This window comes from Pseudomonas sp. B13(2017) (assembly GCF_002113245.1).
Taxonomy (GTDB): domain Bacteria; phylum Pseudomonadota; class Gammaproteobacteria; order Pseudomonadales; family Pseudomonadaceae; genus Aquipseudomonas; species Aquipseudomonas putida_Z.
This window is the reverse complement of record NZ_NEJX01000002.1, coordinates 398,491-452,454: the sequence shown is the minus strand read 5'-3', so window position 1 is coordinate 452,454 and position 53,964 is coordinate 398,491. Positions and strand designations below refer to the sequence as shown.

28 protein-coding genes (1 of these 28 only partly in view) are annotated in these 53,964 nt (G+C 65.0%); 16 read left to right on the top strand and 12 right to left on the bottom strand.

The annotated features are described in order from the left end of the window. Positions 1-232: 232 nt before the first annotated feature. On the bottom strand, positions 233-703 hold the full coding sequence (locus CAG44_RS05205) for an RNA methyltransferase (protein ID WP_025340213.1): 471 nt from the start codon (positions 701-703) through the stop codon (positions 233-235). Positions 704-775: 72 nt separating this feature from the next. Continuing rightward, positions 776-1,147, bottom strand: a complete 372-nt coding sequence (locus CAG44_RS05200; RefSeq protein WP_003259546.1) for a YajD family HNH nuclease — start codon at positions 1,145-1,147, stop codon at positions 776-778. Positions 1,148-1,278: 131 nt separating this feature from the next. Between CAG44_RS05200 and CAG44_RS05195 the strand changes: the two genes are divergently transcribed. Then, entirely contained in the window at positions 1,279-1,557 is a 279-nt protein-coding gene (locus CAG44_RS05195) for a hypothetical protein (protein WP_085618071.1), read from the top strand. 141 nt (positions 1,558-1,698) lie between these two features. On the opposite strand, the gene CAG44_RS05190 is transcribed toward CAG44_RS05195, so the two are convergent. Then, positions 1,699-3,741 carry a S9 family peptidase gene (locus CAG44_RS05190; RefSeq protein ID WP_085691706.1) on the bottom strand — a complete coding sequence of 681 codons (2,043 nt, stop codon included), beginning with the start codon at positions 3,739-3,741 and terminating at the stop codon, positions 1,699-1,701. Positions 3,742-3,940: 199 nt separating this feature from the next. On the opposite strand from CAG44_RS05190, the gene CAG44_RS05180 reads away from it, so the two are divergent. The 3 genes from CAG44_RS05180 to CAG44_RS05170 are packed head-to-tail and all read left to right on the top strand — an operon-like array spanning position 3,941 to position 5,766. After that, entirely contained in the window at positions 3,941-4,447 is a 507-nt protein-coding gene (locus tag CAG44_RS05180; RefSeq protein ID WP_085691704.1) for an MFS transporter, read from the top strand. Between the two features lie 14 nt (positions 4,448-4,461). Beyond that, positions 4,462-5,235, top strand: coding sequence for a class II glutamine amidotransferase (locus CAG44_RS05175; RefSeq protein ID WP_013973756.1), 774 nt, complete (start codon positions 4,462-4,464; stop codon positions 5,233-5,235). 9 nt (positions 5,236-5,244) lie between these two features. Then, the gene (locus CAG44_RS05170) at positions 5,245-5,766 is read left to right on the top strand and encodes a DUF2937 family protein (RefSeq protein WP_015271344.1); all 522 of its coding nucleotides are present in this window, start codon (positions 5,245-5,247) and stop codon (positions 5,764-5,766) included. A 148-nt stretch (positions 5,767-5,914) separates the two neighbouring features. On the opposite strand, the gene CAG44_RS05165 is transcribed toward CAG44_RS05170, so the two are convergent. Continuing rightward, complete coding sequence (locus tag CAG44_RS05165; protein WP_085691703.1) at positions 5,915-6,835, bottom strand: LysR family transcriptional regulator; 921 nt, start codon at positions 6,833-6,835, stop codon at positions 5,915-5,917. Positions 6,836-6,963: 128 nt separating this feature from the next. Between CAG44_RS05165 and CAG44_RS05160 the strand changes: the two genes are divergently transcribed. From CAG44_RS05160 to CAG44_RS05145, 4 genes are read left to right on the top strand one after another with little or no spacing between them, the layout of a single operon-like run. Further along, on the top strand, positions 6,964-8,250 hold the full coding sequence (locus CAG44_RS05160) for an MFS transporter (RefSeq protein ID WP_013973753.1): 1,287 nt from the start codon (positions 6,964-6,966) through the stop codon (positions 8,248-8,250). A gap of 9 nt (positions 8,251-8,259) precedes the next feature. Next, positions 8,260-9,039, top strand: a complete 780-nt coding sequence (locus CAG44_RS05155; protein ID WP_085691702.1) for a 5-oxoprolinase subunit PxpA — start codon at positions 8,260-8,262, stop codon at positions 9,037-9,039. After that, on the top strand, positions 9,036-9,722 hold the full coding sequence (gene pxpB, locus CAG44_RS05150) for a 5-oxoprolinase subunit PxpB (RefSeq protein ID WP_085691701.1): 687 nt from the start codon (positions 9,036-9,038) through the stop codon (positions 9,720-9,722). The genes CAG44_RS05155 and pxpB overlap by 4 nt, the downstream gene beginning before the upstream one ends. Beyond that, positions 9,719-10,636, top strand: a complete 918-nt coding sequence (locus tag CAG44_RS05145) for a biotin-dependent carboxyltransferase family protein (RefSeq protein ID WP_085691700.1) — start codon at positions 9,719-9,721, stop codon at positions 10,634-10,636. The genes pxpB and CAG44_RS05145 overlap by 4 nt, the downstream gene beginning before the upstream one ends. Before the next feature lie 104 nt (positions 10,637-10,740). Here the strand turns inward: CAG44_RS05145 and CAG44_RS05140 are convergent, their stop codons facing one another. The 3 genes from CAG44_RS05140 to CAG44_RS05130 form a co-directional block, all read right to left on the bottom strand. Beyond that, entirely contained in the window at positions 10,741-11,919 is a 1,179-nt protein-coding gene (locus CAG44_RS05140; protein ID WP_013973749.1) for a VWA domain-containing protein, read from the bottom strand. Positions 11,920-11,932: 13 nt separating this feature from the next. After that, positions 11,933-12,778, bottom strand: a complete 846-nt coding sequence (locus CAG44_RS05135) for a MoxR family ATPase (RefSeq protein WP_015271339.1) — start codon at positions 12,776-12,778, stop codon at positions 11,933-11,935. A 229-nt stretch (positions 12,779-13,007) separates the two neighbouring features. Beyond that, positions 13,008-14,081, bottom strand: a complete 1,074-nt coding sequence (locus CAG44_RS05130; RefSeq protein WP_085691699.1) for a DUF748 domain-containing protein — start codon at positions 14,079-14,081, stop codon at positions 13,008-13,010. 134 nt (positions 14,082-14,215) lie between these two features. Here CAG44_RS05130 and cysK point away from each other — a divergent pair, with 134 nt between their 5' ends. Continuing rightward, positions 14,216-15,190 (top strand): cysteine synthase A, encoded by a 975-nt coding sequence (gene cysK / locus CAG44_RS05125; RefSeq protein WP_013973746.1) that lies wholly within the window; start codon positions 14,216-14,218, stop codon positions 15,188-15,190. A 172-nt stretch (positions 15,191-15,362) separates the two neighbouring features. Next, positions 15,363-16,298, top strand: coding sequence for an aspartyl/asparaginyl beta-hydroxylase domain-containing protein (locus tag CAG44_RS05120; protein WP_015271337.1), 936 nt, complete (start codon positions 15,363-15,365; stop codon positions 16,296-16,298). Positions 16,299-16,434: 136 nt separating this feature from the next. Here CAG44_RS05120 and CAG44_RS05115 read toward each other — a convergent pair whose 3' ends face one another. From CAG44_RS05115 to azu, 3 genes are all read right to left on the bottom strand, one after another. Next, complete coding sequence (locus CAG44_RS05115) at positions 16,435-17,592, bottom strand: ATPase (RefSeq protein WP_085593329.1); 1,158 nt, start codon at positions 17,590-17,592, stop codon at positions 16,435-16,437. Between the two features lie 156 nt (positions 17,593-17,748). After that, positions 17,749-19,401 (bottom strand): cyclic peptide export ABC transporter, encoded by a 1,653-nt coding sequence (locus tag CAG44_RS05110; RefSeq protein ID WP_085691698.1) that lies wholly within the window; start codon positions 19,399-19,401, stop codon positions 17,749-17,751. 33 nt (positions 19,402-19,434) lie between these two features. Beyond that, on the bottom strand, positions 19,435-19,884 hold the full coding sequence (azu, locus tag CAG44_RS05105) for an azurin (RefSeq protein ID WP_025340201.1): 450 nt from the start codon (positions 19,882-19,884) through the stop codon (positions 19,435-19,437). A gap of 181 nt (positions 19,885-20,065) precedes the next feature. On the opposite strand from azu, the gene CAG44_RS05100 reads away from it, so the two are divergent. The 5 genes from CAG44_RS05100 to CAG44_RS05080 all read left to right on the top strand — a co-directional run bounded on the left by CAG44_RS05100 (position 20,066) and on the right by CAG44_RS05080 (position 49,405). After that, a complete protein-coding gene (locus CAG44_RS05100) occupies positions 20,066-21,049 on the top strand; it encodes a TauD/TfdA family dioxygenase (protein ID WP_085691697.1) in 984 nt (327 codons plus the stop codon). A gap of 356 nt (positions 21,050-21,405) precedes the next feature. Continuing rightward, positions 21,406-21,666 (top strand): DUF3077 domain-containing protein, encoded by a 261-nt coding sequence (locus CAG44_RS05095; protein WP_085691696.1) that lies wholly within the window; start codon positions 21,406-21,408, stop codon positions 21,664-21,666. A gap of 362 nt (positions 21,667-22,028) precedes the next feature. After that, on the top strand, positions 22,029-28,496 hold the full coding sequence (locus CAG44_RS05090; protein ID WP_085691695.1) for a non-ribosomal peptide synthetase: 6,468 nt from the start codon (positions 22,029-22,031) through the stop codon (positions 28,494-28,496). Position 28,497: 1 nt separating this feature from the next. Further along, complete coding sequence (locus CAG44_RS05085) at positions 28,498-40,824, top strand: non-ribosomal peptide synthetase (RefSeq protein ID WP_085691694.1); 12,327 nt, start codon at positions 28,498-28,500, stop codon at positions 40,822-40,824. A gap of 28 nt (positions 40,825-40,852) precedes the next feature. Beyond that, entirely contained in the window at positions 40,853-49,405 is an 8,553-nt protein-coding gene (locus CAG44_RS05080) for an amino acid adenylation domain-containing protein (RefSeq protein ID WP_371916768.1), read from the top strand. Between the two features lie 209 nt (positions 49,406-49,614). Here the strand turns inward: CAG44_RS05080 and CAG44_RS05070 are convergent, their stop codons facing one another. Further along, positions 49,615-52,074, bottom strand: a complete 2,460-nt coding sequence (locus CAG44_RS05070; protein ID WP_085691691.1) for a TonB-dependent receptor — start codon at positions 52,072-52,074, stop codon at positions 49,615-49,617. 126 nt (positions 52,075-52,200) lie between these two features. Further along, positions 52,201-53,061, bottom strand: coding sequence for a formylglycine-generating enzyme family protein (locus CAG44_RS05065; RefSeq protein ID WP_025340192.1), 861 nt, complete (start codon positions 53,059-53,061; stop codon positions 52,201-52,203). 639 nt (positions 53,062-53,700) lie between these two features. Here CAG44_RS05065 and CAG44_RS05050 point away from each other — a divergent pair. Continuing rightward, positions 53,701-53,964, top strand: partial view of a DMT family transporter gene (locus CAG44_RS05050; RefSeq protein WP_041505660.1) — the 5' end (the start) only. It continues 618 nt past the right edge of the window; 264 of the gene's 882 nt are visible here — the first part of the coding sequence; its start codon is at positions 53,701-53,703; its stop codon lies beyond the right edge, outside the window.

The following is a 53,964-nucleotide window of genomic DNA, read 5'->3' as shown; positions in this document are numbered from 1 at the left end:
CAAGTCCATCTGGGCCCATGACCAGTACACGGAGCTGAAGACCATCTGGATCAACGCTTCGTGACCTGAGCAAGACCGGTGCTGTTCTGACGGAGTTCGACACCTGGCCGCCCTGTGTTGTCAGTGCCGGCCTCTTCGCGGGTAAACCCGCTCCCACAGGGAATGCACAGTCTGTGGGAGCGGGTTTACCCGCGAAAGGGCCGGTCCTGCTGCCGCAGTGGCGGCTTTTTTATTACTTGAACTTGGGCCCCGAACGGGTATTCAGCCCCTTGGCCATGCGGTCATACAGCACCACATTCACCGTCGCTGCCAGGTTCATGCAGCCCTCGGTCGGAATGTAGATGGTCTCTTCGCACCACGCCCGCACATCGGCACTGAGGCTGCCGTCTTCCGGCCCGAAGATGTAGATGGCCCGGTCCGGGTGGGTGTATTCCGGCAATGGCCGCGCGCCTTCCACCAATTCCACGGCCACCGGCGTGCAGCCCAGCGGGATGATGCGCTGCAGGTCGTCGATGCCGATCAGCGGGATGTCGTAGTGCACGCGCTTGGTGTCGGTGACGAAGTCACGGGCACGCTCGTAGCGTTTGCCGGTGTAGAACACCGAATTGACGCCGTAGCAACCCGCGGCGCGCATCACCGAGCCGACGTTTTCTGCCGACTTGGGGTTGAACAGGCCGATGCAGCTGTATCGTTTGTTTGCCACGTACCGGGGCCCTTCGCGAAAAAAAGCGCGATTATACGGGCTGCCCGGTAGCAGCGGGGGGCGAATCGATGGTCAGTCTTTCTTCAGCATGCCCGCCAGCCCGGCGAACGGGTTGTGGGTGGCCTTGGCGATGCTAGGGGTGCTGGTGGAGCCTTCGCTGAAGTACTGCTGGTCGGTGTAGCGCGAGTGCTCGTTGTCGTGGCAGTACAGGCACAGCAGCTCCCAGTTGGAGCCGTCCTGCGGGTTGTTGTCGTGGTTGTGGTCGCGGTGGTGCACGGTCAGCTCGCTCAGGCGCTTGCCGGAGAACTCGCGGGCGCAGCGGCCGCAGACGTGCGGGTACATTTTCAGGGCCTTGTCGCGGTAACCCATTTCCTTGTCGCGCTTGGCATCGGCCAGGATGCGGTCCAGGCGCGCGGTGGCGGCGGCGGAAGAGGTGGAGCTCATGGTGTTTCCTTTGTTCTGATCAGGCAAATGACGGTTATGCATTGAGTCTAGCGCGCTTGCGGGGCAGGCGGACAGGCGAAAGCCGTGATTTAGGCGTAGCCTGTAGGAAGGTTCCCGACAGGAGGTTGCTGATGTTTCGCGCGATCCTCGTTGTGCTGTTGTTCGCCGGCCTGCCCATGGCCGAAGCTGCCAGCACGCCACCCCGGTTGAGCACGCCGGTGCCCGGTGCACCGGGTACGCCTACGCCTACGCCATATCCGCAGATTACCCCGAGTACGCCGCCCAAGGCCTATGACAGCCAGCCGGGGGCGCCCCTGTTGCCGCCGATGCCGGTGCCCGGGCCGCCGAAGGACCAGCCATTGCCGGGGTTGCGCCAGGACCCGCCGAAGCCGGCGGTGCAGGATGATTGACTGAGTGGGCCGTGTTGGCTGTGGGATTTTGGGGCTGCTTTGCAGCCCATCGCGACACAAGGCCGCTCCCACAGGAGATTGCGTTACCCCTGTAGGAGCGGCCTTGTGTCGCGAAAGGGGCGCAAAGCGCCCCCAGCTTTCTCAAACGATACCTAGCTCACCAAACACGAACGCATATTCCAAGGCCACATCCTTGAGCCCCTGATACCGCCCGCTCATCCCGCCATGCCCAGCCCCCATCTCGGTCTTGAGCAGCAGCAGGTTGTCGTCGGTCTTGCGCGTGCGCAGCCGCGCCACCCACTTGGCCGCTTCCCAGTACTGCACGCGGCTGTCGTTGTAGCCCGCCACCACCAGCATCGCCGGGTAGGCCTGTGCCTTCACGTTCTCGTATGGTGCGTAGGCCTTGATCCGCTCATACACCTCCGGCTCCTCAGGGTTGCCCCATTCGTCGTACTCGGTCACGGTCAGCGGCAGCTCGGGGTCGAGCATGGTGTTGAGCACGTCGACGAACGGCACTTCGGCAATCGCACAGCGGAACAGCTCGGGGCGCAGGTTGAGCACCGCGCCCATCAGCAGGCCACCGGCGCTGCCGCCACTGATGGCCAGGCGGTCGGCAGCCGTGACACCCTCGGCAATCAGGTGCTCGGCACAGGCGATGAAGTCGCTGAAGGTGTTGTGCTTGTGCTCCTGCTTGCCGGCGCGGTACCAGGCTTCGCCCAGTTCGCCGCCGCCACGCACATGGGCGATGGCAAAGGCCACGCCGCGCTCCAGCAGGCTCAGGCGCGCGTGCGAGAACCACGGGTCGAGGCTTTCGCCATAGGCGCCGTAGCCATACAGGTACAGCGGCACGGTCTGGCCCAGGTCCTGGCGGCGGCGCACCAGGCTGATCGGCACCCGGGTGCCGTCCGCTGCGGTAGCCCACAGGCGCTCGCTGATATAGTCGTCGGCATCGAACGGCCCCAGCACCGGGGTTTGCTTGAGCACCGCCTGGGCACCGCTGGCCAGCTCCAGCTGGCGTACCTGGGCCGGGCGGTTGAGTGCTTCGTAGCGCAGGCGCAGGCGTGGGCTGGCGAACTCCAGGCTGTCCTGCACGTACAGGCTGTAGGCCGCGTCGGGCAGTTCGACGCGGTAGGCCGCCAGGCCCTGCGGGCGTACCTCGATGATCGGTAGGCCGCCTTCGCGCAGGCTCAGGGTCAGCGCGCCGGCATTCAGGCTGAGGCCTTCGAGCATGATCGCGTCGCGGTGCGCTACCAGCACCTGCCATTGCTCACGGCTGGGCACCGGTGCGACCGGGGCGTGGTACAGGGCGAAGTTGATGCCGTCCTGGTTGGTGCGGATGAACCAGCGCCACTGGCCGTCGAGCTGGCCGTGGTCGGGGAAGTACTCGTGGCCTTCGACCCGTGGCGCCAGGCAGGTGAACGGTGCCTGCGGGGTTTCCGCGTCCAGCACCCAGGCTTCGCTGGTGGTCTTGCTGTTGAGCAGCAGCACCAGCTGGCGTTCGGAGCTGGTGCGGTAGCAGTGCAGGAAGAAGCGCCCGTCGGGCTCCTCGAACACGGTCTGCGCGCCTTCGTTGCCCAGGGTGTGGCGACGCAGGCGCCACGGGCGGTGGGTGTCGTCCAGTTCGGCGAAGAACAGCGTCTGGCTGTCGTTGGCCCAGGTCAGGCTGCCGTCGCAGTCGTCGAAGGGCAGGGTAGTGACGCTGCCACTGGCCAGGTCCTTCACGTACAGGGTGAAGATTTCGTCGCCGCTGGTGTCCAGGCTGTAGGCCAGCAGGCGGTGGTCGGGGCTGACGTTGAACGCGCCGAGGGACAGGAAACCGCCATTGGCCAGGGCGTTGGGGTCGAGCAGCAGTTGTTCCTGGCTTTCATCGACCGTGTTGGAGTCGTCGGCCGGGCGCGGGCAGCGGTAGTGGCGCGGGTACTCGTCGCCCGCGGTGGTACGGGTGTAGTACAGGTAGGGGCCCCAGGGCGCCGGCAGCGACAGGTCGGTTTCCAGGATGCGGCCCTTGATCTCTTCGAACAGTTGTTCACGCAGCGGCGCCTGGTCGGCCAGGCAGGCTTCCTGGTAGGCGTTCTCGGCCTGCAGGTAGGCAAGCACCTCGGGGGTGTCACGCTGTTGCAGCCAGGCGTACGGGTCACTGGCCTGGGCCTGGTGGGCAATCGGGGGTTGGGGCTTGGTTGGCATTGAGGATCTCTTGATTGGGGTTGCCTGTACCGGCCTCTTCGCGGGCTTGCCCGCTCCCACAGGTACTGCACAGTTTCAAGATCTGTGGTGAACCTGTGGGAGCGGGCAAGCCCGCGAAGAGGCCGGTACAGGCAAACACTGTCTGCGCCCGGAAAAGTGTTTATCATAGGCATCTCTTTGCCTGGCTTGCACGAACACCATGACCGAGAACGACTACACCCTCGCCTGGGGCCTTTACGCCGTTGCCGCCCTGGGCTGCCTGATGGTGGGCTTCAAGCTCACCGGCTGGATGTGGCGCTGGCTGCGCGAACCGCTGCGGGTGGTGCTGGCGGTGCTGCTGCTGACCCCGACCATCGTCGACCCGGTCAAGGACAGTTTCGCCCCGGCCATTGCCATCACCGCCCTGGATGTCGCCTTCAAGGTCGGCAACAACGCCTGGCGCGCGGTATCCGACTTCGCCATGTACGGCATGGGCGCGTTTTCCCTGTATTTCCTTTTCGTACTGCTGCGCTTGCCGCTGGAAAAGCGCGCCCGCGAGCGCCGTGCGCAGGCCGAGGCCGCTGCCCAGCGCCAGGCTGCCGAAGATGACCAGCTTGGCGCCCAGGGCCTGCTGGCCGCGGAGCGCCGCGACCGTTACCGTGATGCGCCACCCCCTGCCGCCCCAGCCGTCTCCCGAGGCGGCGGCCGGGTCGAGCCCCGTCTGTAAGCGGAGACACGCCTATGTGCGAACTGCTGGGCATGAGTGCCAACGTCCCCACCGACATCGTCTTCAGCTTCACCGGCCTGATGCAGCGCGGCGGCCGTACCGGCCCGCACCGTGACGGCTGGGGCATCGGCTTCTACGAAGGCCGTGGCCTGCGCCTGTTCCAGGACCCGGCCGCGAGCAGCGAGTCCGAAGTGGCCAACCTGGTGCAGCGTTACCCGATCAAGAGCGAAGTGGTCATCGGCCACATCCGCCAGGCCAACGTCGGCAAGGTGTGCCTTTCCAACACCCACCCGTTCGTGCGGGAGATGTGGGGCCGCAACTGGTGCTTCGCGCACAATGGCCAGCTGGGCGACTTCAAGGGCCAGGCCAGTTTCTACCGGCCGGTGGGCGATACTGACAGCGAGGCAGCCTTCTGCGACCTGCTCAACCGCATCCGCAGCGCCTTCCCAGAGCCCGTGCCGGTGGAACAGCTGCTGCCGGTGCTGGTCGAAGCCTGTGCCGGCTACCGCGGCCAGGGCGTGTTCAACTGCATGCTCAGCGATGGCGACTGGCTGTTCTGCTTCTGTTCGACCAAGCTGGTGCACATTACCCGCCGTGCACCCTTTGGTGCGGCGCGGTTGAAGGATGTCGACCTGATTGTCGATTTTCACACCGAAACCACCCCCAACGACGTGGTCACGGTGATCGCCACCGAGGCCTTGACCGAGAACGAGACCTGGCAGCGCTACGAGCCGGGTCAGTGGGCCCTGTGGCGGCACGGCGAGTGCGTGGCGCACGGCCAGAGCTAAGGACGCGGCATGTTCAGAAGTTACCTGCGGTTGCTGCTGTTTACCTTCGGCCTGCTGGCCGGTATCCAGGTCCCGGGGCTGGTGAAGGACTACAGCCAGCGGGTCGAGGCGCACCTGTTCGAATCACGCGAGGCGCTCGACGGCTTCCGGCAGACCGCCGAACGTTTCTTCAGTGGTGACCTGCAGGCGCTGCTGCGGCATTACCGCAGCAGCGACGACCCGGTGTTCAACAGTGATGCCAACAGCATCGAAAGCCTGATGATCCGCAACGAACTGCTGGAAAACGAATGGCAGGCGCTGCAAGCGCCATGGGCGCAGCGTACCTGGCACGTGCTGGTACAGGCCGACCCGCAGTTGCGCGAGGAAACCCTCAATGGTTACAGCTACCAGATCCTGCTGGTGCCCGAGGCGGTTGGCTGGGGGCTTGGTGCAGGGTTTGTGCTGGCCTTCGTGGTCGAGAGCCTGTTGCTGGCGATTGGCTGGGTGATCCTGGGCGGGCGGCGTGGGGCGGTGAAAGAGAGCTGGCGCTAGTCCATCTGCGTTACGCGGACTTTGTGGGAGCGGCCTTGTGTCGCGAAAGGGCCGCGGAGCGGCCCCAGGGTGTCAGCAGAGATGCATAGATTGCTGGGGCCGCTCTGCGGCCCTTTCGCGACACAAGGCCGCTCCCACAAAGACCATGTTAGCCGGGTGGGACCAACACAATCCGCTGCCCACCCACATCCCGCGCATACCTCTCCAGCACCTGCCGGCAAACCCCGACCACTTCATCCACCAACGCCACCCCGGTCTGCCAGGCCACCACCAGCTCCAGGCTCGGCGGCGGTTGCAGCCCCTGCAGCAATACCAGCTCACCCCGGCTCAACTCGGCATCCACCAGCGCCGGCGGCAACGCACCAATGCCAAACCCGTCGCGCAACAGCCGGGTAATCGCCGCCACCGAGTTCACGCAATTCAGCCGCGGCGTTTCGGCCCCGGCACTCAGCAGCAGGCTCAGCACTTCCTGGTGCGGCCGCGAGTTCTTCGAGAAGGTGATGATCCGCTCACGCCCAAGCTCGGCCAGCGAAGCGTAGTCGCGGTGCTGGTGCGAGCCGGCGGCCACCACCCAACCCATCGGGTAGCGCGCCAGGTCCAGGCTGCGGATCGACTGCTCGCGCAGCAGGTCGGTCTGCAGGATCACGTCGAGAAAGCCCTTCTGCAATTGCTCGCGAAGGTTCAGCGCAGTGTCGGCCACCAGTTCGATCTCCACCTGCGGGTAACGCTCGGTCAGCTCCGCCACCAGCGCGCTCATCCAGGTGTGGATCACTGTGTCCATCACCCCGATACGGATGCGCCCGACCTTGGCCCGGTCGCTGTCCAGCGACTGCTTCATGGCCTTGGCGGTTTCCAGCATGCGCTCGGCATATTCCAGCACCTTGCCGCCTTCCGGGGTTAGGCTGACGCCACGTGAGTCGCGCAACAGCAGCTTGACGCCCAGGTCGGCCTCCAGCGCGGCGATGCGGCTGGAAACCGAGGCCTGGGTAGTGAACAGCTTTTCCGCGGTCAGGCGGAAGCTCTTGAGCCGGGCGACCCAGACGAAGGTTTCGAGGAAGCGAAGGTTCATGATCAGTTTTTCTTGTTCCAGACCGGCGGTTTTTCTCGTTGGACGCAAATGGCGCGGCGTCTGAACAATGGCAGCCAGGCCGCGACTCATTGTCGCCCATAAAACAATACCAACAAGCCGAGGCAAGCATGAACCCCACCGGCGTGCAGCAGCAGGTCAGTTCCCCATCTTCGTCCGGGCCTTTCGCCTGGTATCGCGACATCGACTCACAGCAGCGCCGGACGTTCTGGAGCTGCAAGATCGGCTACGGCCTGGATGGCATGGACACACAGATGCTCAGCTTCGTCATTCCGACGCTGATCATGCTGTGGGGCATCACCACCACCGAAGCCGGGTTGATCCACACCAGCACCTTGATCGCCTCGGCCGTGGGTGGCTGGGTGGCCGGCATTCTCTCCGACCGCATTGGCCGCGTGCGCACCCTGCAACTGACGGTGCTGTGGTTTGCCTTCTTCACCTTCCTCTGCGGCTTCGCCCAGAACTACGAACAGCTGCTGATCGCCCGTACTTTGATGGGCTTCGGCTTTGGCGGTGAGTGGACCGCCGGCGCGGTGCTGATCGGCGAGGTGATCCGCGCCCAGGACCGTGGCAAGGCGGTGGGCATGGTGCAGTCCGGCTGGGCCCTTGGCTGGGGCCTCACCGCCATCCTCTACGCGCTGCTGTTCTCCTGGCTGCCGGCCGAGCAGGCCTGGCGCGCCCTGTTCCTGCTGGGCCTGGTACCGGCGATCTTCGTGATCTTCGTCCGCCGCCTGGTCAAGGACCCCGAGGTATACCGCGAGGCCAAGGCGGTGGAAAACGCCGAGGCACCTGCGCAGTTCTACGAAATCTTCGCCCCGGGCATGCTCTGGACCACCGTGCGTGCGTCCCTGCTGACCACCGGCGCACTGGGCGGCTACTACGCCATTACCTCGTGGCTGCCGACCTTCCTCAAGAACGAGCGCGGCCTGAGCGTGCTGGGTACCGGTGGCTACCTGGCCATGGTGATCGTCGGCTCCTACGTCGGCTATGTGGTCAGTGCGTACCTGTCCGACCTGCTGGGGCGCAAGAAGAACTTCATCCTGTTTGCCGTGGGCTCGTTCGTCATCGTGCTGCTGTACACGCAAATGCAGGTCAGCGACGGCGTGATGCTGTGGCTGGGCTTCCCGCTGGGCTTCTTCGCCTCGGGCATCTTCAGCGGCATGGGCGCGTTCCTCACCGAACTGTTCCCCACGCGTATCCGCGGTTCGGGGCAGGGCTTCTGCTACAACATCGGCAAGGTCATCGCGGCACTGTTCCCGCTGCTGATCGGCGTGCTCGGCCAGAAGGTACCGCTGGGCCTGGGTATCGGCGTGTTCTCCGCCGTGTCCTACGGGGTGGTGATCGTGGCGGCGCTGAGCCTGCCGGAAACCCGCGGCAAACAGCTGCAGGCGCGTTAAGGTAGGCATATGAACAACGACAACGGAGGCCGTGCGGTGGAACGCCTGCTACTCAATTGCGACATGGGCGAGAGTTTCGGCAGCTGGCGCATGGGCCTGGATGCCGAAGTCATGCCGTACATCGATTGCGCCAACATCGCCTGCGGCTACCACGCCGGCGACCCCAGCATCATGCGCCGCACCGTGGCCCTGGCGCTGGAGCACGGCGTGACTATCGGCGCACACCCGGCCTACCCGGACCTGGTCGGCTTCGGCCGCCGTTCCATGGCCTGCAGCCCGGAGGAAATCCGCGACCTGCTGCATTACCAGATCGGTGCGCTGGACGGCATCTGCAAAGTGTTGGGCGGCCGTGTGGCCTACGTGAAACCCCATGGCGCGCTGTACAACGACATGATGGCCGACCCGCTCAAGCTGCGTACCGTACTGGAGGCTGTGGCGGCCTATGGCGGCGGCCTGCCGCTGATGCTGATGGCTACCGCCGACAACCGCGCCGCCCAGGCCCTGGGCGATGAAATTGGCGTGCCGCTGTGGTTCGAAGCATTCGCCGACCGCGCCTACACCGCCAGCGGGCACCTGGTGTCGCGGCGCCTGCCCGGTGCGGTGCACCACGACCCGGCGCTGGTGGTGGAGCAGGCCGTGCGCCTGGCCCGTGGCGACACGCTGGTGGCGGACGATGGCAGTGCGTTGACGCTTGCAGCCAGCACCCTGTGCGTCCACGGCGACAACGACAGTTCGGTGGCGGCGGTGCGGCAGATTCGCCAGGCCCTCGATGCCCTGGAGCCGCGATGAAGCCGCGTATTGAAGTTGTGGCCATCGACAGCCTGATGGTGCGCCTGTTCGATTCCATCGACGAGGGCAACATGCCGTGGATGCTTGCTGCCAGCCAGCGCTTGCGTGCGGCGTTCGGCGAGCACTTGCTGGATCTGGTGCCGTCCTACACCACGCTGATGGCGCAGTTCGACCTGCCACCGGGTGAGGCGAGGGCACTGATCATCCGTGCGCTGGAGGGCTTGCAGCCAGACACGGGCAGCGGTGGCCGCCGCCATGAAATCCCGGTGTGGTACGACGCCAGCGTCGGCCCGGAGCTGCCGGTGTTGGCGGCCCGCAGTGGCTTGAGTGAAGCAGAGGTGATCCGTTTGCACAGCGAGCGCGAGTACCCGGTGTTCGCCCTGGGTTTCGCCCCCGGTTTCGGCTTCATGGGCCTGGTGGACGAACGCCTGGCCAGCCCGCGCCTGAGCACCCCGCGCAAGCGCGTGGCGGCCGGCAGCGTCGGCATTGCCGAGCGCCAGACGGCGGCCTATCCAGCGGTATCGCCGGGGGGCTGGAACCTGATCGGGCGTACTCCGGTGCGCCTGTTCGACCGTGAACGCGAGGGCTACAGCCTGTTGCAACCCGGTGACCGGGTGCGCTTCGTGCCGGTTTCGCGCAGCGAGTTCGTGGCGTTGGGCGGTGATGTGGAGGCACAAGCATGAAGCAGTTGAAGATCGAGGCCAGTACGCCGCTGTGCCAGTTGCAGGATGCCGGGCGCTTTGGCGTACGCCACCTGGGCGTGACCCAGGGCGGGGCGCTGGACTGGGTGGCGATGCACTGGGCCAACTGGCTGCTGGGCAACCCGTTGGCGGCGCCGGTGGTCGAGGTGGCGCTAGGTGGTTTCTGTGTGGTCGCAGAGCAGGATTGTGTGCTGGCCCTGGCCGGTGCCGACCTGGATGCGCGGGTCGATGATCAGCCGCTGGCGCCCTGGCGCAGCTTTGCATTGGCCAAGGGGCAGCGGTTGACCCTGAAACAGCCGAAGCAGGGCGCGCGGGCGTACCTGGCAGCACCTGGCGGGTTCCTGGGCGAGGATGTGCTGGGCAGCCGTGCCACGGTCGTGCGGGAAGAACTGGGCGGTATCGATGGCCAGGGCTCTGCGCTTGGCAAAGGCCAGCTGCTGGCATTTTCCAGCGCTTCAGCGACCTTGCGTGAGGTACCGGCAGCGCTGCGGCCACAGTACGCACAAAAGCCAGTGCTTGACCTGGTGATCGGCGCACAGATCGGTGACTTCAGCGGTACCAGCCTGTTCGAGGCGTTCAACCGCGAGTGGACGCTGGACAGCCGTGCCGACCGCATGGGCATCCGCCTGCTGGGGCCGCAGCTGGTCTACCAGGGCGCGCCGATGATTTCCGAGGGGATTCCGCTGGGGGCGGTGCAGGTGCCGCCGGATGGGCAGCCGATCGTGTTGCTCAATGACCGGCAGACCATTGGCGGCTATCCGCGGCTGGGGGCATTGACGCCGTTGGCGCTGGCGCAACTGGCGCAGTGCATGCCGGGCGCGGTGGTGCGGTTCCGGGCGGTGGTGCAGGATGAGGCGTGGCGGGAGCAGCAGGCTTACCTGGACCGTTGGTTGTAAGGTCGCTGGCCCTTTCGCGGGCTCACAGGTATCGCGCAAGCCTTGAGGCCTGTGGGGGACCTGTGGGAGCGGGCGAGCCCGCGAAGAGGCCGGTACCGGCAAAATCACTTGGACAGGTAACGCATCCCTTCCTCCAACCCCTGCAAGGTCAGCGGGTACATCTTGTCTTCGATCAAGTCCCGCACCAGGTGGGTCGATGCGGTGTAGTCCCAGGCCTGCTTCGGGTACGGGTTGATCCAGATGATCTTCCTGAATTTCTCCATGAAACGCTGCATCCACACATACCCGGCTTCTTCGTTCCAGTGCTCCACGCTGCCACCCGGCTGGGTAATCTCGTAGGGCGCCATGGCCGCATCGCCGACGAACACAACCTTGTAGTCATCGCCGTACTTGTGCAGCAGGTCGAAGGTGGAATAGCGCTCCGAGGTGCGGCGCAGGTTGTTCTTCCACACCGACTCGTACACGAAGTTGTGGAAGTAGTAGTACTCCAGGTGCTTGAACTCGGTCTTGCACGCCGAGAACAGTTCTTCGCAGACCTTGACGTGGGCGTCCATCGAGCCACCGATGTCGAACAGCAACAGCAGCTTCACCGTGTTGCGCCGCTCGGGGCGCATCTGGATGTTCAGCAGCCCGGCATCCCGCGCGGTGTGGTCGATGGTACCGTCGATGTCCAGCTCTTCGGCGGCGCCTTCACGGGCGAACTTGCGCAGCCGGCGCAAGGCCAGCTTGATGTTGCGCGTGCCCAGCTCCACCTGGTCGTCCAGGTTCTTGTATTCGCGCTGGTCCCATACCTTCACCGCCTTGCCCTGGCGCTTGCCGGCCTCGCCCACGCGGATGCCCTCGGGGTTGAAGCCGCCCGAGCCGAACGGGCTGGTGCCGCCGGTGCCGATCCACTTGTTGCCGCCGGCGTGACGCTCCTTCTGCTCCTCGAGGCGCTTCTTGAACTCCTCGATCAGCTTGTCCAGGCCACCCAGCGACTGGATCTGCGCGCGCTCCTCATCGGTCAGCGAACGCTCGAATTCCTTGCGCAGCCAGTCTTCGGGGATCAACGCCTCGATGTGCCGGTCGAGGTTCTCCAGGCCTTTGAAGTAGGCGGCGAAGGCGCGGTCGAACTTGTCGAAGTGGCGCTCGTCCTTCACCAGGATGGCGCGGGCGAGGTAGTAGAACTCGTCCATGTCGGCGAACACCACGCGCTTTTGCAGGGCCTGGTGCAGGTCGAGCAGTTCGCGTACCGACACCGGCACCTTGGCCGCGCGCATTTCATTGAACAGGTTGAGCAGCATGGCCCGGCTCCTGTCAGCGGTTGCCGCGCCGGCTCATGAAGGCCAGGCGCTCGAGCAGTTGCACGTCCTGCTCGTTCTTCACCAGCGCGCCGGCCAGCGGTGGAATGGCCTTGGTCGGGTCGCGTTCGCGCAGCACCGCTTCACCGATGTTGTCGGCCATCAGCAGCTTGAGCCAATCGACCAGTTCGGAGGTGGACGGCTTTTTCTTCAGCCCTGGTACCTTGCGCACATCGAAGAACACGTCCAGCGCCTCGCTGACCAGCGACTGGCTGATGTTCGGGTAGTGCACATCGACGATCTGCTGCAGGGTGGCGCGGTCGGGGAAGGCGATGTAGTGGAAGAAGCAGCGGCGCAGGAAGGCGTCCGGCAGCTCCTTTTCGTTGTTGGATGTGATGATGATGATCGGGCGCTGTCTGGCCTTGATGGTCTCGTCGATTTCGTAGACGTAGAACTCCATCTTGTCGAGTTCTTGCAGCAGGTCGTTGGGGAACTCGATGTCGGCCTTGTCGATTTCGTCGATCAGCAGGATGACCCGTTCCTCGGCCTCGAAGGCCTCCCACAGCTTGCCCTTCTTCAGGTAGTTGCGCACATCGTGGACCTTGTCCACGCCCAGCTGCGAGTCACGCAGGCGGCTGACCGCGTCGTACTCGTAGAGGCCCTGGTGGGCCTTGGTGGTGGACTTGATGTGCCAGGTGATCAGGCGCGCGCCGAACGAAGCAGCCAGCTGCTCGGCGAGCATGGTCTTGCCGGTGCCGGGTTCGCCCTTGACCAGCAAGGGGCGTTCGAGGGTGATGGCCGCGTTTACCGCCAGTTTCAGGTCGTCTGTGGCGACGTAGTCGCGGGTGCCTTCGAACTTCATGGGTCTGTCCTCTGAGGGTAGTCTGTACTGGCCCTATCGCCGGCAAGCCGGCTCCCACAGGTACAGCACAGGTCTTGAGAACTGTGGGGATCCTGTGGGAGCTGGCTTGCCGGCGATAGGGCCGGAACAGGCAGTACATATTTTCGATTTGTCACCGACTATAACGCGGGGTTCGCCGACTGGAAACGCAGACCAGGTATTCAGTCCCTGAATGCCCCGTCACTCGATCCTAGTCGGAATCCGGCGCGTCACGCTCATATCGCGCATTGAACGCCTGAATGAACCCGTTGCGCAGGATCTGCAGAAACGCCTCGAAGGCGCTGATATCCTGCTTGTGCACGCTACCGCTGAGCTCTACCCGGGTCGCGAACTGGTTCTTCGGCTGGTTCTTCAATACCGTCTCGGTCGCGCCCACCAGCGCTTCCCAGACTGAGCGGAAGAAGCCTTTGTCCTTTTCCTGCACATCCTGCTGCCAGTCGAACACATCCACATCCCGCAACAGTGGCTTGATGTACCCATTCAAGCGGCCGTTGGTCGCCTCGGCCTCTATCACCACATCGCCGTGCCCGGCATTGAAGTCGAACTTGCCGTATGCGCTGGCGAAGTCGTTGAGCTTGCGCAACTCGATACCCGTGGCGCGCAGGCGGAACTCGAAGTCGTCGAAATCGCTGAACGGGTCGAAGGTGGCGCGACTTTCCACCTTGGCATCGCCTACGATCAGCGCCGTGCCATCAAAGCTGGCATCACGTCGACCCTTTTCGTCACGGATGTTGGTGAGGTTGCGAATACTGGCATCGAGCTGAGTGGCCTTCAGGTTGACGGGTGGCTTGGAGTTGAAGTTGCGGAACGTCAGCACGCCTTTGTCGATGCGAACCTCGTTAAGGGTGATCGGCAGCAATTTTTCCAGTTGCTGGCGCCAGTCGGTGCCCTGACCGGTCTGCGAGTTCTGTTTGTTGCCGCCATCGACGAAGTTGAGCTCCGGCCGGTCGAACACCACTTCGGCAACCACTGCGCGGTCGTACCACAGGGCGTGCCAGCTCACCGACAGGTCGATCAGCGGCGCGTCGAGAAACGGCACCGGCACCTTGCCGGTGGTCTTGACGATCTTCAGCCCATTGATCTGGTACGCGCCGCGCCACCAGGCCAGGTCCACATCGGCCACCTGGCCACGGTAGTCGCCCATGTCGGCCAGTTTGTCGTTGAGGTAGTCGCGCACCAGGTAGGGCAGGGCCAGGTGCAGCGCCAGCAACAGCACGATCAGGCTGGCCAGGCCGATCAGCGGCCAGCGATAACGGGCTCTCATCGAAGTGTCTCCAACGCAGGATATGCGGTTGACCGCAACGAGTCCGCGTGAGTTCGAACAGGCTTTACGGGCCACCGGCCCGGGCTTACCCTTGAGGTCTTTCCCTGCTTTTTTTCATGCCAAGGACCCCTGCCATGAGCCGTATCTTTGCAGACAACGCCCACTCCATCGGTAACACGCCGCTGGTGCAGATCAACCGCATTGCCCCGCGCGGCGTAACCATCCTGGCCAAGATCGAAGGGCGTAACCCGGGCTATTCGGTCAAATGCCGCATCGGCGCGAACATGGTCTGGGACGCCGAAAGCAGCGGCAAGCTCAAGCCGGGCATGACCATCGTCGAACCGACCTCGGGCAACACCGGCATCGGCCTGGCCTTCGTTGCCGCCGCCCGTGGCTACAAGCTGATGCTGACCATGCCCGCCTCCATGAGCCTGGAGCGCCGCAAGGTGTTGAAGGCGCTGGGTGCCGAGCTGGTGCTGACCGACCCGGCCAAGGGCATGAAGGGCGCCATCGAGAAGGCCAACGAAATCGTCGCCTCCGACCCGGCCCAGTACTTCCTGCCGGGCCAGTTCGAAAACCCGGCCAACCCGGCGATCCACGAAAAAACCACCGGCCCGGAAATCTGGAACGACACTGACGGCGCGGTCGACGTGCTGGTGGCGGGCGTCGGCACCGGCGGCACCATCACCGGTGTTTCGCGCTACATCAAGCATACGCAGGGCAAGGCGATCCTGTCGGTGGCGGTGGAACCAGTGGCATCGCCGCTGATCAGCCAGACCCTGGCCGGCGAAGAGCTCAAGCCCAGCCCGCACAAGATCCAGGGCATCGGCGCAGGCTTTGTGCCGAAAAACCTCGACCTGTCGATCGTCGACCAGGTGGAAACGGTGACCGACGAAGAGTCCAAGGCCATGGCCATCCGCCTGATGCAGGAAGAGGGCATCCTCTGTGGCATTTCCTGTGGTGCGGCGATGGCAGCGGCCGTGCGCCTGGCCGAAAAGCCGGAAATGCAGGGTAAGACCATCGTCGTGATTCTGCCGGACTCCGGCGAGCGCTACCTGTCGAGCATGCTGTTCAGCGACATGTTCAGCGAGCAGGAAAACCAGCAGTAATGGCCTTGCCGCTGATCCCGCGCAACGTTCGGCGGCTTGGTTTATTGCAAAATCTTCATGATTGAGTTGCTGCCCGGGCTGTTTTTACCCTGGCGGCATCAGTTTATGATGGCAGGATGATTTATCGGAGAGCAGGGCGCGTAGCCCTGTTTCTTCCTCAAGGAGTGAAAGCATGACCTTTTCCTTTGCAGCCAAGGCGGGTGTCTTGCTGGTGTTTTTTGGCAGCGTGCTGTTCGTGCACCTGCGCGGCAAGGCTCGCTTGCCGGTGTTGCGCCAGTTCGTCAACCATTCGGCGCTGTTCGCCCCTTATAACAGCCTGATGTACCTGTTTTCCGGCGTACCGTCCAAGCCCTACCTGGACCGCCAGCGCTTCCCCGAGCTGGACGTGCTGAAGGACAACTGGCAGGAAATCCGCGAAGAGGCCATGCGCCTGTTCGACGAGGGCTACATCCGCGCCGCCGAGAAGGATAACGACGCAGGCTTCGGTTCGTTCTTCAAGAAAGGCTGGAAGCGCTTTTACCTGAAGTGGTACGACAAACCGTTGCCTTCTGCCGAAACCCTTTGTCCGCGTACCGTCGAGCTGGTCAGCAGCATCCCCAACGTCAAGGGTGCGATGTTCGCCCTGCTGCCCGGCGGCAGCCACCTGAACCCGCACCGCGACCCGTTCGCCGGTTCCCTGCGCTACCACCTGGGCCTGTCCACCCCCAACTCCGATGCTTGCCGCATCTACGTCGATGGCGAGGAATATGCCTGGCGTGACGGCGAGGACGTGATGTTCGATGAAACCTACGTGCACTGGGTCAAGAACGAGACCGACGTCACCCGGGTGATCCTGTTCTGCGACATCGAACGCCCGCTGAGCAGCCCGCTGATGACCCGCATCAACCGCCAGGTCAGCGCCTTCCTCGGCCGTGCCACCGCGCCGCAGAACACCGACGACGAGCGTGTGGGCGGGATCAACCAGGCCTACGCCTGGAGCAAGCGCTTCAGCAACCGGATCAGTAGCCAGGTGAAGCAGTTCAAGCGCGCCAACCCCAAGGCGTACCGCGTGCTGCGGCCGGTGCTGGCGGCGGTGGTGGTGTACCTGTTGTATCACTGGTTGTTCTGATTTCTGCCTGTTGGGGCTGCCTTGCAGCCCATCGCGACACAAGGCCGCTCCTACAGGTGATTGCGTACTCCTGTAGGAGCGGCCTTGTGTCGCGATAGGGGCGCAAAGCGCCCCCGGCGTCCTCTCAGAAAACCACTCAGGCAAGACCTTCCAGCAAACCGTCCGCTCGCACGATATCGACTATCACCTGTTCATCTACCGCGTACACCCCCCGCGATGCTTTCCACACCAGGTTCTTGTCCTGCAAGGCGATAAGCGCTTGCTGCACCCCCGGTACCTCGGCCTTCACTTCGCTCGCATCCACGCCAGCCTGTTCCATCGCTTTGGCGTACAGTGCCAGGGTCGGGGCCTCGAACGGCGCGTAGTCGTTCCCCTTTGCGCACATGACACGTAGAACCGCAGCCTGGATAGGCGTGAGGCTGTGGATCACCTTTTTCAGGTTTGCGTTCAAGTCATTGGCTTGTGCCTGAACAAGCTCTCTGAATCGTGCCGGAATGGCCTCGGGTTCAATGCCGAAGTCGAAGCGGATTTCATCCGCGGCCGCACCCAATAGCTCCGGGCGATAGCCGCTTTCCTTGAAGAGCTGAAACACCTCCGTTGAATCGAGTGCGCATGGCAGGTCGATATTGGCGCACAGCCAGTCGATGAAGTCCTGGTCCAGGGTCGGGAACTGCACCATGGAGGCGCCGAAGAACGCCTGGTCCTTGCTGTTGCGCAGCATGGCCAGCTTGTCCCGGTTGGAACCGGTGCAGACGATTCGCAAGCCATGGTGCTTCGAACTGTTGAGTTCGTCTCTGGCTGCCTTGAGGGCGAACAGCGCCGCTATTCCTTGCTCGGTCGTGATTGCATGCTGTGCTTCGTCGATGATCAGTACGATGATCTTGCGGGATTCATCGGAGAGCGCCACCAGGGCGGTGGTCAGGTCGACATCTTGCCCCAGCCCGATCTTGTCCACGCTGAAGTTCAGGCCGCCGACAGAGACCTTCTCCATGCCAGATGACTTTGCCAGCCGCGTGATGAAGCCTTCGTTACGCCCGACCGCCTCACGCACCGCTTCTACGATGACTTGCCCGGGATCCTTGGTCAGGTCTTTCCACAGATCGGCATACAGAACGATGGCCCCGGCTGTTTCGAGGGCAGGGCGCAGGTCTTCGCGGGCAAAGGTGGATTTGCCGGTACGTCGTGGCGCAGCGAGAAACACACCAGAGCTTGCTGCACTGCCCACGGCGACTTGCAGGATCAATTTCGACAGGCGGGACGCAAGCGCCGGACGGTGATAGACAGTTTCAGGCATCTCGGCCCCTCCGTTTCAATTTATAGTCGATTATAGATTGATTATAGAGGCATTATAGATCTGACAGGGGCGGTGTTTATAGGGAATTATAGACAGACTATAGAGCGATTATAGATCGTGGTTGATGAGGGGGCGTGCAGCCCCCCCTTTGCTGCCTCAAGCCGGCTCCAACGCCTCCACCACTTTCCCCCGGCTAAGGTGCACCACCTTGTCCGCCGTATCGAAATACCGGTCATCATGCGAAATCACGATGATGGTCTTGCCCAAACGCTTCAGGTCCGGCAGCAGCTCGGTGTAGAACACGCGGCGGAAGGTCGGGTCCTGGTCCGCCGCCCATTCGTCGAACACCAGCACCGGCCGCCCGTCCAGCCAGGCATTGACCAGTGCCAGGCGCTTGCGCTGGCCGGTCGACAGGTCGGTGGTGGTAAAGGCACCATCGCGCACGCTCACCTTGTGGGCGATCTCCAGCCGCTCCAGGTAGCGCGTGGCATCGCTGGGCAGGCTGTGTTCATGCTCGGGCAGGTCGTCGAACAGGTAGTAGTCGGCGAATACCGTGGTGAACAGCTGGCGATAGTCATCCAGCCCCTCCGGGCCGACGGACTTGCCGTTCAGGCGCACTTCGCCGCGTTGCGGGGTGTACAGGCCCAGCAGCAGCTTGATCAGCGAAGTCTTGCCGCAGCCGTTCTCGCCGACGATGAACAGGATCTCGCCCGGTTCGATGCTCAGGTTCACCGGCCCGACGCGGAACGGCTCGTTGCCGTCCACCGGCGGGTAGGCGTACTCGACGTCGTGCAGTTCCAGATGCGCGCTGGCCGGGGCGGTGCGCTTGACCGGCGGCTCCAGCAGCAGGTGCGGCTCGGGCGAGGAGAAACGCTCGGACAGGTCGGCAATGCGGCGGAACGCCACCTGGGCGCGGCCGAGGATCGGCAGGTTGCCGATCAAGGTTTCCAGCGGGCCTTTCATGTACAGCAGCACCAGCACGAAGCCGCTCATCACCGCCGGGTCGTTGCTCGGCCATAGCGATTGCAGGGCCAGGGTCAGGCCGATGACCACGAAGAACAGCATCGCCCCCAGGCTCTTGGCCGCGACGAAGATGTTGATGGCGCGGATATGGGTGTTGGCGATGAAGTCGGCGGTGCCCTGGATGTTGCGGGTCAGCATGGCATGGCGGCGGCGGCGGTCGATGCGCAGCTCCTTGGCGCCCTCGGCGATGGCCGAGTAGTGCTTCTGCAGGTTGTCTTCGGCATCGCGGGCGGCGTTGAAGCCGGCCACGCCTTTCTGCCTGGCCACGTACTGAATGCCACTGCCGATGCCGATGGCTGCCAGGGTGATGAGGAAGATCGGCCACGACAGCCAGGCCAGGTAGGCCATGCAGCCAGTCACGGTGGTGAGCGAGATGGCCAGCGGGGCGAAGGCGAAGGCAAAGTCGCTGATGGTGTCGACGTCGCGCGTCAGCACCGGGATCAGGCGGTGGGTGCGGTAGCGCTCGATCTGCTCGATCGGCGCTGACAGCACCTTGGCGCCGAGGTCCTTGCGCAGCCTGGCGATGACTTTCTGCCCAACGTAGTTGGTGCCGCTGTCGGCCGCCACGCTGCTGACCAGGGCCAGCACGCACAGGCCGGCGAAGGCCAGGATCACGCCCTGGCTCATGCCGTCAGCGGCATGCAGGCCCTGGTTGACGGTGGCCAGCAGGGCGGTCACGGCCAGGCCGCCGAGCATGCCCAGCAGCACCGAGACGATTACCGCCGGGCGGTAGGGTTTCAGCAGGCCCAGCAATTCGCGGATGGCCCCGGGGGAGGAGGTTTTCATGAAGCGTGATCTCGCTGGTGAGGTGGGGGCGGGTCAGCTGCCGAGGGTCAGGGAGCCTTTCATCAAGGTGCCGTGGAACGGGAACGAGCAGTAGAAGCTGTACGCGGTACCTGCCTTCAGCGACCGGACGTCGAGGCTGATGCTGTCTGTTTCACCGCCGCCGATCAGGCGGGTGTGGGCGATCACCCGGGTGTCGCCGGGCTTCACGTAGTCCAGTGCCTCGCCGGCTTTCTGGCCGTCGTCGAGCACGCCTTGCATGTCGGCCTGGGTACTCAGCACCCAGTTGTGGCCCATCACGTTCTTCGGCATGTCGCCAGGGTGGGTGAGCGTGACGGTGAACACGGCGCAGGCCTTGGGCACGGTGATGGCGGCCTTGTCGAAGGTCATCTGGTCGGTGCCATGGATTTCCACGGCGCATGGCTCTGCCGACCACGCGGCAGGGGCCACGGCGAGCAGGGCGAGGAGCAGAAGCTGGCGAGTCATGTACGGTTCCTGGGCGATAGAAGGGTGCACATCGTTCAGACGAACCGGCGCGCGCCGGCTTTACCTGTGTGTGCGGCCCAGGTGAATTTCCCCATCGCCCGCTCGTTCATTCAGTCAGGCGCCGACATGGCGCACATCCCGATTTCGCCGCCTATGCGGCCCTGGCCTGAGGTGACCGGACATGAGTGAACTGCTGAGCTTTGCGATCGAACCCCTGGACGCTGCACGCGGCAACCTGCCACTGCTGGTGCGCGCGCCGGAGCCGGGTATCGACCTGCTGGAAGCCTTTGCCGAGTTGAAGCCGCTGGTGGACCGGCACCTGCTGCAGGCTGGCGGCATCCTGTTTCGCGGCTTCGAGGTGGGTGGTGCCGAAGCTTTCCGCCAGTTCGCCGCTTCCTTCGGTCACCCGCTGCTCAACTACGAGTTTGGCTCCACCCCGCGCAGCAACGTGACCAAGGGTGTGTACACCTCCACTGAGTACCCGGCGCACCAGAGCATCCCCCTGCACAACGAGCAGGCCTATACCCTGGAATGGCCGATGAAGATCTGGTTCTACAGCGTGATCCCCGCCGAGACCGGTGGCGAGACGCCGATTGCCGACAGCCGCGAGGTGTACCGGCGCATGCCGGCGCGCATTCGTGAGCGGCTGGTGGAGAAGGGGCTGATGTACGTGCGCAACTACGGCAACGGCCTTGATGTGGAATGGTCGCAGGTGTTCAACACTGAAGACCCGCGCCAGGTCGAGGCCTATTGCCGGGCGCATGCCATCGAGTGCATCTGGAAGGATGACGGCGAATTGCGCACCCGCCAGCGCTGCCAGGTGGTGGCACGCCACCCGGTGACCGGGGAGGACGTGTGGTTCAACCAGGCGCACCTATTCCATGTGTCGAACCTGCAGCCAGAAGTGCGCGAGTCGTTGATGGACATCGTCGAGGAAGAGGACCTGCCGCGTAACGTGTACTACGGCGACGGTACGACCATCGAGGATTCGCTGCTCGATGAAGTGCGCGGGGTGCTGGACGAATGCACCATCAGCTTTCCGTGGCAGGCAAACGATGTGCTGATGCTGGACAACATGCTCGCGGCGCATGCGCGGTCGCCGTTTACCGGCAAGCGCAAGGTGGTGGTGGCGATGGCGCAGGGGTATAGCGAGGTGTTGGGCTGATTCGGGAGTGAGGGCTGCCATGTGCCTGCCTTGAGAGGTGTGGTGTCTGTGAGATCGAGCGCCGCCCGCGCGGCGCTCGATCTCATAGGCACTGAAAGGGTTGTGGCGAACACCTGTCAGCCCAGGTGCATTCCCCAGACATGCATCCTGCAGCCTACAAAAATCCCAGACTCTTCCTACGCCTCGGGACTGGCAACTCCACCCCTGCGAAATATCCTACAACCTCTGTCGACATGCGTCTGATTGTTCCTGCAAATCCCGCACTCTAGGCTTTGCCCGTCGCTGACGGTTCAGCGATCGGGTGTGGAAACCTGTAGTAAGCATTTCAGGGTTTGTCGTTACATTCAGGAGAACCCATGACCGACGATACCAAAACCACCCCCGGCGTTACCTACTTCTACCAAGGCGAAGGCCAAACCCATCCGCTGTTCCGTATCGCTGAGGGCATCCCCTGCCGCAGCGCCCGGGAGCAAGCCTCGGAGCTGATGGGCTATGCACGCGACTTGTCACTGACCGGCTTGATGGATGGCGATCAGCAGATGCTCTGGGCTTCGCATTACTTCGCAGCCATGGCCAAGGCGCTGCTGGATGATGCCGAGTTGGGTTTGATGCGCTGATCCTTGTATTGGCTGGGCTGGCCCTTTCGCGGCTAAAGCCGCTCCTACAGGGATTGTGCATGCCTCAGGTTATGCACGGTCCCTGTGGGAGCGGGTTTACCCGCGAACACCGGCGCAGCCGGTGCCAGCCACCGCGTCGCCTGTTTCGCGGGCACGCCCGCTCCCACGGGGATAGCGTCCCGTCCTGGCTGGCGCCATTCCTGTAGCGGCTATGGCCTTGCTCAGAGACCTTGAAACCTGCGCGGTCGGTGTGGGAGCTGGCTTGCCGGCGATCACCGGCGCAGCCGGTGCCATACACACTAAATCACCCCCCCACACCTTCGTCTGACAGTTACCGCTCGACTGCCAGGACACCGCTCGACATGAATGCCGACCAAACGCTCAAGCTCGCCCGCCGCTTCATCGAACTCAGCCCCGACAAGCGCCGCCTGTTCCTCAAGGCGCTGCAGGGCGAGGGCATGGATTTTTCCGTGCTGCCGATTGCGCCCGGGGTGGAGGTGGCCGAGCGTGACCAGCTGTCGTACGCCCAGCGGCGCATGTGGTTCCTCTGGCAGCTCGACCCGCAAGGTGCGGCGTACAACCTGCCCATGGCCGTGCGCCTGACTGGCCCGCTGGACCTGGCAGCCCTGCAGCACGCCTTCGATGCCCTGGTGGCCCGCCACGAAACCCTGCGCACCCGCTTCGTCGCCGACGGCGATGACGTGCGCCAGCAGGTCGATGCCAGTGCCGCCCCGTTGCAGCTGCACCAGGATGCCCTGGCCGGCCTGGACGAAGGCGCCCGTCAGGCCGCCATCGAAACCATCGCCGAAGCCGAAGCCCTGGCCCCCTTCGACCTGGCCAGCGGCCCGCTGTTGCGGGTGCGCCTGCTGCAACTGGCGGCACAGGAGCACATCCTGCTGCTCACCCTGCACCACATCGTCGCCGACGGCTGGTCGATGAACGTACTGATCGACGAATTCCTGTACCTGTACGACGCCGCCGTGGCCGGCAGCGAAGCCCGCCTGGAACCGCTGCCGATCCAGTACCGCGACTACGCCCTGTGGCAGCGCAGCTGGCTCCAGGCTGGTGAGCAGGAGCGCCAGCTGGCCTACTGGCAGGCGCGCCTGGGCGACGACCATTCGCCGCTGGAGCTGCCACTGGACCGCAGCCGCCAGGGCCGCCCCAGCTATCGCGGCGCGCGTCACGAGTTCCCCATCGCTGCAGATGTCGCCGAACGGCTGCGCGGCCTGGCACGCAAGCATAACGTCACCCTGTTCATGGTCCTGCTGGCCGCCTTCAAGCTGCTGCTGCAGCGCTACAGCGGCCAGTCGGCGATCCGTGTCGGCGTGCCCATCGCCAACCGCAACCGCTCCGAAAGCCAAGGGCTGATCGGCTGCTTCATCAATACCCAGGTACTGCACACCGAAATCGACCCGCTGCTGGACATCACCGGCCTGCTCCAGCGCGTGCGCGAAACCGCCGTAGGCGCGCAAAGCCACCAGGACCTGCCGTTCGAGCAACTGGTCGAAGCCCTGGACCTGCCGCGCAGCAGCGAGAGCCCGCTGTTCCGCGTGCTGTTCAACCACCAGGCACAGGTGGCGGATGTGCAGGCCATCGAGACCCGCTCCGGCCTGAGCCTGGCGCCTGTCGTGCTGGCAAAGCACAGCGCCCGCTTCGACCTCGCGCTGGACACCCATGAGCGAGCGGGGCAGCTGCACGCAGCGTTCACCTATGCGACCGACGTGTTCGATACGGCCACCGTCGAAGCCCTTGGCGAGCAGTGGCTGGCCCTGGTGCAGGCATTGGCCGACGAAGCGGGTGGCGCAGTCGGCGAGCTGCCATTGCCAGGCTTGGCCCCTGCCATTGGCGCGCCTGCGAAGGCTGACGCAACGCTGCTGGTCCACCAGCGCTTTGCCGCCGCCGCCAGCCGCCACCCTGAACGCACGGCGGTGATGGCTGCGGGCGAGCAGGCCAGCTTCGCCGAACTCGATGCCCGCGCCGAGGCCATTGCAGGCCGGCTGGTGGAAGCCGGAGCAGGGCCGGACACACTGGTCGGCGTGCTGGCCGACCGCAGTGTTGGCATGCTTGCCGGTATCCTCGGCGTGCTCAAGGCCGGTGGCGCCTACCTGCCACTGGAGCCCGAGCAGCCGGCCGAGCGCTTGGCCTACATGCTTGCCGACAGCGGCACGCGCCTGGTACTGGCGCCCGGCAACTGGCAAGCCGAACTGCCCGAAGGCGTGCAGCGCCTGGACTGGGCGCAAACTGGCAACGGCAGCGCCGCCCGTATCGAACCGGCGCCGGCCAACCTGGCCTACGTGATCTACACCTCCGGCACCACCGGCCAGCCCAAGGGTGTGGCGGTCAGCCACGGCGCCCTGGCCAACTACGTCGAAGGCATCGCCGCGCGCCTGCCGGTCGAGCGTATCCGCAGCATGGCCCAGGTCTCGACCCCGGCTGCCGACCTCGGCCACACCATGCTGTTCGGTGCCTTGTGCGGCGGCCATACCCTGCATTTGCTGCTACGCGAGCAGGTGCTGGATGCCGAAGGCTTCGCCGCCTACCTGGCCGAGCATCAGGTAGACGCGCTGAAGATCGTACCGTCGCACCTGGAAGCCATGTTGGTGGCCGGCCGCTCGGCGCTGCCGGCACAGTGCCTGGTGCTCGGCGGCGAGGCCATCAGCCCGAGCCTGTTGGACAAGGTCCGCAACCTGGCCCCTGCGCTCAAGGTGTTCAACCACTACGGCCCGACCGAAACCACCGTCGGTGTGCTGGTCGCCGAACTGAACGGGCAGGCCAGCCTCGGCCAGCCCCTGGCCTACACCCACGTCGCGGTGCTCGATCGCTGCCTGCAACCCCTGCCGGCCAAAGCCAAGGGCGAGCTGTACATCGGTGGCGCCGGCCTGGCCCGCGGCTACCTGAACCGCCCGGCACTCACCGCCGAGCGCTTCGTCCCCGACCCGAACGGCAGCCACGGCCAGCGCCTGTACCGCAGCGGTGACTGGGTTCGCCAAGGTAGCGACCTGCAGTTCGCCGGGCGCATGGATGGCCAGGTGAAGGTCCGTGGCTATCGCGTGGAACTGGCCGAAATCGAAAACCAGCTGCGTGCCCTGGGCGGTGTCGCCAATGCCCTGGTGCGCGTGCATGGCCAGGCGCCGCAACTGCAACTGGCTGCCTGGCTGGTGCCCAGCCAGATGCCGGCCGACAGCCTGGCCTGGCAGGAGTCGGTCCGCGCCAGCCTCAAGAGCCTGCTGCCCGAGCACATGGTGCCGACCCACCTGATAGTGCTGGAGCACCTGCCGGTCACGGTCAACGGCAAGGTCGACGTCAAGGCGCTGCCGGAACCCGTCGCCACCCAGGTGGCCTATCAAGCGCCGCAGACCCCGCTGCAAACGCAATTGGCGCAGATCTGGGCGCAAGTCCTGCAAGTACCGCAGGTAGGCCTGGGTGACAACTTCTTTGCCCTTGGCGGCCATTCGCTGCTGGCCACCCAGGCGGTATCGCGGATACGCAAGCAGCTGGGCGTGGATATTCCGCTGCGCAGCCTGTTCGACACCGTCGACCTGCAGGCCTTTGCCCAGGCAGTGGCCGAAGGCGAGCAGGGCGCAGGCCTGGACATCGAGATCCTCGACCGCCAGCAACCGCTGCCGGTGTCCCGCTCGCAAAACCGCCAGTGGCTGTTCTGGAAGCTCAACCCCGAAAGCCTGGCCTACAACACGCCGATGGCCGTGCGCATGCAGGGCCACCTCGACCACTGCGCCGTGCAGGCTGCGCTGGATGCCTTGGTAACCCGCCACGAATCGTTGCGCACGGTGTTCGTCGAGGCCGACGGCCTGCCCTGGCAGCGCATCCTGCCGGCCGCCACGGTACCGATCGGTTTCGAAGACCTCAGCGGCCAGGACCACGCCGCGCAGATGCGCAAGCTGGAAGCCGAAGCCTTCGTCCCGTTCGACCTGGAGCACGGCCCGCTGCTGCGCGCACGGCTGTTCAAGGTGCATGCGCAGGAGCACCTGCTGTCGCTGACCTTGCACCATATCGTCTCCGATGGCTGGTCGATGAGCCTGCTGGTGCGCGAGTTCGCCGCCGCCTACAACGCCGCCGCCACGGGCCAGGCGCAAACCATCGAGCCACTGCCGGTGCAGTACGCCGACTTCGCCGCCTGGCAGCGCAAGTGGCTGGCCGAGGGGCAGATGCAGGCGCAGATCGACTACTGGAAGGCCCGCCTGGAAGACGACTTCGAAGTGCTGGAACTGCCTGCCGACCGCATTCGCCCGCAGGTCAAAAGCTACCAGGGCAGCCGCTTCGACGTGCGCCTGCCACAGGCCCTCACCGAGCGCCTGCGGGCACTGGCGGTGGCATCCAACGCCACGTTGTTCCATGTGTTCCTGGCGGCCTATGCCATCGTGCTTTCGCGCTACAGCCGCAAGGGCACGCTCAACATCGGCGTGCCGGTCACCAACCGCAACCGCCTGGAGCTGGAAGGGCTGATCGGCTTCTTCATCAACGTGGTGGTGGCCCGTATCAGTGTCGATGGCAGCCAGCCTTTCCCGCAGTTGCTGGCGGCAATCAAGGAAACCACCTTGCAGGCCCAGGCCAACAAGGACGTGCCGTTCCTCGAGGTAGCCGAGGCGCTGTACCCCGACCGTGGCCAAGGTGTGAACCCGTTCTTCCAGGTGCTGTACAACCACCTGCGCGACCTTGGCGAGCAGGTATCCAGCGATGCCCTGCACGGCCTGCAGGTCAAGGAAGTGGACCTGCTGGAGCCGGGCGCGCAGTACGACATTTCGCTCAATACCCTGGAGCGCTCCGACGGCGTGACTGCCTCGTTCAACTATTCCACCGACCTGTTCGATGCCGCACGTATCGAGCGCATGGCCGGGCATTGGCAAGCACTGCTGGAAGCCATTTGCGCCGAGCCACAGCGCTGCATTGCCGAGCTGGACTTCCTTGGCAGTGCCGAACGCCAGCAGCTGACCCACGGCTGGAACCCGGCGCCCCAGGCTGGCAGCGGCTTGTGCGCGCACCAACTGCTGTCACTCCAGGCCCACGAGCGGCCGGATGCGCTGGCGCTGATCTTCGACGACCAGCAGATGACCTACGCCGAACTGGACCGCAGCAGCAACCAGCTGGCCCACCGCCTGCGGGCGCTGGGCGTGGGGCCGGACTGCCTGGTTGGCGTGGCTGTCGAGCGCGGCCTGGGCATGGCCCTGGCGCTGATCGCCATTCACAAGGCGGGTGGCGCCTATGTGCCGCTGGACCCGGACTACCCGCAAGAACGCCTGGCCTACATGGTCGAGGACAGCAATATCGGCCTGCTGCTGGCCGATGCGCCTTCGCGTGAGCGCCTGCAACTGGGCAAGCAACTGCCCTGCGTGGTACTGGAGCCGGGCACCGAGTGGCTGCACGCCTGGCCCGCCGAACCGCTGGCCAACCTGGCGGCGCTGCACAACCTCGCCTACGTCATCTACACCTCCGGCTCCACCGGCATGCCCAAGGGCGTGGCCATCGACCACCAGGCCCTGTCGCTGTTCTGCCAGGTGGCCGGCGACTATTCGCGCCTCACCCCGGGCGATCGCGTGCTGCAGTTCGCCACGATCAGCTTCGATGGCTTCATCGAGCAGTTCTTCCCGCCGCTGGCCCAGGGCGCCTGTGTGGTGCTGCGCGACCTGCGGCTGTGGGACACCGCCACCCTGCTGGACGAGATCAACCGCCACGGCGTGACCGTGGCCGACCTGCCGGCGGCCTACTGGCGCCTGCTGGCGCTGGAGCGCCGCGCCCCCGAGGCCTATGGCCGGCTGAAGCAGATTCACGTGGGGGGAGAGGCGGTACCGGAAGATGCCCTGCGCGCCTGGCTGGCCGACGGCCCGCCAGCGGTGCGCCTGCTGAACACCTACGGCCCGACCGAAGCCACCGTGGTCGCCACCACCTACGACTGCTCGCAGATGACCGTGGAGCAGATCAGCCAGGGCGGCGTGCCGATCGGGCGTGCCTTGCCGGGGCGTACCCTGCATGCCTTGGACGATGGCCTGGCGCCGACACCGGTGGGCGTGCCCGGCGAGCTGTTCATCGGCGGGGCAGGGTGCCTGGCGCGCGGTTATCACCAGCGGCCGTCACTCACCGCCGAGCGCTTCATCCCCGACCCGTTCGACCCGGTTGGCGGTGGCCGCCTGTACCGCACCGGCGACCTCGGCTGCTACGACGAAAACGGCCAGCTGGCCTATCGCGGCCGGGTCGACCACCAGGTGAAGGTGCGCGGCTTCCGTATCGAGCTGGGCGAGATCGAGCAGTACCTGCGGGCGCACCCGGACGTTCGCGAAGCCACCGTGCTGGCCATCGACCTGCCCAGTGGCAAGCAGCTGTGCGCCTATGCGGTGCCGGCCGAAGGTTACCGCGGCGATCTGCGCCAGGCCCTGAAGCAGTACCTCAAGGCCAGCCTGCCGGACTACATGATCCCGGTCTACCTGGTGACCCTGCCGAGCATGCCACTGACCCCCAGCGGCAAACTCGACCGCAAGGCCTTGCCGCTGCCCGACCCGAACCAGCCACAGCATGACTACCAGGCGCCGCAGAGCGAGCGGCAGCAGCAGCTGGCGAACATCTGGGCGCAGTTGCTGAACGTTGCCCGGGTCGGCCTGAACGACAACTTCTTTGAGCTGGGCGGCCACTCCTTGCTGGCGGCCCAGGCGGTGTCGCGGATCAACGTCGAGCTGGGGCTGGACATACCCCTGCGGCTGATCTTCAGCCACCCCGAACTACGCGCGTTCGCCCAGGCACTGGACGAGCAGGGCCTGTCGCTCTCCGACGATGGCCTGAGCGATATCGAACAAATGATGAATGCATTCACAGAGGCCTGACATGGAACTCACTGCCGCACAACGCATCGCCCAACGTTTCGTTGGCCTCCCCGTGGAGCAACGCCAGCAGATCCTGGAAAAGATGCAGGCCACCGGGCAGAGCTTCCGCCTGCTGCCCATCGTGCCCGCGCGCCAGGGCCTGGCGCGTATTCCGCTGTCGTACGCCCAGCAACGCCTGCTGTTTCTCTGGCAGCTGGAGCCCGACAGCCCGGCCTACAACGTGCCGATGGCGGTACGCCTGAAGGGCGCGCTGGACCAGGCGGTGCTGCAACAGGCGCTGGATGCGCTGGTGCAACGCCACGAATCGCTGCGCACGCGCTTCGCCTCGGAGGAGGGCGAGTTCTACCAGGAAATCCTCGAGCACTGCCCGCTGGCGCTGGAACGGGTGATGTTCGACGGTGCCGCCGACGAGGCAGCGCTGAGCGTGGCCGTGGACGCCGCCCTCAAGCAGCCCTTCGACCTGCTGGCCGGCCCGCTGCTGCGGGTGACCCTGCTGCGCGTGGCCGCCGATCACCACGTGCTGGCGCTGAGCATGCACCACATCATCTCCGACGGCTGGTCCAGCGATGTGCTGGTGCAGGAATTCATCCAGCTGTACAGCGCCCTGGCCGAAGGCCGGCAGGCCGAGTTGCCGGCCTTGCCGATCCAGTACGCCGACTACGCCATTTGGCAGCGCGCCTGGCTCGAGGCCGGTGAAGCGCAGCGCCAGCTGGCCTACTGGCAGGCCCAGCTGGGCGACGAGCAGCCGGTGCTGAGCCTGCCGCTGGACTTCGAGCGCCCGGCCACGCCCAGCCAGCGTGGCGCGGTGGTGCGCGTGGACATCGGCGCCGAACAGGCCGAGGCCCTGCGCAGCCAGGCGCGCAAGGGTGGCCACACGTTGTTCGTGCTGGTACTGGCGGCCATGGCGGTGGTGCTGTCGCGCTACAGCGGCCAGGCCGACATCCGCATCGGCGCCCCGAACGCCGGGCGCAACCGCAAGGAGCTGGAAGGCCTGATCGGCTTCTTCATCAACACCCAGGTGCTGCGCGTGCAGGTAGACGAGCGCGCCACCTTCGCCGCGTTGCTGGAGCAGGTAAAAGACGTGATCGGCGGCGCCCAGTCGCACCAGGAACTGCCGTTCGAGCACCTGGTCGATGCCTTGCTGCCCGAGCGCAACCTGGCCCACAACCCGCTGTTCCAGTTCAAGATCAACCAGCACGTGGCAGCCAGCGATGCAGGGCGCAAGCGCCTGGGCGCGCTGGAGGTGGAAGGCTTTGCCCGTGACGGCGGCGATGCCCGCTTCGACCTGGCGTTCGACTTCTCCGACAAGGCCGACGGCATCGAAGGCTACTTCACCTATGCCACCGACCTGTTCGAGCAGGCCACCATCGAACGCATGGCCGCTTCGCTGCGCCAGGTGCTGGATGCGCTGATCCGTGACCCGCAGCAGGCGATCGTCGACAGCCCGCAAGTGGCGACGCTGCTGCCGGCGGCCACGCAGGCCTACCCGCACCGCAACTTCCTCGCTTTGTGGCGCCAGGCAATGGCGCAAGGCCAGGCCCACGCCGGTGTGCGTGCTGGTGACCGGTTCATGACCCAGGCCGGGCTGGAGGCGGCGTCCAACCGCCTGGCCGATTACCTGCGCCAGCACGGCGTCGGGGCCGGCAGCATCGTCGCCCTGTGCCTGCCGCGCTCCATCGAGTGGATCGGCGCCTTGCTCGCGGTGCTCAAGACCGGCGCCGCCTACCTGCCGCTGGACACCCAGCAGCCGCAGGAGCGCCTGCAACAACTGATTGCCGACAGTGGCGCCGCCATACTCCTGCATGAGCCGGGCGACCAGCGCTTCGCCGGCCTGGACGGCGTGCAGTTGATTGCCTGCGATCACACCGCCTGGGCAACCTGCAGCGACAGCCCGGTCGAGGTGGCCATCGCCGCCGAACAACCGGCCTATCTGATCTACACCTCGGGCTCGACCGGCCAGCCGAAAGGCGTGGTGGTCAGCCACGGGGCGCTGGCCAGTTACACCCAGGCGGTGCTGGAGCGCCTGCAACTGCCGGCCGCAGCGAGCATGGCGATGGTGTCCACCACCGCGGCCGACCTGGGCCACACCGTGCTGTTCGGTGCCTTGGCTTCGGGCCGCCTGCTGCACCTGCTGCCACAGGAACTTGCGTTCGACCCGGATGGCTTCGCCAGCTACATGGCGCAGCACCAGGTCGGCGTGCTCAAGCTGGTGCCGAGCCACCTGCAAGGCTTGCTGCAAGCGGCCCGCGCCGCCGATGTGCTGCCCGCCGAGGCATTGATCCTGGGTGGTGAGGCATGCAGCTGGGGCCTGTTGGAAAAAATCCGCGAACTGCGCCCGGCTTGCCGGGTCATCAACCACTACGGCCCGACCGAAACCACTGTCGGCGTGCTCACCTTCGAGCCGGGGCAGCCACTGCCAGGTTGCCGCACGGTACCGGTCGGGCGCCCGCTGGGCAACGCCTGCGCCCAGGTGCTGGATGGCTACCTCAACCCGTTGGCGGCGCAGGTGCCTGGTGAGCTTTACCTGGGCGGGCAAGGCGTCGCCCAGGGCTACCTGGGCCAGCCAGCGTTGACCGCCGAACGCTTCGTGCCCACCGAGGGTGGTGCCCGCCTGTACCGCACCGGTGATCGCGCGCGGCTGACTGCCGATGGCCTGGTCGAGTTCATCGGCCGTGCCGACGACCAGGTGAAGATCCGTGGCTATCGCGTGGAGCCAGGTGAAGTCGGCCGGGTGCTGGCCGGCCTGCCCGGTGTCAGCGAGGCCGTGGTACTGGCCTTGCCACTGGAGGGCGATACCGAGCGCTTGCAGCTGGTGGCCTACGGTGTGGCCGACGCCGGTGTGACCGTGCAGCAACTGCAGGCGCAATTGCAGGCACGCCTGCCGGACTACATGGTGCCGGCGCAGATACTGCTGTTGGAGCGCCTGCCATTGACCGCCAACGGCAAGCTCGACAAGCGTGCCTTGCCGGCACCAGGCGCGGTCAGCCGTGGCTATGTGGCGCCACAAGGCGATATCGAGGAAAAGCTGGCCGCAGTGTGGGCCGATGTGCTCAAGCTGGAGCAGGTCGGCAGCACCGACAATTTCTTCGAACTGGGCGGCGACTCGATCCTCAGCCTGCAGATCATCGCCCGGGCCAAACGCCAGGGCATCCGGATCACCCCCAAGCAGTTGTTCGAACAACAGACCATCGCCCAGCTGGCCCAGGTAGCCAAGCGCATCGAGGCCAAGCAAGCGGTTGCGGCCGCAGCCGTGGACACCGCCACCAGCGGCGAGTTGGCATTGCTGCCGGCCCAGGCGCGTTTCTTCGAGATGGAGATCGCCCAGCCGGCGCATTGGAACCAATCGGTGCTGCTCAAGCCGGCCAGCCCGGTGCACGTGCAACACCTGGAGGCAGCCCTGCGCGCCGTGGTCGAGCAGCACGATGCCCTGCGCCTGCGCTTCAGCCGTGGCGAAAGCCAGTGGCAGGCGCGCTTTCAGCCGCTGGACAATGCACCACTGCTGCGCCAGCGCAACCTGGCCGCACTGAATGAGCTGGACGCCGCCGGCAACCAGGTGCAGGCCAGCCTGAACCTGGAGCACGGGCCGCTGCTGCGTGCCGAACTGTTCGATTTCGCCGATGGCCAGCAGCGCCTGCTGCTGGTGGTCCATCACCTGGTGGTCGACGGTGTGTCGTGGCGGGTGTTGCTGGAAGACCTGCAAGCGGCCTACCGGCAATTGCTGAACGGCCAGGCCGTGAGCCTGCCCGCCAAGACCACCTCGGTGAAGACCTGGGCCGAGCGCCTGACCAGCCATGCCGGCAGCCCCGTATTGCAAGCACAGCGCGACTACTGGCTGCAGGCGCTGGCCGGCGACCACGCCGAACTGCCGCGTGACAACCCGCAGGGCAGCCTGGCCAATACCCATGCCCGTACCGCCGCCACACGGCTGGATGCCGAGCGCACCGCCAAGCTGCTGAAACAGGCCCCGGCGGCCTACCGCACGCAGATCAACGACCTGCTGCTGACCGCGCTGGCGCGCACCCTGTGCCAGTGGAGCGCACAGGACAACGTGCAGGTACTGCTGGAGGGCCATGGCCGCGAAGACCTGTTCGACGACCTCGACCTCAGCCGCACCGTGGGCTGGTTCACCAGCCTGTTCCCGGTGCGCCTCACACCCGGCCAGGACCTTGGCCAGTCGATCAAGGCGATCAAGGAGCAACTGCGCGGCGTGCCGGACAAAGGCCTCGGCTACGGCTTGCTGCGTTACTTCGGCGACGCTGAAGTGCGTGACCGGCTCGAGCGTGCCGCCCAGGCCCGTGTCACCTTCAACTACCTGGGCCAGTTCGATGCCAGCTTCGATGCCGAGGCCGGCGCCCTGTTCACTCCGAGCGGGGAAAGCGCAGGCCGTACCCAATGTGCCGGCGCACAACTGGGCAACTGGCTGAGCATCACCGGCCAGGTGTACGGCGGCGAGCTGTTCCTGGAGTGGACCTACAGCGCCGACGTTCATCACCCGGCCACCATCGAGAAGCTGGCCCAGGCCTACGGGCAGGCCTTGGCAGAGCTGGTCGAGCACTGCTGCGATGCGCGGCACCAGGGCGTGACGCCGTCGGACTTCCCGCTGGCCGCGCTGACCCAGGCACAACTGGACAGCCTGCCGCTGGAGCTCGGGCAGATCGCCGATGTATACCCGCTGTCACCCATGCAGCAGGGCATGTTGTTCCACACCCTTTACGACCAGCAGGCCGGCAACTACATCAACCAGCTGCGCGTGGATGTGGATGGGCTGGATGTGCAGCGTTTCCACCAGGCCTGGCAGGCCACGCTCGATGCCCACGACATCCTGCGCAGCGGTTTCATCTTGCAAGGCGAACTGGACCAGGCTGTACAGGTGGTACGCAAGGCCGTCGAATTGCCGTGCAGCGAGCAGGACTGGCGTGGCCAGCCGGCGCTGGACCAGGCATTGCAGGCCCTGGCCGAGGGTGAGCGCCAGCGCGGCTTCGACCTTGCTGCCGCGCCGCTGCTGCGCCTGGTACTGGTACGCACGGGCGATACCCGCCACCACCTGATCTACACCAACCACCACATCCTCATGGACGGCTGGAGCACCTCGCGCCTGTTGGGCGAAGTGCTGCAGCGCTATGCCGGCCTGGCGCCGCAGGCACAGGCCACGCACTACCGCGACTACATCGCCTGGCTGCAGGGCCAGGACGCGGCCGTTGCCGAAGCCTTCTGGAAAGCCCAGCTTGCGGCCCTGGACGAGCCGACCCGCTTGGCCCAGGCCATCGCCGGCAGTGCAGGCGCAAGCGGTAGCGGTCATGGCGACCACCGCCTGGCCTTCGACCCTGAGCAGACCGCGCGCATCGAAGCCTTCGCCCGGGCCAACCGGGTCACGGTCAACACCTTGGTGCAATCAGCCTGGCTGCTGTTGTTGCAACGCTGCACCGGCCAGGCCAGCGTGTGCTTCGGCGCCACGGTCGCCGGTCGCCCGGCAGACCTGCCGGGGGTAGAGGAGCAGATCGGCCTGTTCATCAACACCTTGCCGGTGATCGGCGCCCCGCGTGCCGAGCAGACCGTGGCCGAGTGGATCGGCCAGGTGCAGGCCGGCAACCTGGCCGTGCGCGAGTTCGAGCACACCCCGCTGTACGATGTGCAGCGCTGGGCGGGGCAGGGCGGTGACGCCTTGTTCGACAGCATCCTGGTGTTCGAGAACTACCCGGTGGCCGAGGCGCTGCAACAGGGCGCGCCCGGTGGCCTGCGCTTCGGCGACGTGGCCGTGCAGGAGCAGACCAACTACCCGCTGACCCTGGTGGTGGAACTGGGCACCACGCTGTCGATGCAGTACAGCCATGACCGTGCGCTGTGGAGCGACGAGAGCGTTGGCCGCCTGGCTGGCTACTTTGCCAACCTGCTGCAGGCGCTGGCGGAGAATGCTGACGCGGTGATTGGCGAGCTGCCCATGCTGGGCTTGCCAGAACAGAAACAGATGGTCGAAGGCTGGAACGAAACCCAGGCGACGTACCCGGACGAGCGCAGCATTCACCAGCTGATCGAGGCCCAGGTGTTCGCCACCCCGGATGCCCCGGCGCTGGCCTTTGGCGAGCAGACCCTGAGCTATGCCGAGCTCAACCGCCGTAGCAACCAGCTGGCGCACAAGCTGCGCGAGCTGGGCGTGGGCCCGGACGTGCTGGTGGGCATCGCCATGGAGCGCAGCCTGGAGATGGTCATCGGCTTGCTGGGTATCGTGAAGGCCGGCGGCGCCTATGTGCCGCTGGACCCGGAATATCCCCAGGACCGCCTGAGCTACATGTTCGAGGACAGCGGTATCGCCTTGCTGCTGACCCAGTCGCACTTGTGCGAGACCCTGCCGATCCCGGCCGGCCTGCGCAGCCTGGACTTGGACACCGAGAATTTCGACGGCTACAGCGATGCCAACCCGAATGTCGACGTGGCCCCGCTGAACCTCGCCTACGTGATCTACACCTCCGGCTCCACCGGTCGCCCGAAAGGTGCTGGCAACAGCCATCAGGCGCTGGTCAACCGCCTGTGCTGGATGCAGAAGGCCTACGGCCTGGACGCCAGCGACAGCGTGTTGCAGAAAACCCCGTTCAGCTTCGACGTGTCGGTGTGGGAATTCTTCTGGCCGCTGATGACCGGCGCGCGCCTGGTCGTGGCCCAGCCCGGCGCGCACCGCGACCCGCAGTTGCTGGTCGAAACCATCAACCATTACGGCATCAGCACGCTGCACTTCGTGCCGTCGATGCTGCAGGCGTTCATGACCCACGAAGCGGTCGAGAGCTGCGTCAGCCTCAAGCGCGTGGTGTGCAGCGGTGAAGCGTTGCCGGCCGAGCTGGCCCGCCAGACCCTGCAACGCCTGCCAGCGGCGGGCCTGTACAACCTGTACGGCCCGACCGAAGCGGCGATCGACGTGACCCATTGGACCTGCCAGCCGGACGAAAGCATCAGCGTGCCGATCGGCCAGCCGATCGACAACCTCAAGACCCACATCCTCGAAGGCAGCCTGCAACCGGCGGTGCGCGGCAGTGCTGGCGAGCTGTACCTCGGTGGTGTCGGCCTGGCCCGTGGTTACCACCAGCGCCCGGCGCTGACCGCCGAACGCTTCGTGCCGGACCCGTTCAGCGACAACGGCGGCCGCCTGTACCGCACCGGCGACCTGGCGCGCTACCGCGCCGATGGTGTGATCGACTATGCCGGGCGCATCGACCACCAGGTGAAGATCCGCGGCCTGCGCATCGAACTGGGCGAGATCGAGGCGCGCTTGCTGGAGCTGCCGAGTGTGCAGGAAGCCGTGGTGCTGGCCCAGGACGGGCCAAGCGGCAAGCAGCTGGTGGGCTATGTGGTGCCCGTCGACAGCACGCAAGACGAAGGCGCATTGCGCGACAGCCTGCGCGAGGCGCTCAAGGCCGGCCTGCCGGACTACATGGTGCCCGCGCACCTGCTGCTGCTCGGCAAGCTGCCGGTGACGCCGAACGGCAAGCTGGACCGCAAGGCCCTGCCGCAGCCGGATGCCAGCCAGTTGCAGGGCGAGTACGTCGCCCCGCGGAGCGATCTGGAACAGCAGATCGCGGCGATCTGGGCGGATGTGCTGAAGCTGGAGAAGGTCGGCCTGACCGACAACTTCTTCGAGCTGGGCGGCGATTCGATCATTTCGCTGCAGGTGGTCAGCCGTGCGCGCCAGGTGGATATCCAGTTCACGCCCAAGGACCTGTTCGAGGCCCAGACGGTGCAGGCACTGGCCCGGCTCGCCAACCGCGGCGACAATGTATCGATCGATCAGGGTGCGGTAACGGGCGTGACGCCGCTCACGCCGATCCAGCACTGGTTCTTCGAGCAGCCCATTGTCGTGCGCCATCACTGGAACCAGTCGGTGCTGCTCACGCCAGGTGAAACGCTGGAGCCGGCGACGCTCGATGCGGCATTGCAGGCATTGCTCGAACATCACGATGCCCTGCGTTTGCGCGTGTTCGGCCATGGGGTGGGCTGGCAGGCTGAATTTGCCGATGCAGGCTACTCCCAGTTGCTGTGGCATCGCGATTTCGCCAGCGTCGAGCAGTTGCAGCAAGCCGCCAGTGAAGCCCAGCGCAGCCTTGACCTCGAGCATGGGCCGTTGATGCGTGCCATGCTCGCTGCGCTGCCTGACGGTAGCCAGCGACTGCTTTTGGTCATCCATCACCTGGCGGTAGACGGTGTGTCGTGGCGTGTGCTGCTGGAAGACCTGCAGCAGGCCTACCAGACCCTGGCTGCCGGGCAGCCACTGCAGCTTCCGGCCAAGACCACTTCGTACAAAGCCTGGGCCGAGCGTTTGCAAACCTATGCCGCCGCGCCCGCATTGCAACAGCAACTGGGCTACTGGCAGGCGCAGTTGCAAGGGGCCAGCGAAATGCTGCCCTGCGACAACCCGCAAGGCAGCCGGCAACTGAAGCATGCGGCTTCGGTCAGCACGCGCCTCGACGTGGCAAGCACCCGACGGCTGTTGCAGGATTGCTCGGTGGCTTATCGCACGCAGATCAACGACCTGCTGCTGACGGCCCTGGCGCAAGCAGTTGGCCGCTGGAGCGACCAGCCCGAAGTGCTGGTGCGCCTGGAAGGGCATGGCCGTGAAGACCTGTTCGCGGGTATCGACCTGACGCGTACGGTGGGCTGGTTCACCAGCCTGTACCCGGTAAAGTTGAGCCCGCAGGCAGACCTGGCAAGTTCGATCAAGACCATCAAGGAACAGCTGCGCGCCGTGCCTGACAAAGGCCTGGGCTATGGCGTGCTGCGCTACCTCGGTGATGCCGCGAGCCGCGAGGCCCTTGCAGCATTGCCTGAAGGCCAGATCGTCTTCAACTACCTCGGGCAGTTCGACGGCAGCTTCGATGGCGAAGCAGGTCTGTTCACCCCCGCCAAGGAGAACGATGGCGCCAGGCAGGATGCCGAAGCACCGTTGGCCAGCCTGTTGACCGTCAACGGTCAGGTATATGGCGGCGAGCTACGCCTGGAGTGGACCTTCAGCCAGGACATTCATCGCCGCGAAACCATCGAGCAGCTGGCCCAGGCTTATCAGCGGGCCTTGGCTGAAATAATCGAGCATTGCTGTGAGGGTGGACATCGCGGCCTGACCCCGTCCGACTTCCCGTTGGCCGACCTGACCCAGGCGCAGCTCGACCAGCTGCCGGTTGCCGTGGCGCAGATCGCCGACGTCTACCCGCTGTCGCCGATGCAGCAGGGCATGCTGTTCCACAGCATCTACGAGCAAGGCAGCGGCAACTACATCAACCAGATGCGCGTGGATGTGGATGGCCTGGATGTACAAGCCTTCCGGCAGGCCTGGGATGCTGCCTTGCAGGCCCACGAAATCCTGCGCAGCAGCTTCGTCTGGCAGGGGGACCTGGGCCAGGCGGTGCAGGTCGTGCACAAGCAGGTGACACTGCCGTTCAGCGAATATGACTGGCGTGCCGAGGATGAGCTGGCGCGGGCGCTGGACAGCCTGGCGGATGCCGACCGGCAGCGTGGCTTCGACCTGGTCGAGGCACCCTTGTTGCGCCTGGTGCTGGTGCGTACGGCGCAGGCACGTCATCACCTGATCTTCACCTGCCATCACATCCTGATGGATGGCTGGAGCACCTCGCAGTTGCTGGGTGAGGTGTTGCAGCGTCATGCCGGTAAACCTGTGGTGGCAGCGGCGGGCAGCTACCGTGACTATATCGCCTGGTTGCAGCGCCAGGATGGGGCGGCGGCAGAGCGGTTCTGGCAGGGCCAGATGGCCAGCTTCAACGAGCCGACGCGCCTGGCCCAGGCCGTGCGCAATGGTGAGCCTGATGGCCATGGCCATCACGTTCATCACCAGGCATTCGATGCAGGGCGTACCGAGCGGGTTGAAGCCTTTGCCCGTGCCCAGCGTGTCACCGTCAACACCTTGGTACAGGCTACCTGGCTGTTGCTGCTGCAGCGCTATACCGGGCAGTCGTCGGTCTGCTTCGGGGCCACGGTCGCCGGCCGGCCAGCGGAGCTGGCGGGCGTGGAGGCGCAGATCGGCTTGTTCATCAACACCCTGCCGGTGGTTGGTACACCGCAAGGCGAGCAAAGCGTCGCGCAATGGATCGGGCAGGTGCAGGCCAGCAACCTGGCCATGCGTGAATACGAACATACGCCGCTGTACGATGTGCAGCGCTGGGCCGGGCTTGGCGGTGAAGCCCTGTTCGACAGCCTGGTGGTGTTCGAAAGTTACCCGGTGTCCGAGGCCCTTCGGCAGGGTGCACCGAGTGGCTTGCAGTTTGGCCCAGTGCAGGTGCGCGAGCAGACCAACTATCCGCTGACCGTGCTGGTGAGCCTTGGCGACAGCCTGGCTATCCAGTACCGGCATGACCGTGCGCACTGGAGCAGCGAGGCGATCGAGCAACTGGCCCATCACTTCGGTACGCTGCTTGACGCGCTGGTGAGTGACCCGTGTGCTGCACTCGGCGACCTGCCGCTGCTCGATGCCGCACAGCATCAGCGTATCGTGCAGGACTGGAACCGCACGGCGGCCAGTTACCCGGCCGACCGCTGTATCCATCAGCTGTTCGAGGCGCAGGTGGTTGCAGCGCCAGGTGCAGTGGCACTTATCCACGGCGAGCAGACGCTCACGTATGCCGCGCTCAATGTGCGGGCCAACCAGCTGGCCCACAAACTGCGCGAGGCTGGCGTGGGCCCGGAGGTGCTGGTAGGTGTCGCCATGGAGCGTGGCCTGGACATGGTGGTCGCGCTGATGGCCATTCTCAAGGCGGGCGGCGCCTACGTGCCGCTCGACCCTGGCTACCCGCAGGACCGCCTGGTGTACATGCTCGAAGACAGCCAGTCGATCCTGCTGCTGTCGCAGTCGCACCTGCTGGAGCGTGTGCCGGCCAGCTTCCAGGCGCGCACGCTGCTGGTGGACCAATTGCTGCTCGACGGCTACGAAGCGGCCGACCCGGTGTGCGTGAGCACGCCGGACAACCTGGCGTACTGCATCTACACCTCAGGCTCCACCGGCAAACCCAAGGGCGTCCAGATCGAGCATCGCAATGCCGTGGCAATGATCGGCTGGGCGCAGTCGGTGTACAGCCAGCAGGACCTGTGTGGCGTGTTGGCGTCCACATCGATCTGTTTCGACCTGTCGGTCTGGGAGCTGTTCGTGACCCTGGGCTCGGGTGGTTATGCGGTACTGGCGGCCAATGCCCTGGAGCTGCCGCACCTGCCGGCCAAAGACCAGGTACGCCTGGTCAACACGGTGCCATCGGCCATCAAGGTGCTGCATGAAACCGGCCAGCTGCCGTCCGGTGTACGCATCATCAACCTGGCGGGTGAGGCCCTCAAGCAGGGGCTGGTCGACGCGCTGTACGGCACTGGCCATGTGCTCAAGGTATACGACCTGTACGGGCCTTCGGAGGATACCACCTACTCGACCTTCACCCTGCGCACCCAAGGTGGCCAGGCCAATATCGGCCGGCCGCTTTCCAACAGTGCCGTGTACCTGTTGAGCGAGGCCGGAACGCCGCTGCCGGTAGGGGTGGTGGGGGAGCTGTACATGGCGGGTGCGGGCCTGGCGCGTGGTTACCTGGCGCGCCCTGGGCTTACCGCCGAACGCTTCATCCCCGACCCGTTCGGTGGGCAGGGTGGCCGCCTGTATCGCACCGGCGACCTGGCGCGCTATGACGCCGACGGGGTCATCGAATATGCCGGGCGTATCGACCATCAGGTGAAGATTCGCGGCTTCCGTATCGAACTCGGCGAGATCGAGGCGCGCCTGCAACAACAGGACGCAGTCCGCGAAGCCGTGGTACTGGCGCTGGATGCGCCGGGCGGCAAGCAACTGCTGGGCTACGTGGTGCCAGCCGATGCAGCGTCGGTTGCCAGCGAGGAAGCCCGGGCGGCGCTGCTTGACACCCTGCGCGCCAGGCTGAAGGCCAGCCTGCCGGACTACATGGTGCCCGCGCACCTGTTGCTGTTGGAACGCCTGCCACTGACACCGAACGGCAAACTGGACCGCAAGGCCCTGCCACAGCCTGACGGCAACCTGCGCCGGGCGGCCCATGTGGCGCCGGAAACGGAGCTTGAGCGGCGGATCGCAGCGGTATGGGCTGAAGTTCTTGGCCTGGAAAACGTATCTCTTACCGACAACTTCTTCGAGCTGGGGGGCCACTCCTTGCTGGCAACCCAGGCGGTAGCACGACTGCAGATCGAACTGGGTACGAACCTGCCACTCGCGTTGTTGTTCCAGACAGAGAACCTGCAGGCCTTTGCACAAGAGGTCGGCAGTCTCGGTACCCGAAACGACGGAGACCTGGATGAGCTCCAGGACTTCATGGCAGAGCTCGAGGCGGTTTGAGATGCACACGGACAACAGAAACGCAGACCTGGTTTATCGCTTTATCCGTCTGCCCCTGGCACAGCAGAAGCTGTTTCTCGAAAAACTGGCGTCCAAGGGCGTCACGCTCGCGCAACTGCCCATCCCGGTGGCCAGGCACGATGTCGAACGCCCTGTGCTGTCCTATGCCCAGCAACGCCAGTGGTTTATCTGGCAGCTGGAGCCCACCGGCTCGGCCTACAACATTCCGACCGCACTCAGGTTCAGGGGGCAGCTCGACCTGGCAGCCCTGCAGCGCAGCTTCGCGACGCTGATCCAGCGTCATGAAGCCTTGCGCACGACCATTGCCGAGGAAGATGGCCAGCTGATGCAGGTCATCCACCCGGACCAGCCTTTCCAGCTGGCCCGCCAGGCCTTGGGGGCCGTGGATGAGCAGGTTTTGCAGGCGCAGGTCGCGCTTGAGGTCCAGAAGCCGTTCGATCTGGTCCATGGGCCGCTGCTGCGGGTAAAACTGCTGGAACTGGCGCAGGGCGAGCACGTGCTGGTGCTCACCTTGCACCATATCGTCGCCGATGGCTGGTCGATGCCCTTGCTCATCGATGAGTTGGTACAGCTTTATGAGGGCTATAGCCAAGGTCGGGAGGTGGCGCTGGCCGAGCTGCCGATCCAGTACGCCGATTATGCGATCTGGCAGCGTGCCTGGATGGACGCTGGCGAGCGTGAGCGTCAGCTGGCGTACTGGATGGCGCAGCTGGGCGACGACCACCCGGTGCTGGAACTGACCACCGACAGGCCACGCCCGGCGCTGCAAAGCTACCGCGGTGAGCGGATCGACGTTGACCTGGGCGAAGCGTTGAGCCTGTCACTCAAACAGCTGGCGCAGCTCCAGGGGGCGACACCCTTCATGCTGCTGCTGGCGAGTTTCCAGGTACTGTTGCACCGCTACTCCGGGCAGGCCGATGTGCGCGTGGGCGTGCCCATCGCCAACCGTAACCGCGTAGAGACCGAGCGGCTGATCGGCTTTTTCGTCAATACCCAGGTGATGCGTGCCGAGTTCGACACGCAACTGACCTTCACCGAGCTGTTGGCGCAAGTGCGGCAACGAGCCTTGGGCGCACAGGTGCATCAGGACCTGCCATTCGAACAGCTGGTCGATGCCTTGCAGCCTGAACGCAGCCTGAGCCACAGCCCGTTGTTCCAGGTGATGTACAACCACCAGACCCGGGGCAAGGGCGAGCGCCGCAGCTTGCCCGGCCTGGAGGTGGAGGGCCTGCAATGGAACGTGCACGCGGCGCAGTTCGACCTCACGCTGGACAGCTTCGAACATGAGCAAGGCATCAGCGCCACGCTGACCTTTGCAACCGACCTGTTCGATGCCTCGACCATACAGCAGATGGCGCGACACTGGCTGAACCTGCTACACGGCATCGTCGCCAACCCAGGCCAGCGAGTGGCTGAGCTGCCATTGCTGGATGACGGGGAGCGGCAGCAGATCGTGCATGGCTGGAATGCCACGCAAGCCGATTACCCAGGCGAAGCCAGCATCCACCAGCTGGTCGAAGCCCAGGTACTCGCCACCCCGGATGCCCCGGCGCTGGCCTTTGGCGAGCAGACCCTGAGCTATGCCGAGCTCAACCGTCGTAGCAACCAGCTGGCGCACAAGCTGCGCGAGCAGGGCGTGGGCCCGGACGTGCTGGTGGGCATCGCCATGGAGCGCAGCCTGGAGATGGTCATCGGCCTGCTGGGCATCGTGAAGGCCGGTGGCGCCTATGTGCCCCTGGATCCTGAGTATCCCCAGGACCGCCTGAGCTACATGTTCGAGGACAGCGGCATCGCTTTGCTGCTGACCCAGTCGCACTTGCGCGAGACCCTGCCGATCCCGGCCGGCCTGCGCAGCCTGGACCTGGACACTGAGAACTTCGACGGCTACAGCGATGCCAACCCGAACATCGATGTGGCCCCGCTGAACCTCGCCTACGTGATCTACACCTCCGGCTCCACCGGTCGCCCGAAAGGCGCTGGCAACAGCCATCAGGCGCTGGTCAACCGCCTGTGGTGGATGCAGAAAGCCTACGGGCTGGACGCCGGCGACAGCGTGCTGCAGAAAACCCCGTTCAGCTTCGACGTGTCGGTGTGGGAGTTCTTCTGGCCGCTGATGACCGGCGCGCGCTTGGTCGTGGCCCAGCCGGGCGCGCACCGCGACCCGCAGCTGCTGGTCGAAGCCATCAACCACCACGGCATCAGTACGCTGCACTTCGTGCCGTCGATGCTGCAGGCGTTCATGACCCACGAAGCAGTCGAAAGCTGCATCAGCCTCAAGCGCGTGGTGTGCAGCGGTGAGGCGTTGCCGGCCGAACTGGCCCGCCAGACCCTGCAACGCCTGCCGGCGGCGGGCCTGTACAACCTGTACGGCCCGACCGAAGCGGCGATCGACGTGACCCACTGGACCTGCCAGCCGGACGAAAGCATCAGCGTGCCGATCGGCCAGCCGATCGACAACCTCAAGACCCACATCCTCGAAGGCAGCCTGCAACCGGCGGTGCGCGGCAGTGCTGGCGAGCTGTACCTCGGTGGTGTCGGCCTGGCCCGTGGTTACCACCAGCGCCCGGCGCTGACCGCCGAACGCTTCGTGCCGGACCCGTTCAGCGACACCGGCGGACGCCTGTACCGCACCGGCGACCTGGCGCGCTACCGCGCCGATGGTGTGATCGACTATGCCGGGCGCATCGACCACCAGGTGAAGATCCGTGGCCTGCGTATCGAACTGGGTGAGATCGAGGCGCGTCTATTGGAACTGCCGAGTGTGCAGGAAGCCGTGGTGCTGGCCCAGGACGGGCCAAGCGGCAAGCAGCTGGTGGGCTATGTGGTGCCTGCCGACAGCACGCAAGACGAAGGCGCATTGCGCGACAGCCTGCGCGAGGCGCTGAAGGCCGGTTTGCCGGACTACATGGTGCCGGCGCACCTGCTGCTGCTCGGCAAGCTGCCGGTGACGCCGAACGGCAAGCTGGACCGCAAGGCCCTGCCGCAGCCGGATGCCAGCCAGTCGCAGGGCGAGTACATCGCGCCGCAGAGTGATCTGGAACAGCAGATCGCGGCGATCTGGGCGGATGTGCTGAAGCTGGAGAAGGTCGGCCTGACCGACAACTTCTTCGAGCTGGGCGGCGATTCGATCATTTCGCTGCAGGTGGTCAGCCGTGCGCGCCAGGTGGATATCCAGTTCACCCCCAAGGAGTTGCTGCAGCATCAGACCGTGCAGGGGCTGGCCTCGGTTGCCCGGCGCAGCGAAGCACAAGCACTGGAGCAGGGCGTGGTCACCGGGCCTCTGCCACTTGTTCCGGTGCAGCACTGGTTCTTCGAGCAAGCGCTTGTAGTACGTGACCACTGGAACCAGTCGGTGTTGCTCGAGCCTGGTGAGGCACTGGATGCGCACCTGTTGAGCATGGCGCTGGGCAACCTGCATGCCCATCACGACCTGCTGCGGCTCAATGTCTGGCAGAGTGCCGAGCGCTGGCAGGCCGCGATCGGCGCGCCGGTATCGACCGAGCTGCTGTGGGTACGCGAATGCGTTGATGCAGAGGCGCTGCAACGCTTGGCTGATCAGGCCCAGCGCAGCCTCAACCTGGCTCAGGGGCCACTGTTGCGCGCCGTGCTGGCAACGCTGGCAGACGGCAGCCAGCGGCTGCTGCTGGTCATTCATCATCTGGTGGTCGATGGCGTGTCATGGCGGATCCTGCTGGAAGACCTGCAACAGGCCTACCAGGCGCTTGTCCTCGGCCAGCCGCTGAAGTTGCCGGCCAAGACCAGCGCGTTCAAGGTCTGGGCCGAACAGCTGCAGGCCTATGCCAGCAGCCAGGCACTGCAACATGAACTGCACTACTGGCGTGATCAACTGCAAGGCGCCAGCGATGCTTTGCCTTGCGATCATCCCCAGGGCGAAAACCGGCAGAAGCATGCAACGTCGGTCAGCACTCGCCTGGACCCGCTCTGGACCCGCAAGCTGTTGCAGCAGGCACCGGCAGCCTATCGCACGCAGATCAACGACCTGTTGTTGACGGCATTGGCCCGTGTGGTCAGCCGTTGGACCGAGCAGCCGCAGGTACTGGTGCGCCTGGAAGGTCATGGCCGCGAAGACCTGTTCGACGGTATCGACCTGAGCCGCACGGTGGGTTGGTTCACCAGCATGTACCCGGTCAACCTCAGCCCTCAGCCCGAGCTGGCCAGCTCGATCAAGACCATCAAGGAGCAACTGCGCGCGGTGCCCCACAAGGGCCTGGGCTATGGTGTGCTGCGTTACCTGGGGGCTGGTGAAGCTCGGCAGACGTTGGCGGCGCTGGCCCAGGGGGCGATCATCTTCAACTACCTGGGGCAGTTCGATGGCAGCTTCGACCAGCAGGCGAGCCTGTTCAAACCGGCTAGCGAGAATGCCGGGCTGAACCAGGATGAGGACGCGCCATTGAGCAGCCTGCTGGCGCTCAATGGCCAGGTGTACGGCGGCGAGCTGACACTGGGCTGGACGTTCAGCCGTGAAGTCTTCGATACCTCGACCATCCAGCAACTGGCCGATGCCTATGCAGAAGAACTCAAGGCCTTGATCAACCATTGCTGCCAGGATGACACCCAAGGCCTCACGCCATCGGACTTCCCCTTGGCCCGTCTGAACCAGGCGCAACTGGACGACCTGCCGGTACCTGCTGTTCAGATTGCCGATATCTACCCGCTGTCGCCGATGCAACAGGGCATGCTGTTCCATACCCTGCAGGAGAGCGACGCCGCGCTGTACATCAACCAGACTGCGGTCGATGTGCACGGCCTGGACATCGACCGCTTCGTCGCGGCCTGGAACCAGGTGATCGCCAGCCACGACATCCTGCGCACGGTCTTCTTGTCATCGGCCCGGTGGGCGGAGCCCTTGCAGGTGGTGCAGCGTCAGGCCAGCCTGCCGCTGCGCGTGCTCGACTGGCGTGGGCGTGAGGTGACCAGCGACGCCTTGCAGGCGCTGGCAGCCGAGGAGGCTGCCGAAGGCTTCGACCTGGCGTGTGCCCCCCTGATGCGGCTGACGCTGGTTCGAGTGGATGAGCAACGCCTGCACCTGATCTGGTCGCGCCACCACATCCTCATGGATGGCTGGAGCAATTCACGGTTGCTGGGCGAGGTGTTGCAGGTTTATCACGGCCTGCCTGCCAGCCATTCGGGGGGGCGCTTCGGTGACTACATCCGTTGGCTCGCCGAGCAGCCGATGGGCAAGCTGGAGCAGTTCTGGAGCGAGAAGCTGCGTGCCCTGGAGGGGCCGACGCTGTTGGCCGACAGTGTTGCGCCGCAGGCGGACGGCAAGCTTGTCGGGCACCATGCGCTGTATCTGCATTGGGATGCGCAGCGCACGCAACACCTGCGTGACCAGGCCCGGCGCCTGAGGGTCACGCCCAATACCCTGGTCCAGGCCACTTGGCTGTTGCTGCTGCAACGCTACACCGGCCAGGCCAGCGTGTGCTTCGGCGCCACAGTGGCCGGGCGCCCCAGCAGCCTGGCCGGTGCAGGCGAGATGCTGGGGCTGTTCATCAACACGCTACCGGTGGTGCAGGCGCCGCAACCCCAGCACATTGTCAGCGACTGGCTGCACCAGCTGCAGCACTACAACCTGGAGTTGCGCGACCACGAGCATGCAGCGCTGGCCGATGTGCAACGCTGGGCCGGGCGGCCAGGGCAAGCGCTGTTTGACAGCATTGTGGTGTTCGAGAACTACCCGGTTGACGACCGCCTGCGCGAGGGCGGCGGCGGAACGTTGCGCTTTGGCGAAGTCCGTAACCGCGACGTCACCAACTATGCCATGGACCTGGCCGTGCAATTGGGCGAAACCTTTTCGGTAGAGTTCCTGTACTTGCGCAACCGCTTTACCGAAGCCGCTGTCGAGTGCCTGCGCGGTAGTTTCGAAAGCCTGCTGAGCGCCATGCTGGACAATCCCCAGGCCACGCTGGGCAGCCTGGGCATGCTGACGCCGGCGCAGGCAAGGCACGCCGACTTGCGCAACCAGCTTGCGGCACCTGGGCGCGAGCAGCCGCTGCTCGCCGAGCGTATCGCCGGGCATGCCCGTGAGCGTGGCGAGGCCATGGCGGTAGTCTGCGGCGGCCAACAGTTGACCTATGCTCAGCTGGACGCGCGCGCCAACCGCCTTGCCCACCACCTGATCGCGCAGGGCGTGCGCCCGGAAAGCTGCGTGGGCATTGCCCTGGAGCGGTCGGTGGAGGTGATCGTGGCCTTCCTGGCGGTGATGAAGACCGGCGCAGCTTATGTGCCATTGGATATCGACTACCCACAAGAGCGCCTGCAGTGGATCGTCGAGGACTCGGCAATGCACCTGCTGGTCACCAGCAGTGGCCTGCGCCAGCGCTTTACCCAGGTAGCGCGGTGCGTCGAGCTGGACCAGCAAGCGCTGGACCATCTGCCTGCTACTGCACCTGAACAGCGCGCGTGCGCGGATAACCTGGCTTATCTGATCTACACGTCTGGCTCCACCGGCAAGCCCAAAGGTGTGGCGGTGAGCCACGGCCAGATTCGCATGCACTGCCAGGCCATCGCCGGGCTGTACGAGATGGACCTGCAGACCCGCGAGCTGCTGTTCATGTCGTTCGCCTTCGACGGGGCGCAGGAACGCTGGCTGTCGACGTTGTCCTCGGGTGGTTGCCTGGTGGTGCGTGACAACCGGCTGTGGACGGCAGAAGAAACCTGGCAGACCTTGCATGCCCAGCGTATCGACATCGCCTGCTTCCCGCCGGCCTACCTGCAACAGTTGGCCGAATTCGCCGACAGCCAGCAGCAGCCTGCGCCAGCGATGCGGGTGTACTGCTTTGGCGGCGATGCGGTACCGGACGCCCTGTTCGAGCACGTCAAGCGCACGCTGCGTCCGCGCTGGTTGACCAACGGCTATGGGCCGACGGAAACCGTGGTTACGCCTCTGCTGTGGAAAGTGCCGGTGCAACGAACCTGTGAGGCTGTGTACGCGCCGATCGGCGACCGCGTGGGCGAGCGCACGCTGCACGTGCTGGACCAGCACCTCAACCCGCTGCCCGATGGTGTGGCCGGTGAGCTTTACATCGGCGGAGAGGGCGTGGCGCGTGGCTATCACCAGCGGGCTGCTCTCACGGCCGAGCGCTTCGTGGCCGACCCGTTTGCCACGGGGGGCCGCCTGTACCGCACCGGTGACCGGGTGCGTCGCCGCGCCGATGGTGTCATCGACTTCCTCGGGCGCCTGGACAACCAGCTGAAGATTCGCGGATTCCGCATCGAGCCGGGAGAAATCGAGGCACGCCTGCGCAACCTGGCTGGCGTGCGCGATGCCGTGGTGGTGGCGCGTGACATCAGCACGGGCAAGCAACTGATCGGCTACGTGGTGACGGACAATGCCGATACCCGCGCCGAGCAATTACGTGATGCCCTGCGCGCCGACCTGCCGGATCACATGGTGCCGGCACAGCTTGTACTGATGCCGGCGCTGCCGCTCACCTCCAATGGCAAGATCGACCGCAATGGCCTGCCTGCACCCGAGTTTGCCGCAGGCCGGGCATGGGTTGCCCCGCGTAATGCAATCGAGCAGGCGCTCGCAGCGATCTGGCAGGAAGTGCTGCAAGTCGAGCAGGTCGGTGTCGATGACAACTTCTTCGAACTGGGTGGTGACTCGCTGCGCGTGCTGAAGATGCTGTCCAAGGTCCGTGCCCGCGAGGATTTGCCTATCGAACTGAAACTGCGTGATGTGATTGCCCGGCCGACCATCGCCGAGTTGTCGGGTTATGCCCCCGACGATGCCAGCCTGGACCCGCTGTTGTTGCTGAACAGCCGAGTGAACGCGAGTACGCCGCTGTTCTGCCTGCATGCCGGGTTTGGCACGGTGTTCGATTACGAGCCATTGGCGCGCCGGCTGGAAGGCCGTTGCACGGTTTATGGCCTGCAATGCCGGATGCTGCTGGATCACGCCTGGGTGGATGATTCGCTGGAAACGATGGCTATCGATTACGCACAGTACATTCGGCAGAAGCAACCTGAAGGCCCTTATCAGCTGGCAGGTTGGTCGCTGGGCGGCACCCTGGCGGTGTTGGTGGCCAAGGAGTTGGAAAGCCAGGGGCAGCGGGTTGCGGTGCTGGCCTTGATCGACAGCTTCGTGCCCTCGGCCAGGCAAGCCGTGCAGGAAAGTGACTGGAGCGCCGACCTGCGTGGCTTCCTGGCGGTGATTCTCGGGGTTTCGGCCGATGCACTGGTGCTGCCGGTCGTGCCGGCAGGCAGTACTCAGGATGCCCTGGAGCGCGTGATCGAAACGGCACGGACCGCACAGGCTGCACAGTCGGCCTATGCCGAAATCGGCAACGCTGATCTGGCGCAGACCTTTGTCGTGGCCATGAAACTCAAGGCGCTTTCGCGTCAGTTGCGCCAGCTACCGTCTACCGAGGCAGCGGCAAGTTGCTGGTGGGCGGGGGAGGGCGCGCACGCGGGTGGCATCTCGGGTAGCTGCCAGGACATTGCTGTTGATGCCGGGCACTATGACATCCTTGAGCAGGTGGATGTCCTTGAGGGGATGATTGCCAGGCTGTTGCTGGCAGATACGATCAGCCAGTAAACCTGCTCACTCTGTGTAGGAGCGGCCTTGTGTCGCGAAAGGGCCGCAACGCGGCCCCGGGGGCTCAGCAGTGATGCAGGAATTGCCGGGGCTGCCTTGCAGCCCTTTCGCGACACAAGGCCGCTCCTACAACGGACCGCGTACCGACGCGAAGACCATGCAGGCATGAAAAAGGCGACCTCCAGGGTCGCCTTTTTTCGTTCTGCTGATCAGAAATCGTAGCGCAGGTTCAGCGTCGCGTTTCTCGGCGCGCCATAGTGGCCATAGTTGCCGGCCAGGCCTGCGTAGTACTTCTTGTCGAACAGGTTGTCCACGTTCAGCGTGGCGGCCAGGTGCTCGCTGATCTTGTAGCGGGCCATCAGGCTGGCCACGGCGTAGTCTTCCTGGGTGATGCGAGTCTTGTAGCTGGTGACCAAGGATTGCTTGGAGTTCCAGTTCACGCCCCCACCTACGGTCAGGCGGTCCCATTCGCCGGGCATGCGGTAAGTGGTCCACAGGCGGAAGGTGTCCAGTGGTAGCTGAGGTGTCTGGCGAGTGCCGCTGGAGTCCTCTGTGCGCGAATGGCTATAACCGGTGTGAACTTCCAGCCCAGGCGCTACTTCGCCGGACAGTTCAAGGTCGATACCTTTGGTCTCGGCACCGTCCACAGCCTTGGAAACCGTCCAGGTTACTTCTTGGGGTGCCTCGAAATCGGTGTCGGTCACGGCGAAGTTGTCGCGCTTGATCAGGTAGATCGCCGCGTTGGCGTTCAGGCGGCCATCGTAGAATTCACCTTTCCAGCCCATTTCATAGTTCTTGCCGATCACAGGGTCCAGCACCTTGCCGGTACGGTCGCGGCTGGTCTGGGGCTTGAAGATATCGGTGTAGCTGGCGTACACCGATTGCTCATCGGTCAGGTCATAGATCAGGCCGGCGTACGGTGTTACCTCTCCGTGCTCCTTAAGTTGCGTGGGGTTGCCAGTGCCAGTGGTCAATACCACCTGGTTCGAGTCCGAACGGTAGTTGGTTGTACGGGCACCGAGAATCATGTGCAGGTCGTCGGTGAAGTTGAGCCGGGTGGCAATGAAGTAACCGGTCTGGCGGATGGTCAGGTCGTAGTCCAGCAGTGGCGAATAGTTGCCAGGTTGCGGTATGCGGTTGCCCCAGGTGTAGAAGTTGAATGTGGCTTCCCCAGCTCTGCCGGTGAAGTGGTTGTTCTCGTAATCCATGTAGTCGAAGCCGGTAACCAGTTCGTGGGTCTGGCCAAACAGCTCGAAAGGCCCCTGCAGCGTGATGTTCATGCCCCGCTGAACCTGGTGGGCATCGACTTGCAGCAGGTCGGACTTGGCGTTGCCGGTGGCTTGATCGAGGGTAGATACGCCCGCACCGGTGCGGTAGAACGCCGACAGCGAGTCGCGATCGACATCCATGTAGTTGCCGGCCATCTTCAACTGCCAACCATTGCCAAGCTCCTGGTCCAGGCCGAAGGAGTAGTTCTTGGTGGTGTAGTCTTCATACATCCAGCGCGGCCCGGAACTGGTCGAGCGGGAGAAGTTGGTGGGCTGGCCATTGCTGAAGAACAGCGGCACACCTGGCGCGCCATTGGCGTCGTAGGTCTGGTAGTCCATGCCGAAGCGCACGGTGGTGGTATCGGTCAGGTCTGCTTCGAGCACGCCGTAGACCAGGTCACGGTCCTGGCTGTACCAGTCCATGTAGCTCTGGTTGCTCTGCTTGGCGGCCACCAGGCGGCCGCGCAGCTTGCCGCTTTCGATCAGTGGGCCGGACACGTCGGCCTCGGTGCGATAGTAGTCCCACGAGCCCACACCGGCCTGCACATACGACTGGAATTCACGCGTGGGGCGCTTGCGTACCATGTTGACCACACCGTTGGGTTCGCCCGCACCGGTCATCAGGCCAGTGGCGCCGCGGACGATCTCGATGCGGTCGAACATGGCCATGTCCATCAGGGTGTTGGGCATGTTGCGCGTCAGGTAGTCCTGCGCGGTGTTCACGCCATCGAGCTGGTAGGTGCTGATTTCCGAGCCGCGCGAATAGATATGAAAGCGCTCGCCACCGTCCTGGGACATGGTGATGCCCGGGTTCTGCTTCAGCACGTCGGTAATGGTCGCCAGGTGCTGGTCGTCCATTTGCTGGCGGGTGATGACGCTGATGCTTTGCGGTGTTTCGCGTATCGACAGGTTCATGCGGGTGGCCGTGCTGGTCACGCCGGTGGTGTAGGAACCCGTGCCTTCGGTAGTGGCCCCCAGGCCCACGCTATTGACGTTGGTCGCCGAAAGCTCGACCTGGCCGTCCTTTGCGGCTGAACCCGCTGTTACCGTCACGGTGTTGCCGTCGATCTGATAACGCAGCCCGCTGCCGCCCAGCAGGATGCGCAGGGACGAAGCGAGGTCGTGGCGCCCTTTGAGTGCGGAGGAGCGCAGGCCACCGATATCTTCCGGGCTGTACAGCAATTGGGTATCGGTCTGCCTGGCCAGTGCCTGCAACGCCGAATTCATCGACTGCGCAGGAATATCCAGGGTCCACTCCTGTGCCTGCACCTGGGCAACCATCGCAGCGGATATCGCCAGGCCCAGGCCGATGCGTGTGAACGCGCGCTGGGGACGAAGGGAATGACGGATCAGTAATGCTTTGGCAAGCGGGTTGAGCGGGCCGGGGAGGGACTTGGACATCTATTGCGGTCTCGTTGGCAGAGGGTTTTTTTCTATGTCAGCTATAGGACGCAGCACCTGTGAAAAACCGGAACGATTCTTATTGGCGATTTTTTTGGCCGGTGCTGCGTTAACCGCGTCACAACTTCACAGTTCGCGTGCTACGCGAAAGCCGAGGAAATCCCCGCGGGTGGTCTTGAGGCGGTCGTTGCGGTTGGCCGAGCGGGAGAAGATCGGCGGCTCGCCCCAGTCGTTGCCGCGCATGTGCGCGCGGATGCACTTGGGGTCCTGGATCCAGGCGCTGCCGTCGGTGGGGGCGCCTTCGTAGCTGTCGTGGTAGCAGTCCGCGACCCATTCGTAGACGTTGCCGTGCATGTCGTACATGCCGAAGGCATTGGGCGGGTAGCTGCCCACCGGGGCGGTGAAGGTATGCCCGTCCTTGGGGCCATAGGTGTTGGCGTGCTTGCTGATCTCGTACTTGCCCGGTTCGTCGAAGGGGAAGGGGAACGGGCCGCTGGAGCCGCCACGGGCGGCATATTCGCGTTCGGCTTCGCTGACCATGCGGTATGGCTTGCCGGTGGTTTTCGCCAGCCATCGGGTATAGGCCTGCACTTCGTCGTAGTCGACGCACACCGCCGGCTGGCGGGGGCCTTGCTTGTAGCTGGGCTTGCTGGCTTCGCACCAGCGGCCGGGGCGGTCGTCGCCGCTCTTGATGACGGTGCCGGTGGCCTTGATATAGGCGTCCAGCTCGCCGGCGGTTACCTGATAGCGGCTCATGGCGAAGGGCTTGGCGAAGGTCACGGTGTGCAGCGGGCCCTCGTCGGGCTGGCGGCCGACTTCGTCGTCGGGGGCCCCCATGACGTAGCTGCCGGCGGGCAGCACGACCATCTCGGGGCAGTCCTTGCAGTCTTTGAACACGTCGCCGGGCTTGGCGGCGTGGGCGTAGGCGCTGACCAGCAGCAGGCAGGTGATCTGGGCTGGCCGGTAGAGCCAGGCGGATACGTTCATCGGTGGTCCTCGAAACGGGTGAATGCGGGCTGCGTTTCGCATTCAGACGAATCGGGGTGGTGAGAAATTAACCAATAGAGACGCGGCCCCTATGGTCGCGGCTGGCTTGCTCAAAACTTGAAGGTTGCGTAAACCCCTGTGGGAGCGGGCATGCCCGCGAAGCAGGCGACGCGGTGTATGGCACCGGCTTCGCCGGTGTTCGCGGGCGCGCCCGCTCCCACAGGGATCGCGGAAGCTTCGAGATTGAGCAGGACAGTTGCCCCACTGTGATATGCGCAAAGTTGAGTTTGGGGAGGTTGCCAGCTGCCTGGCACCGGGCTATAGTCCAGCCCACTGCATTCTCCCCGAAGACCTGTTCATGCCAGCCAGCCCATCCACCACAAGCTTTGCCATCGCGCCAGTCGCGGGCATGGTCGTGCGTGGCTGCCAGCAGCCGGCGATGATCAGTCACTATCCACCACCACCTGTCAGTGGCGTCGTAGGCGGCGTAGCTCCGCCTCCTTGCGTGGTCGTGCTGGGCTGATCGGCTTCTGGCCGCATCCCTTCGCACACGCAACCTACTGAACACGGTCGGCGACTTCCCACGCTGAAGCGCACGCCGTCCGTCTGGCTTATTCGCCTTGAATCAGGTGGCAATACATGTCTGTCTTTAGCAAAGCATCCGTGGCCTCGGCGGCCACTACCAGCCTGTTCGTCCTGCTGTGGAGCAGCGGGGCAATCGTCTCCAAACTCGGCCTGGCGCATGCCAGCCCGTTTGCCTTCCTGCTGTTGCGCTCGGCGCTGGCCCTGGCCGGCCTGCTGCTGATCGGCCCGTTGCTGGGGCTGCGCTGGCCGCGCAGTCGCGGGGCCATCCTGCGGGCCCTGGGCACCGGCTGTGTGCTGCTCGGCGCCTACCAGATCTTC

What these genes read in the sequence shown, in the direction of transcription:
- CAG44_RS05200 (WP_003259546.1), bottom strand. Translation starts at nt 1,147, where the DNA reads ATGAGCTCCACCTCTTCCGCCGCCGCCACCGCGCGCCTGGACCGCATC.
- CAG44_RS05195 (WP_085618071.1), top strand. Translation starts at nt 1,279, where the DNA reads ATGTTTCGCGCGATCCTCGTTGTGCTGTTGTTCGCCGGCCTGCCCATG.
- CAG44_RS05190 (WP_085691706.1), bottom strand. Translation starts at nt 3,741, where the DNA reads ATGCCAACCAAGCCCCAACCCCCGATTGCCCACCAGGCCCAGGCCAGT.
- CAG44_RS05180 (WP_085691704.1), top strand. Translation starts at nt 3,941, where the DNA reads ATGACCGAGAACGACTACACCCTCGCCTGGGGCCTTTACGCCGTTGCC.
- CAG44_RS05175 (WP_013973756.1), top strand. Translation starts at nt 4,462, where the DNA reads ATGTGCGAACTGCTGGGCATGAGTGCCAACGTCCCCACCGACATCGTC.
- CAG44_RS05170 (WP_015271344.1), top strand. Translation starts at nt 5,245, where the DNA reads ATGTTCAGAAGTTACCTGCGGTTGCTGCTGTTTACCTTCGGCCTGCTG.
- CAG44_RS05165 (WP_085691703.1), bottom strand. Translation starts at nt 6,835, where the DNA reads ATGAACCTTCGCTTCCTCGAAACCTTCGTCTGGGTCGCCCGGCTCAAG.
- CAG44_RS05160 (WP_013973753.1), top strand. Translation starts at nt 6,964, where the DNA reads ATGAACCCCACCGGCGTGCAGCAGCAGGTCAGTTCCCCATCTTCGTCC.
- CAG44_RS05155 (WP_085691702.1), top strand. Translation starts at nt 8,260, where the DNA reads ATGAACAACGACAACGGAGGCCGTGCGGTGGAACGCCTGCTACTCAAT.
- pxpB (WP_085691701.1), top strand. Translation starts at nt 9,036, where the DNA reads ATGAAGCCGCGTATTGAAGTTGTGGCCATCGACAGCCTGATGGTGCGC.
- CAG44_RS05145 (WP_085691700.1), top strand. Translation starts at nt 9,719, where the DNA reads ATGAAGCAGTTGAAGATCGAGGCCAGTACGCCGCTGTGCCAGTTGCAG.
- CAG44_RS05140 (WP_013973749.1), bottom strand. Translation starts at nt 11,919, where the DNA reads ATGCTGCTCAACCTGTTCAATGAAATGCGCGCGGCCAAGGTGCCGGTG.
- CAG44_RS05135 (WP_015271339.1), bottom strand. Translation starts at nt 12,778, where the DNA reads ATGAAGTTCGAAGGCACCCGCGACTACGTCGCCACAGACGACCTGAAA.
- CAG44_RS05130 (WP_085691699.1), bottom strand. Translation starts at nt 14,081, where the DNA reads ATGAGAGCCCGTTATCGCTGGCCGCTGATCGGCCTGGCCAGCCTGATC.
- cysK (WP_013973746.1), top strand. Translation starts at nt 14,216, where the DNA reads ATGAGCCGTATCTTTGCAGACAACGCCCACTCCATCGGTAACACGCCG.
- CAG44_RS05120 (WP_015271337.1), top strand. Translation starts at nt 15,363, where the DNA reads ATGACCTTTTCCTTTGCAGCCAAGGCGGGTGTCTTGCTGGTGTTTTTT.
- CAG44_RS05115 (WP_085593329.1), bottom strand. Translation starts at nt 17,592, where the DNA reads ATGCCTGAAACTGTCTATCACCGTCCGGCGCTTGCGTCCCGCCTGTCG.
- CAG44_RS05110 (WP_085691698.1), bottom strand. Translation starts at nt 19,401, where the DNA reads ATGAAAACCTCCTCCCCCGGGGCCATCCGCGAATTGCTGGGCCTGCTG.
- azu (WP_025340201.1), bottom strand. Translation starts at nt 19,884, where the DNA reads ATGACTCGCCAGCTTCTGCTCCTCGCCCTGCTCGCCGTGGCCCCTGCC.
- CAG44_RS05100 (WP_085691697.1), top strand. Translation starts at nt 20,066, where the DNA reads ATGAGTGAACTGCTGAGCTTTGCGATCGAACCCCTGGACGCTGCACGC.
- CAG44_RS05095 (WP_085691696.1), top strand. Translation starts at nt 21,406, where the DNA reads ATGACCGACGATACCAAAACCACCCCCGGCGTTACCTACTTCTACCAA.
- CAG44_RS05090 (WP_085691695.1), top strand. Translation starts at nt 22,029, where the DNA reads ATGAATGCCGACCAAACGCTCAAGCTCGCCCGCCGCTTCATCGAACTC.
- CAG44_RS05085 (WP_085691694.1), top strand. Translation starts at nt 28,498, where the DNA reads ATGGAACTCACTGCCGCACAACGCATCGCCCAACGTTTCGTTGGCCTC.
- CAG44_RS05070 (WP_085691691.1), bottom strand. Translation starts at nt 52,074, where the DNA reads ATGTCCAAGTCCCTCCCCGGCCCGCTCAACCCGCTTGCCAAAGCATTA.
- CAG44_RS05065 (WP_025340192.1), bottom strand. Translation starts at nt 53,061, where the DNA reads ATGAACGTATCCGCCTGGCTCTACCGGCCAGCCCAGATCACCTGCCTG.